This is a genomic window from Pseudomonas sp. HP_12 (assembly GCF_055283955.1).
Map to the genome: position 1 here is coordinate 112,332 of NZ_JBTOQG010000007.1, position 50,237 is coordinate 162,568.

The 50,237-nt window shown below is 60.5% G+C and carries 47 protein-coding genes (1 of these 47 only partly in view); 28 read left to right on the plus strand and 19 right to left on the minus strand.

All coding sequences use genetic code 11. The annotated features are described in order from the left end of the window. Positions 1–418, minus strand: the 5' portion of a protein-coding gene (locus tag ACYASU_RS07425) for a putative bifunctional diguanylate cyclase/phosphodiesterase (RefSeq protein ID WP_463582424.1). It extends 1,253 nt beyond the left edge of the window; the window shows 418 of its 1,671 coding nt (coding positions 1–418); it begins with the start codon at positions 416–418; its stop codon lies off the left edge, out of view. A gap of 201 nt (positions 419–619) precedes the next feature. Between ACYASU_RS07425 and rep the strand changes: the two genes are divergently transcribed. The 4 genes from rep to ACYASU_RS07445 all read left to right on the plus strand — a co-directional run bounded on the left by rep (position 620) and on the right by ACYASU_RS07445 (position 5,209). Next, entirely contained in the window at positions 620–2,629 is a 2,010-nt protein-coding gene (rep, locus tag ACYASU_RS07430) for a DNA helicase Rep (protein WP_122534146.1), read from the plus strand. Between the two features lie 39 nt (positions 2,630–2,668). Continuing rightward, complete coding sequence (locus ACYASU_RS07435) at positions 2,669–3,238, plus strand: xanthine phosphoribosyltransferase (RefSeq protein WP_463582425.1); 570 nt, start codon at positions 2,669–2,671, stop codon at positions 3,236–3,238. A 189-nt stretch (positions 3,239–3,427) separates the two neighbouring features. After that, positions 3,428–4,312, plus strand: coding sequence for an MBL fold metallo-hydrolase (locus ACYASU_RS07440; RefSeq protein ID WP_463582426.1), 885 nt, complete (start codon positions 3,428–3,430; stop codon positions 4,310–4,312). An 81-nt stretch (positions 4,313–4,393) separates the two neighbouring features. After that, complete coding sequence (locus tag ACYASU_RS07445; protein ID WP_463582427.1) at positions 4,394–5,209, plus strand: sulfite exporter TauE/SafE family protein; 816 nt, start codon at positions 4,394–4,396, stop codon at positions 5,207–5,209. An 82-nt stretch (positions 5,210–5,291) separates the two neighbouring features. Here the strand turns inward: ACYASU_RS07445 and ACYASU_RS07450 are convergent, their stop codons facing one another. The 6 genes from ACYASU_RS07450 to dadA form a co-directional block, all read right to left on the minus strand. Then, positions 5,292–7,214, minus strand: a complete 1,923-nt coding sequence (locus tag ACYASU_RS07450) for an acetyl-CoA hydrolase/transferase C-terminal domain-containing protein (RefSeq protein WP_463582428.1) — start codon at positions 7,212–7,214, stop codon at positions 5,292–5,294. Between the two features lie 106 nt (positions 7,215–7,320). Continuing rightward, positions 7,321–7,623: a DUF2845 domain-containing protein gene (locus tag ACYASU_RS07455; protein ID WP_463582429.1), complete on the minus strand. Its 303-nt coding sequence runs from the start codon at positions 7,621–7,623 to the stop codon at positions 7,321–7,323. A gap of 8 nt (positions 7,624–7,631) precedes the next feature. Further along, complete coding sequence (locus tag ACYASU_RS07460; RefSeq protein WP_037016647.1) at positions 7,632–8,180, minus strand: cupin domain-containing protein; 549 nt, start codon at positions 8,178–8,180, stop codon at positions 7,632–7,634. Between the two features lie 160 nt (positions 8,181–8,340). Continuing rightward, positions 8,341–9,414: an alanine racemase gene (gene alr / locus ACYASU_RS07465; protein ID WP_463582430.1), complete on the minus strand. Its 1,074-nt coding sequence runs from the start codon at positions 9,412–9,414 to the stop codon at positions 8,341–8,343. 44 nt (positions 9,415–9,458) lie between these two features. Next, entirely contained in the window at positions 9,459–9,812 is a 354-nt protein-coding gene (locus tag ACYASU_RS07470; RefSeq protein WP_192171444.1) for a RidA family protein, read from the minus strand. Beyond that, positions 9,784–11,085 carry a D-amino acid dehydrogenase gene (dadA, locus tag ACYASU_RS07475; RefSeq protein WP_463582431.1) on the minus strand — a complete coding sequence of 434 codons (1,302 nt, stop codon included), beginning with the start codon at positions 11,083–11,085 and terminating at the stop codon, positions 9,784–9,786. The genes ACYASU_RS07470 and dadA overlap by 29 nt, the downstream gene beginning before the upstream one ends. A gap of 154 nt (positions 11,086–11,239) precedes the next feature. Between dadA and dadR the strand changes: the two genes are divergently transcribed. Next, entirely contained in the window at positions 11,240–11,728 is a 489-nt protein-coding gene (gene dadR, locus ACYASU_RS07480; protein ID WP_065988245.1) for a transcriptional regulator DadR, read from the plus strand. 33 nt (positions 11,729–11,761) lie between these two features. Here dadR and ACYASU_RS07485 read toward each other — a convergent pair whose 3' ends face one another. Beyond that, the gene (locus ACYASU_RS07485; protein WP_463582432.1) at positions 11,762–12,115 is read right to left on the minus strand and encodes a YkgJ family cysteine cluster protein; all 354 of its coding nucleotides are present in this window, start codon (positions 12,113–12,115) and stop codon (positions 11,762–11,764) included. Between the two features lie 153 nt (positions 12,116–12,268). Here ACYASU_RS07485 and ACYASU_RS07490 point away from each other — a divergent pair, with 153 nt between their 5' ends. Continuing rightward, a complete protein-coding gene (locus tag ACYASU_RS07490) occupies positions 12,269–13,579 on the plus strand; it encodes an NAD(P)/FAD-dependent oxidoreductase (protein WP_463582433.1) in 1,311 nt (436 codons plus the stop codon). A 38-nt stretch (positions 13,580–13,617) separates the two neighbouring features. Here ACYASU_RS07490 and ACYASU_RS07495 read toward each other — a convergent pair whose 3' ends face one another. Continuing rightward, positions 13,618–13,851 carry a DUF1127 domain-containing protein gene (locus tag ACYASU_RS07495; RefSeq protein ID WP_122534158.1) on the minus strand — a complete coding sequence of 78 codons (234 nt, stop codon included), beginning with the start codon at positions 13,849–13,851 and terminating at the stop codon, positions 13,618–13,620. Between the two features lie 178 nt (positions 13,852–14,029). Here ACYASU_RS07495 and ACYASU_RS07500 point away from each other — a divergent pair, with 178 nt between their 5' ends. Together ACYASU_RS07500 and ACYASU_RS07505 are read left to right on the plus strand one after the other, a co-directional pair. Continuing rightward, entirely contained in the window at positions 14,030–15,457 is a 1,428-nt protein-coding gene (locus ACYASU_RS07500; RefSeq protein WP_423571964.1) for an aminotransferase-like domain-containing protein, read from the plus strand. 92 nt (positions 15,458–15,549) lie between these two features. After that, positions 15,550–17,139: a phospholipase D family protein gene (locus ACYASU_RS07505; RefSeq protein ID WP_442969418.1), complete on the plus strand. Its 1,590-nt coding sequence runs from the start codon at positions 15,550–15,552 to the stop codon at positions 17,137–17,139. Here ACYASU_RS07505 and ACYASU_RS07510 read toward each other — a convergent pair. Together ACYASU_RS07510 and ACYASU_RS07515 are read right to left on the minus strand one after the other, a co-directional pair. Then, positions 17,136–18,281 (minus strand): MFS transporter, encoded by a 1,146-nt coding sequence (locus ACYASU_RS07510; RefSeq protein WP_172610268.1) that lies wholly within the window; start codon positions 18,279–18,281, stop codon positions 17,136–17,138. The two genes, ACYASU_RS07505 and ACYASU_RS07510, sit on opposite strands and share 4 nt — an antisense overlap. Before the next feature lie 108 nt (positions 18,282–18,389). Then, on the minus strand, positions 18,390–19,883 hold the full coding sequence (locus ACYASU_RS07515; RefSeq protein WP_172610267.1) for an aldehyde dehydrogenase: 1,494 nt from the start codon (positions 19,881–19,883) through the stop codon (positions 18,390–18,392). Between the two features lie 260 nt (positions 19,884–20,143). Here ACYASU_RS07515 and ACYASU_RS07520 point away from each other — a divergent pair, with 260 nt between their 5' ends. Next, on the plus strand, positions 20,144–20,506 hold the full coding sequence (locus ACYASU_RS07520) for a cupin domain-containing protein (protein ID WP_463582434.1): 363 nt from the start codon (positions 20,144–20,146) through the stop codon (positions 20,504–20,506). A gap of 78 nt (positions 20,507–20,584) precedes the next feature. Here the strand turns inward: ACYASU_RS07520 and rpmG are convergent, their stop codons facing one another. Both rpmG and rpmB read right to left on the minus strand, forming a co-directional pair. After that, positions 20,585–20,740 carry a 50S ribosomal protein L33 gene (gene rpmG / locus ACYASU_RS07525; protein WP_010225867.1) on the minus strand — a complete coding sequence of 52 codons (156 nt, stop codon included), beginning with the start codon at positions 20,738–20,740 and terminating at the stop codon, positions 20,585–20,587. Between the two features lie 11 nt (positions 20,741–20,751). Beyond that, complete coding sequence (gene rpmB, locus ACYASU_RS07530; protein WP_037016669.1) at positions 20,752–20,988, minus strand: 50S ribosomal protein L28; 237 nt, start codon at positions 20,986–20,988, stop codon at positions 20,752–20,754. Between the two features lie 362 nt (positions 20,989–21,350). Between rpmB and ACYASU_RS07535 the strand changes: the two genes are divergently transcribed. Next, complete coding sequence (locus ACYASU_RS07535; RefSeq protein WP_463582435.1) at positions 21,351–22,940, plus strand: ABC transporter substrate-binding protein; 1,590 nt, start codon at positions 21,351–21,353, stop codon at positions 22,938–22,940. Positions 22,941–23,120: 180 nt separating this feature from the next. Here ACYASU_RS07535 and radC read toward each other — a convergent pair whose 3' ends face one another. Next, complete coding sequence (gene radC / locus ACYASU_RS07540) at positions 23,121–23,795, minus strand: RadC family protein (RefSeq protein WP_122534164.1); 675 nt, start codon at positions 23,793–23,795, stop codon at positions 23,121–23,123. A 132-nt stretch (positions 23,796–23,927) separates the two neighbouring features. Between radC and coaBC the strand changes: the two genes are divergently transcribed. The 5 genes from coaBC to ACYASU_RS07565 all read left to right on the plus strand — a co-directional run bounded on the left by coaBC (position 23,928) and on the right by ACYASU_RS07565 (position 32,843). After that, the gene (gene coaBC, locus ACYASU_RS07545) at positions 23,928–25,136 is read left to right on the plus strand and encodes a bifunctional phosphopantothenoylcysteine decarboxylase/phosphopantothenate--cysteine ligase CoaBC (RefSeq protein ID WP_463582436.1); all 1,209 of its coding nucleotides are present in this window, start codon (positions 23,928–23,930) and stop codon (positions 25,134–25,136) included. Between the two features lie 6 nt (positions 25,137–25,142). Then, positions 25,143–25,598: a dUTP diphosphatase gene (gene dut, locus ACYASU_RS07550; RefSeq protein ID WP_192171455.1), complete on the plus strand. Its 456-nt coding sequence runs from the start codon at positions 25,143–25,145 to the stop codon at positions 25,596–25,598. 1,304 nt (positions 25,599–26,902) lie between these two features. Continuing rightward, positions 26,903–28,300 (plus strand): phosphomannomutase/phosphoglucomutase, encoded by a 1,398-nt coding sequence (locus tag ACYASU_RS07555; protein ID WP_463582445.1) that lies wholly within the window; start codon positions 26,903–26,905, stop codon positions 28,298–28,300. Between the two features lie 22 nt (positions 28,301–28,322). Further along, complete coding sequence (argB, locus tag ACYASU_RS07560; RefSeq protein WP_192171456.1) at positions 28,323–29,228, plus strand: acetylglutamate kinase; 906 nt, start codon at positions 28,323–28,325, stop codon at positions 29,226–29,228. Positions 29,229–29,405: 177 nt separating this feature from the next. Continuing rightward, complete coding sequence (locus ACYASU_RS07565; protein WP_463582437.1) at positions 29,406–32,843, plus strand: ParB/RepB/Spo0J family partition protein; 3,438 nt, start codon at positions 29,406–29,408, stop codon at positions 32,841–32,843. A gap of 21 nt (positions 32,844–32,864) precedes the next feature. Here ACYASU_RS07565 and ACYASU_RS07570 read toward each other — a convergent pair whose 3' ends face one another. Continuing rightward, the gene (locus tag ACYASU_RS07570; protein WP_423571976.1) at positions 32,865–33,476 is read right to left on the minus strand and encodes a DUF4124 domain-containing protein; all 612 of its coding nucleotides are present in this window, start codon (positions 33,474–33,476) and stop codon (positions 32,865–32,867) included. Between the two features lie 12 nt (positions 33,477–33,488). Continuing rightward, complete coding sequence (pyrE, locus tag ACYASU_RS07575) at positions 33,489–34,130, minus strand: orotate phosphoribosyltransferase (RefSeq protein WP_093466265.1); 642 nt, start codon at positions 34,128–34,130, stop codon at positions 33,489–33,491. Between the two features lie 82 nt (positions 34,131–34,212). On the opposite strand from pyrE, the gene ACYASU_RS07580 reads away from it, so the two are divergent. Further along, positions 34,213–34,992 carry an exodeoxyribonuclease III gene (locus ACYASU_RS07580; RefSeq protein ID WP_065988229.1) on the plus strand — a complete coding sequence of 260 codons (780 nt, stop codon included), beginning with the start codon at positions 34,213–34,215 and terminating at the stop codon, positions 34,990–34,992. Positions 34,993–35,074: 82 nt separating this feature from the next. Here the strand turns inward: ACYASU_RS07580 and ACYASU_RS07585 are convergent, their stop codons facing one another. Both ACYASU_RS07585 and rph read right to left on the minus strand, forming a co-directional pair. Beyond that, positions 35,075–35,443 carry a DUF4870 domain-containing protein gene (locus ACYASU_RS07585; RefSeq protein ID WP_065988228.1) on the minus strand — a complete coding sequence of 123 codons (369 nt, stop codon included), beginning with the start codon at positions 35,441–35,443 and terminating at the stop codon, positions 35,075–35,077. A 57-nt stretch (positions 35,444–35,500) separates the two neighbouring features. Next, the gene (gene rph, locus ACYASU_RS07590; RefSeq protein WP_122534172.1) at positions 35,501–36,223 is read right to left on the minus strand and encodes a ribonuclease PH; all 723 of its coding nucleotides are present in this window, start codon (positions 36,221–36,223) and stop codon (positions 35,501–35,503) included. Between the two features lie 290 nt (positions 36,224–36,513). Between rph and ACYASU_RS07595 the strand changes: the two genes are divergently transcribed. The 6 genes from ACYASU_RS07595 to ACYASU_RS07620 all read left to right on the plus strand — a co-directional run bounded on the left by ACYASU_RS07595 (position 36,514) and on the right by ACYASU_RS07620 (position 41,773). Further along, a complete protein-coding gene (locus ACYASU_RS07595) occupies positions 36,514–37,377 on the plus strand; it encodes a YicC/YloC family endoribonuclease (RefSeq protein ID WP_192171462.1) in 864 nt (287 codons plus the stop codon). Between the two features lie 13 nt (positions 37,378–37,390). Continuing rightward, a complete protein-coding gene (gene gmk / locus ACYASU_RS07600) occupies positions 37,391–38,011 on the plus strand; it encodes a guanylate kinase (RefSeq protein WP_192171487.1) in 621 nt (206 codons plus the stop codon). A 129-nt stretch (positions 38,012–38,140) separates the two neighbouring features. Beyond that, positions 38,141–38,404, plus strand: coding sequence for a DNA-directed RNA polymerase subunit omega (gene rpoZ / locus ACYASU_RS07605; RefSeq protein WP_025257879.1), 264 nt, complete (start codon positions 38,141–38,143; stop codon positions 38,402–38,404). Positions 38,405–38,464: 60 nt separating this feature from the next. Further along, entirely contained in the window at positions 38,465–40,573 is a 2,109-nt protein-coding gene (gene spoT / locus ACYASU_RS07610; protein WP_463582438.1) for a bifunctional GTP diphosphokinase/guanosine-3',5'-bis pyrophosphate 3'-pyrophosphohydrolase, read from the plus strand. A gap of 24 nt (positions 40,574–40,597) precedes the next feature. Continuing rightward, positions 40,598–40,978, plus strand: a complete 381-nt coding sequence (locus ACYASU_RS07615) for a RidA family protein (RefSeq protein ID WP_463582439.1) — start codon at positions 40,598–40,600, stop codon at positions 40,976–40,978. 57 nt (positions 40,979–41,035) lie between these two features. Continuing rightward, entirely contained in the window at positions 41,036–41,773 is a 738-nt protein-coding gene (locus ACYASU_RS07620; protein ID WP_192171464.1) for a hypothetical protein, read from the plus strand. Between the two features lie 127 nt (positions 41,774–41,900). On the opposite strand, the gene ACYASU_RS07625 is transcribed toward ACYASU_RS07620, so the two are convergent. Continuing rightward, on the minus strand, positions 41,901–42,761 hold the full coding sequence (locus tag ACYASU_RS07625; RefSeq protein ID WP_463582440.1) for an NAD-dependent epimerase/dehydratase family protein: 861 nt from the start codon (positions 42,759–42,761) through the stop codon (positions 41,901–41,903). A gap of 212 nt (positions 42,762–42,973) precedes the next feature. On the opposite strand from ACYASU_RS07625, the gene exbB reads away from it, so the two are divergent. The 6 genes from exbB (at position 42,974) to ACYASU_RS07655 (ending at position 49,701) form a co-directional block, all read left to right on the plus strand. Further along, on the plus strand, positions 42,974–43,951 hold the full coding sequence (gene exbB / locus ACYASU_RS07630; RefSeq protein ID WP_463582441.1) for a tonB-system energizer ExbB: 978 nt from the start codon (positions 42,974–42,976) through the stop codon (positions 43,949–43,951). A 3-nt stretch (positions 43,952–43,954) separates the two neighbouring features. After that, the gene (gene exbD, locus ACYASU_RS07635) at positions 43,955–44,380 is read left to right on the plus strand and encodes a TonB system transport protein ExbD (RefSeq protein WP_133773871.1); all 426 of its coding nucleotides are present in this window, start codon (positions 43,955–43,957) and stop codon (positions 44,378–44,380) included. Further along, positions 44,377–45,120 (plus strand): energy transducer TonB, encoded by a 744-nt coding sequence (locus tag ACYASU_RS07640; protein WP_074885868.1) that lies wholly within the window; start codon positions 44,377–44,379, stop codon positions 45,118–45,120. Before exbD ends, ACYASU_RS07640 begins: the two co-directional genes overlap by 4 nt. 91 nt (positions 45,121–45,211) lie before the next feature. Beyond that, positions 45,212–46,141, plus strand: a complete 930-nt coding sequence (locus ACYASU_RS07645) for a hydrogen peroxide-inducible genes activator (RefSeq protein WP_065988216.1) — start codon at positions 45,212–45,214, stop codon at positions 46,139–46,141. Between the two features lie 8 nt (positions 46,142–46,149). Continuing rightward, positions 46,150–48,225 carry an ATP-dependent DNA helicase RecG gene (recG, locus tag ACYASU_RS07650; protein WP_192171468.1) on the plus strand — a complete coding sequence of 692 codons (2,076 nt, stop codon included), beginning with the start codon at positions 46,150–46,152 and terminating at the stop codon, positions 48,223–48,225. Positions 48,226–48,312: 87 nt separating this feature from the next. Then, positions 48,313–49,701 (plus strand): aminoacyl-tRNA deacylase and HDOD domain-containing protein, encoded by a 1,389-nt coding sequence (locus ACYASU_RS07655; protein WP_192171469.1) that lies wholly within the window; start codon positions 48,313–48,315, stop codon positions 49,699–49,701. Positions 49,702–50,237: the final 536 nt, after the last annotated feature.

Genomic DNA, 50,237 nt, shown 5'->3' on the forward strand with positions numbered 1-50,237 from the left:
TCTGAAAGCCCTGGCGGTTGGCGATGCCGGTAAGAGGGTCCTGCTCGGCGAGGCGATTGAGCGTGGTCTCTAGAACGCCCCGTTCGCGCACGTGGCGCAGACAGCGGCGCAGGGCCTGCGTTGTGAGGGCGTCGCGCACCAGCCAGTCGCTGACACCAACGGGCTCTTCGTCAGGTTCGGTGTCGAAAAGCAATACAGTGGGCCAGTGGCATTGGCCGGCGGCCGGCTGAAGGGCTTCGGTGGTAAAGAGTATTCCGGAGGTGGGGAAGTCGGTTTGATTGCTGACAGCGTCCCAGTTCGGCGCGCAGTCAAGGACAGCGGCGTCTCCGAGCGGCGCCAGGCACTCGCGCAACGATGCCGGCCATTCGGGCGTGTCCGCCAGAAGCAGCAAGCGCAAGGGTTCGACAGGCGTAGACAAGCTAACTCCCCACACAAACGTAAAGACCTTGGCGCACCCCCGAATGAGGGTCGTCAAACGCGAGAATCATCCGCAATACGCAAATGTAACAAAACGGCGAAATATAGATAGCGCGGCGCATCACAGTGTCGGACGGTGGCTGCACAATCCGCTGACCCTGTTAAAATGCCCGCCCTTTTCCAGGCGACCCCATTTTTCCCCATGTCCCGACTCAATCCCCGGCAACAGGAAGCCGTGAACTACGTCGGCGGCCCTCTTTTGGTGCTCGCCGGCGCTGGCTCCGGCAAGACCAGCGTGATCACACGCAAGATTGCCCACCTCATCCAGAACTGCGGCATCCGTGCCCAGTACATCGTCGCCATGACCTTTACCAACAAGGCGGCCCGGGAGATGAAAGAGCGCGTCGGTACCCTTTTGCGCGCTGGCGAGGGGCGCGGCCTGACCGTCTCGACGTTCCACAACCTGGGCCTGAACATCATCCGCAAGGAACACGCCCGGTTGGGCTACAAGCCCGGGTTCTCGATCTTTGACGAGACCGACGTCAAAGCGCTGATGACCGACATCATGCAAAAGGAATACTCGGGCGACGACGGCGTCGACGAGATCAAGAACATGATCGGCGCCTGGAAAAACGAATTGATCCTGCCGCCCGAAGCCCTCGCCAATTCGCGCAACCCCAAGGAGCAGACCGCCGCCATCGTCTACAGCCACTACCAGCGCACGCTGAAGGCGTACAACGCGGTGGATTTCGACGACCTGATTCTGCTGCCGGTGAAGCTGTTCGAGGAGCACGCCGACATTCTGGAAAAGTGGCAGCACAAGGTGCGCTACCTGCTCGTCGACGAATACCAGGACACCAACGCCAGCCAGTACCTGCTGGTGAAGATGCTCATCGGCACGCGCTGCCAGTTCACCGTTGTGGGTGACGATGACCAGTCGATCTACGCCTGGCGCGGTGCGCGGCCGGAAAACCTGATGCTGCTCAAGGACGATTACCCGTCGCTGAAAGTGGTGATGCTGGAGCAGAACTACCGCTCCACCAGCCGCATCTTGCGCTGCGCCAACGTGCTGATCGCCAACAACCCCCATGCGTTCGAAAAGCAACTCTGGAGCGAGATGGGTCACGGCGACGAGATCCGCGTGATTCGCTGCAAGAACGAAGACGCCGAAGCCGAACGTGTCGCCATCGAAATTCTCAGCCTCCACCTGCGCACCGACCGGCCGTACAGCGATTTCGCGATTCTCTATCGCGGTAACTATCAGGCCAAGCTGATCGAGCTGAAGCTGCAGCACCATCAGATTCCGTACCGGCTGTCCGGGGGCAACAGCTTTTTTGGACGTCAGGAAGTGAAAGACCTGATGGCCTACTTCCGCTTGCTGGTGAACCCGGACGACGACAACGCCTTCCTGCGGGTGATCAATGTGCCGCGCCGGGAAATCGGTTCGACCACCCTTGAAAAGCTGGGCAACTACTCGACCGAGCGCAAGGTGTCGATGTACGCCGCCACCGACGAGATCGGCCTGGGCGAGCATCTGGACGCCCGCTTCACCGATCGCCTCAGACGCTTCAAGCACTGGATGGACGGCGTGCGCCAGCAATGCGCGACGCAGGACCCTATCGCCGCTTTGCGCAGCATGGTCATGGACATCGATTACGAAAACTGGATTCGTCAGAACAGCTCCAGCGACAAGGCCGCCGACTACCGCATGGGCAACGTGTGGTTCCTGATCGAGGCGCTGAAGAACACGCTGGAGAAAGACGAAGAAGGCGGCATGACCATCGAGGAGGCCATCGGCAAGCTGGTCCTGCGCGACATGCTCGAACGTCAGCAGGAAGAGGAAGACGGCGCCGAAGGCGTGCAGATGATGACCCTGCACGCCTCCAAGGGGCTGGAGTTTCCGTACGTGTTCATCATGGGGATGGAAGAGGAAATCCTCCCGCACCGCTCCAGCATCGAGGCCGATACCATCGAAGAAGAACGCCGCCTGGCCTACGTGGGCATCACCCGCGCGCGGCAGACGCTGGCGTTCACCTTCGCCGCCAAACGCAAGCAGTACGGCGAAATCATCGATTGCCTGCCGAGCCGGTTCCTCGACGAACTGCCGCCGGACGATCTCGCCTGGGAAGGCAACGATGACACGCCCGTCGAAGTCAAAGCCGTACGCGGCAATACAGCCTTGGCGGACATACGCGCCATGCTGAAAAGATAACGTTCATTTCGCGCACATCGCGCTCTGAGGACCACCCACGTGGAAGCACTGCACAAGAAAATTCGCGAAGAAGGCATCGTGCTTTCCGATCAGGTATTGAAGGTCGACGCGTTTCTAAACCATCAGATCGACCCGGTGCTGATGCAGCAGATCGGTGACGAATTCGCCGCGCTGTTCGCCGGCTCCGGCATTACCAAGATCGTCACCATCGAGGCTTCCGGCATCGCCCCTGCAGTCATGACCGGTCTGAAGATGAGCATCCCGGTGATCTTCGCGCGCAAGCATCAGTCGCTGACCCTCACCGAGAACATGTTTTCCGCGTCGGTGTATTCGTTCACCAAGCAGACCGAAAGCACCATCGCCATTTCTACCCGTCACCTGAACAGCAGCGATCGGGTGTTGATCATTGACGACTTCCTGGCCAACGGTAAGGCGTCCCAGGCGCTGATCTCGATCATCAAACAAGCGGGCGCAACCGTCGCCGGCCTGGGTATCGTGATCGAGAAGTCATTCCAGGGCGGCCGCGCTGAACTGGACGGCCAGGGCTATCGTGTAGAGTCACTGGCGCGCGTACAGTCGTTGAAAGATGGCGTTGTGACGTTCGTTTGATCCGGATTCACCTTTAGGGTGCGTAGCTGACGCCGCGCTTTGGCCCAGCAAACGCGTAACCCCGTGGGAGTGAGCTTGCTCACGAAAGCATACTTTCAGGCGCAGAGGTTACTGTGAATGTACCGGCCCCTTCGCGAGCAAGCTCGACTCCCACAGATTTCTTGCGGTCAGTAGAACAGGAGACACGTTATGGAAATTGGCGAAAAACTGAGCGTAGAGGCGTTCTTTGATCCGCAGACCTCGACCATCAGTTACCTGGTCATTGACCGCTCTACGCGTCAAGCCGCGCTGATCGACAGCGTGCTGGATTACGACCCGAAATCCGGACGCACCAGCACGCAGTCCGCCGACAAGCTGATCGAGAGGGTTCGCGAGCTGGGCGTGTCGGTGCAGTGGATTCTGGAAACCCACGTCCACGCCGATCACGTTTCGGCAGCGGCCTACTTGAAAGAACAACTCGGCGGCACCGTCGCGATCGGCAGCCACATCACTCGCGTGCAGAAAGTTTTCGGCACGCTGTTCAACGCCAAAGGCGACTTTGCCCGCGACGGCAGCCAGTTCGACCGGTTGCTGGAAGATGACGCGCACTTTCAGATCGGCACGCTGCAGGCCAGAGCCATGCACACCCCTGGCCACACGCCGGCGTGCATGACGTACGTGATTGAAGCCGGCGATGAAGCCGTGGCGTTTGTCGGCGATACGCTGTTCATGCCCGACTACGGCACCGCCCGTTGCGACTTCCCCGGCGCCGATGCGCGCACGCTGTATCGCTCGGTCGGCCGAATTCTCGGCCTGCCGCCACAGACGCGTCTGTTCATGTGCCACGACTATCTGCCCAATGGCCGTGAGCTGATGTTCATGACCACCGTCGCCGAGCAACGCGCCAGCAACATCCATGTGCGCGAAGGCATCGACGAGGACGCTTTCGTCGAGATGCGCGAGAAGCGCGATGCCACCCTCGACATGCCGATGCTGATCCTGCCTTCGGTGCAGATCAACATGCGCGGCGGCAACCTGCCGGAAGCGGAGGACAACGGCGTCCGCTACCTGAAGGTCCCGATCAATGCGCTGTAAACCCTGCCGAGCGCGCCGATCAGGCGCGCTCATCCTGAACAGCTACCTCCTGACAGCCCCCACGGAACTTGCTCACTTACGATGAATGAACACGAACTGATCGGAGCCGGCCTCGGTACGATCATTGGCGCGGTATTGGGATTGACGGGCGCCGGTGGCGGCATTCTTGCGGTGCCGCTGCTGGTTTTCGGGCTGGGCCTGACGATGATCGAAGCCGCGCCGGTGGGCCTTTTGGCGGTCGGCCTGGCTTCGGCCGTCGGTGCAGCGCTTGGGCTGCGCCAGGGTATCGTCCGTTACCGTGCGGCCATTTTCATCGCAATCATTGGCATCGCGCTGTCGCCGGTAGGGCTGTGGCTGGCGCACCAGCTGCCCAATGCGCCGCTGGCGTTGGGGTTTGCGCTGATTCTGTTTTATGTGTGCGGGCGGATCTACCGCAAAGCCGCTCACGAGTTGCGCCACGGCAAACCGCCGGATCGTGGGGCATTCAGGCCCTGCGTAGTCAATCCGCTGGTGGGTCGGCTGCGCTGGACCCTGCCCTGCGCTCGGTCACTGGCGGCGACCGGCGCATTGGCCGGGCTGTTGTCAGGATTGCTCGGTGTGGGTGGCGGCTTCGTCATCGTGCCGGCATTGACCCGATACACCGACCTTGAGATGAAAAGCATCGTCGCCACGTCGCTGGCGGTAATCGCCCTGGTCTCGACCGGCAGCGTGATCACCGCCACCATCGGCGGCGCGATGCATTGGACTGTGGGGCTGCCGTTCGCCGCAGGGGCCGTCGCCGGACTGGTAGTCGGCAGACAGGTCAGCCGTTACCTCGCCGGCCCGCGGTTGCAGCAGCTGTTTGCCGTCAGCGGCTTCTTTGCTGCCGTGCTACTGGTGATCAAAACCCTCGGCTGAACGGATGCAGTTCGCGAACGCGGTGGGCCTGTCACCCATGTTGTCCGACCCGCCGCATTCGCTCGGCATCTCACCCAACCGCCTAAGCCGTCGCCTGCAACCCCGCCAGCACCAGCCGCTGATACAGCTCTTCTCGCAACCCCTGCGGATGATCGAGGCCCATGCGCTGCAAGTGCTCCGGATAGGCGCTCGCGTCAGGCGCTTCCAGCGTGGCCTTGCCCAGCTCGATGATTTCCGTGAGCTTGAACTTGCTTTTCAACCAGTTCAGCGCGCGCAGGAGATCGCGCTCCTCGGCCGTAAAATCGCTGCCCAGCGGGTACTCGATGAACAGCGACGGGAACTGGTCGCGGATTTCCTTCAGCCGCTCGGGCGTGTTCTGGCTGAACAGCGGATCAAGGCGGAAGTCCTTCGGCAGCTTGCCGGCTTTTTGCGCCTGATCGATCAGGCCCGGCTGGAAGCGTGAATCGCTGATGTTGAGCAGCGCCTCGATCACCGCCGCGTCGGTTTTGCCGCGCAGGTCGGCGATGCCATATTCAGTGACGACGATATCGCGCAGATGCCTCGGGATCGTCGTGTGCGCATAGTCCCAGACGATATTGGAATTGACCTCCCCACCCGACTCACGCCAGCTGCGCAGAATCAGCACGGAACGCGCGCCGTCCAGCGCATGGCCCTGAGCGACGAAGTTGTACTGCCCGCCGACACCGCTGACCACCCGGCCGTCGGCCAATTGATCGGAGACCGCTGCGCCCAGCAACGTCACGGTGAAGCAACTGTTGATGAATCGCGCATCCCGCCGTTGCAGGCGCTTGAGCGTCTCGTCGCCGTATAGCTCGTTGATGTAACTGATCGCAGTCATGTTGACCTGCGCGATCTGCGCCGGCGTGAATTCCCGCAGCCGCTCGTAGAAGCTGCGCGGCCCGAGAAAGAAGCCGCCGTGAATTAACACGCCGTCGCTATAAATCGATTCGTCCAGAACCCCGTCGTTGGCCATTTGCTGCAGCTCGACGTCGGCGTAAACCTTGCGGCGGATGATCCCCGCGTCCAGCAGCACCAGCAGCCCGTTGACCAGCATTTCGCTGCAGCCATAAAGCCCGGTGGCGAAGGGCATCACCCCGCCTTGCGCCTCGATCAACGGCTTCCAGGTGGAAATGCCGTCCAGCTCGGCCAGGCACGCGCGGTAGGTTTCGTTATCGGCCTGGCGCGCGAGCAAGGCGGCGGTCAGGGCGTCGCCCATCGAACCGATGCCGATCTGCAGCGTACCGCCGTCGCGCACCAGCGTGCTCGCGTACAAGCCAATGAAGTGATCCTGGACACCGACTGGCATGTTCGGCGTCGAGAACAGCGTGCTGCGCTCTTCATGCTCGATCAGCAGGTCGAAGGTGTCGGCGCTGACCTCGGCACCGCCCTGCATGTAGGGCAGATCCGCGTGGACGTGGCCGAGTATCAGAATGCGCTCGCCCAACCCACGGCGTTTTTCCACCATGGGCAACAGGTCGAGGGTGATGTCGGGGTTGCAGCTCAGGCTGAGGTAATCGGGCCGTTGGGAGTCGCGGGCGATCAGTTGCGCGATCAGATTCAGACCATTGGCGTTGATGTCCCGCGCAGCGTGGCTGTAATTGCTGCTGACGTAATCTTGCTGCGCTTCGACACTGCCCAGAAGGCTGCCGGGCTGCATGAAGAACTGCTGGACGTGAATGTTGGGCGGGAGATCGTCCCGGCGCAGATCGGTGAGGAAATCCAGCTCCGGGTAGTCGTCGAAGACGCGCTCCAGAAAGGGTTCGAGAAAACGTCCCTGCAAACCATCGCCGCCATCCGGTCGCCCGAGGCACAGCGCGGTGTAGATAGTCAGATGCCGATCGGGCAGCGATTTGATTCGGGCGTACAACGCGTTAGCGAAGCGATTGGGCTTGCCCAACCCCAGCGGCATACCCATATGGATGTGTGCCGGCAATTCAGCCAACACGTGATCGACAGCTTGCTCGATCGAGCAGGAATGCGGCATCCGGCCTCTCCTGATTTTGTTATTTGATAGCGGTTGGACCGGGCCTTCAGGGGATTTGCTGCACTGCGCGGCTTGCGCCCTTAAAAAACGACTGTCACGCGGCCACTCAGTCCCGCTTCGTCTCGATTTTTACCAGCTTGTCGTCGATAAACCGTAGGTGTTGTTTTGCGCCGTTGCGAGGGCCATACACCCATAAGCTGACTTTAGCAGTGCCAAGCTTCGGGACGCCGTTGCTCCTGAGCGCGGGCATTTGATCAACACTGCTGTCGGGCGCCCCGCACTTCTGGCGGACCACGTCGGCGGTGTCCCCCAGACTGATAAGCGCCGTGCCGCAGCGCATGGTCGCGTCAGCAGTATCGGCGAAAAGCAAGACGGCCAGGCCGAGGAAGATCAGTTTTCGGGTAAGCATGTCTCTGATCAAAAATTCGCCGGCGTGGCCGCGCTGATGAGTCGCGCAGGAACGTCGAACGGGTTGCGAAAGCGATGGGGTCGGGAGCTCTCGAAGTAGTAACTGTCGCCCTCTTCAAGCACGTAGGTGTCCAGACCGACCACCAGCTCAAGACGGCCCTCGACCAGAATCCCGGTCTCCTCGCCCTCGTGCACGAGCATCTCGACGCCAGTGTCGGCACCCGGCGGGTAGACTTCGGAAAGGAACGCAATGGCGCGGCTCGGATGGGATTTGCCGACCAGTTTCATGGTCACGGCACCGTCCGAGATATCGATCAGTTCGCTGGCTTTATAGACCACTTGGGTCGGATTTTCGGGTTCGAGCTCTTCGGAAAAGAACTCCACCATGGACATCGGTATGCCGCCCAGCACCTTGCGCAGGGAGCTGATCGAGGGGCTGACGCTGTTCTTCTCGATCATGGAGATGGTGCTGTTGGTCACGCCCGCTCGTTTGGCGAGTTCACGCTGGGACAGACCTTTGAGTTTACGAATGGATTGCAGTCGTTCACCGACGTCCAATGCGGGAGTCCTCCTGATGATCAAGTTGGGTCAAGTGGCCGCCATCATGGCAACAGCGTTCAGTATTTACAACACTTGAGCCCATGGCCGGATCAGCAAAGGGACTGGCGGCCGTCACAGGCCGCGAGGGGGTGATTTGCCGAGGACTGGCGAGCGGCCGTCAGGCCTCGGAATAGAGCCTTGGCACGCGTTTCAGATTGCACAGAATCTGGTACGGAATCATGCCCGCGCTGGACGCAAGGTCGCTGATGAGGATGTTCTTGCCCCACAGCTCGACGCGGCTGCCCAGCCCTGCGCCCGGCACGTCGGTGAGGTCGACACAGAGCATGTCCATCGACACACGCCCGAGCAACTGGCTGCGATGCCCGTCGACCATCACGGGGGTACCGGTAGGCGCCTGCCGCGGATAGCCGTCGGCATAGCCCATCGCGACCACACCGATGCGCATGTTGCGCTCGGCGACGAATGTACCGCCGTAGCCCACTGGCTCACCGACGGGCAGGTCACGCACGCAGATGACGCGGGATTCCAGGGTCATGACCGGCTGCAAACGATCGGCGACCGATTGCGGCTGCTCGAACGGCGTCGCGCCGTAGAGCATGATGCCAGGACGCACCCAGTCACTCGGCACGCTGGGCCAGCCCATGACGGCAGGGGAATTGCGCAGGCTGAGTTCGGCGGTCAGACCGGCACGGGCCGATTGAAAAATGGCCACTTGCTCATCGGTGCGCGCGCTGTCGAGTTCGTCGGCGCGGGCGAAGTGGGTCATCAAGACAATCTTCGCGGCCTTGCCGCTGTTCAGCAGCCGCTGATGGGCCGCCTGAAAATCCGCCGGGTGAATGCCAACGCGGTGCATACCCGAATCCATCTTCAGCCACACGTTCAGCGGCTTGCCGAGGGCGGTTTGCTCGATGGCATCGAGTTGCCAGAGGGAATGCACCACGCACCAGAAATCATGCTCGACGATCAGCGCCAGTTCGTCGGCCTCGAAAAAACCCTCCAGCAGCAGAATCGGTGCTTTGATCCCGGCCTGACGCAGCTCCAGCGCTTCTTCAATGCACGCCACGGCAAAACCATCGGCCTCGGACTCCAGCGCCTGCGCAACCTGCACCGCGCCGTGGCCGTAGGCGTCCGCCTTGATCACGGCAAGCGCCTTGGCGCCAGCGGTGTCGCGCGCCAGTTGGTAGTTGTGGCGCAAGGCCTGAAGGTCGATAAGGGCGCGGGCTGGACGCATGCTGGGGCTTCTTGTTGGTCAATAGATGGATATAGGTGGGTGAACTACGGCAGCGCCGCAACCACCGACAGTTCAACCAGAATCTCAGGCTCGCACAGCTTGGCTTCAACCGTTGCACGCGCAGGGGCAAGGCCCCTCGGCAGCCAAGTGTCCCAGACGCTGTTCATGCCGGCAAAGTGTGCATCGATGTCTTTCAGGTAGATCGTCACCGACAGAATGCGGGTCTTGTCGGTACCGGCCAGGTCCAGCAATCGCTCAATGTTGTGAAGCGTCTCGCGGGTCTGCTGCTCAATCCCCGCTGCCATGTCGTCGGCCACTTGCCCGGCAAGGTAAACAGTGCCGTTGTGGACGACCAACTGGCTCATGCGCTCATTGGTGAGCTGGCGCTGAATGGACATGTTTTGCGATCTCCTTGGAGCTGCCGTAACGGGAAATATCGAGGCCTTCAGCACTGATCTGCGGGGTTTTGCGCGCGATCAGGTCAGCCAGCAATCTGCCTGAACCGCAGGCCATCGTCCAACCCAACGTGCCGTGGCCGGTGTTGAGGAACAGATTGCGATACGGCGTTGCGCCCACGATAGGTGTTCCGTCCGGCGTCGTCGGGCGCAGACCGGTCCAGAAGCTGGCCTGCTGCAGGTCGCCGCCGCGAGGATAAAGGTCGTTGACGATCATCTCCAGGGTCTCGCGGCGACGAGGATTAAGCGACAGGTCGAAACCGGCGATCTCGGCCATGCCGCCCACACGAATGCGATTGTCGAAGCGGGTAATCGCGACCTTGTAGGTCTCGTCGAGAATGGTCGAAGTCGGCGCCATCGCCGGGTCGGTGATCGGCACCGTCAGCGAGTAGCCCTTGAGCGGATAAACCGGCGCCTTGATGCCAAGCGGCTTGAGCAGTTGCGGCGAGTAGCTGCCAAGCGCCAGCACGTAGCGGTCAGCGGTTTCGAGCGTGCCATTGATGCGCACGCCCCTGATGGTGTCGCCGGCGAAATCAATGGACTCGATGGACTGGCCGAAGCGGAACTCAACGCCCAGCTTCACGCACATTTCGGCCAGACGCGTGGTGAACAGCTGGCAGTCGCCGGTCTGATCGTTCGGAAGACGCAGTGCCCCACTGAGGATATTGCTGACGCTGGCCAGGGCTGGCTCGACCCGGGCAATGCCTTCACGGTCGAGTACTTCATAGGGCACGCCGGCCTGTTCGAGCACGGCGATGTCCTTGGCGGCGTTATCCAGCTGTTCCTGAGTGCGGAACAGCTGGGTGGTGCCGAGGCTGCGGCCTTCGTAGGCAATGCCGGTCTCGGCACGCAACTCATCGAGGCAGTCGCGGCTGTATTCGGAGAGGCGAACCATGCGCTCTTTGTTGACCGCATAACGGTTCTGGGTGCAGTTGTGCAGCATCTGCGCCATCCACAGGTATTGATCGATATCGGCCGTTGCCTTGATCGCCAGCGGCGCATGGCGCTGCAGCAACCATTTCAGCGCCTTGAGCGGCACACCCGGCGCCGCCCATGGCGAGGCGTAGCCCGGCGACACCTGCCCGGCGTTGGCGAAACTGGTTTCCATGGCCGCGGCCGGTTGACGGTCAACGACCGTCACCTCGAAGCCCGCACGCGCCAGGTAATACGCACTGGTGGTACCGATTACGCCACTTCCAAGGACCAGAACGCGCATGTTGATTCCCTCATCGCGGATATCCGCTGACGTTTTCAAGTTTTAAGCAAGGATGTGCGCAGTATAAAAAGGCGTGAGCAGTGCTTTTGACTATATAAACGCCTATATTCGGCATTTCTTCTCGGCAACCGACGCTTTGGCAGAGGGCTCTTCGATGCGTACCCAGCACCAGTCCAAACGCGAGCTGGACAAGATCGACCGCAATATCCTGCGCATCCTGCAAAACGACGGACGGATCTCCTTCACCGAACTGGGCGAACGCGTCGGCCTGTCTACCACGCCGTGTACGGAGCGGGTCCGGCGTCTGGAGCGTGAGGGCATCATCATGGGCTACAACGCCCGCCTCAATCCGCAGAACCTCAAAGCCAGCTTGTTGGTGTTTGTCGAGATCAGCCTGGACTACAAGTCCGGTGACACCTTTGAAGAATTCCGCCGCGCGGTGCTCAAACTGCCCCATGTGCTGGAATGCCATCTGGTGTCAGGGGATTTCGACTATCTGGTGAAAGCGCGGATTTCCGAGATGGCGTCGTACCGCAAGCTGCTGGGCGATATCCTGCTCAAGCTGCCCCACGTGCGGGAGTCCAAGAGCTACATCGTGATGGAAGAGGTGAAGGAGAGTTTGTGCCTGCCGATTCCGGAGTGAACACTAGCAGTGGATTGATGGCATCTGGCGTCGTTACACCAGGACCTGCCGCGTAGAGGCGATGAACTCATGCACCTGTTTCTCGACGCGCGGGTGAATCAGGACCTCAGGGCGACGACCGTTGGGGCATGGCAGGGTTTTCGTGGTGCCGAACAGGCGACAAATCAGAGGCCGCTCGTCATACACGGTGCAGCCATTGGGCCCCAGGTGTACGCAGTTCAGCTCGTTGAGCGCCGCTTCCTGCTCGGCTGGTGTCTTGCGCGGCAAGCGCGACATTTCTTCGGACGACGTGGTCACCGGCCCACAGCAATCGTGGCACCCCGGCACGCACTCGAACGACGGAATCTGCCGCCGCAGATCGCGGATTTTCTCGCTGTTGCAACCCATCGCGGCAGTTTCCCCTGTGAAAGGTGCTGATTGTGCCCCAGCGCCTCTGCGACTGACACCCGGGTGATCATCCGCTGGCATTTTCTTGCCCGGATTCATTCACCCCGCTACCCTCCGTAAAATTTTCCAAACAGTGTTCTCGGGATATTCAACATGAATGCTCGGTCTCCCCAGCCCGGATTGTCTGATCACGCGGCTTCTTATTACGCCGCCACCCGCCATCCCCGGCCTGACTACCCTGCATTGCACGGCGAGATCAAAACCGACGTCTGCATCATCGGTGGCGGGTTTTCCGGGCTGAACACGGCGATCGAGCTGGCTGAACGCGGCTTGAAGGTGGTGCTGCTGGAAGCGCACAAGATCGGCTGGGGCGCGAGCGGGCGCAACGGCGGGCAGTTGATCCGCGGCGTCGGCCATGACGTGGACCAGTTCAGCAATGTCATCGGCGAGGACGGCGTTCGTCAGCTCAAGCTGATGGGCCTCGAAGCGGTGGAAATCGTCCGTGAGCGCGTCAGCAAATACCAGATCGACTGCGACCTGACCTGGGGCTACTGCGATCTGGCGAACAAGCCCAAGGAGTTCGAGGGCTTTGCCAAAGACGCAGAAGAGCTGCGAAGCCTGGGTTACCGCCACCCGCTGGAATTGATTGAAGCGGGCAACCTCAGCAGCGTCATCGGCTCACCCAACTATGCCGGCGCGATGCTGGACATGGGCTCGGGCCATCTGCATCCGCTGAACCTGGCGCTGGCAGAAGCCGCCATCGCTCAGTCACTGGGCGTGCAGGTGTGCGAACACTCGGCAGCGACGCGGCTGGAATATGGGACAGAGGTCAACATTCATACAGCTCAAGGGCGGGTGCGCGCCAGCACGCTGGTGCTGGGCTGCAATGCGTATCTCAACGAGCTCGATGGGGAGTTGAGCGGCAAGGTCTTGCCCGCCGGCAGTTACGTCATCGCCACCGAGCCGCTGAGCGAAGAGCTCGCCAGCCAGCTGATTCCGCGCAATACCGCGATGTGCGATCAGCGGGTGGCGGTGGATTATTTTCGCCTGTCGGCGGATCGGCGCCTGTTGTTCGGCGGCGCCTGTCACTATTCAGGCCGCGACCCGAGCGACATTGCAGCGTACATGCAGCCGAAGATGCTCAAGGTGTTCCCTAAGCTCAAAGACGTGAAGATCGATTTTCAGTGGGGGGGGATGATCGGCATCGGCGCCAACCGCTTGCCGCAGATCGGGCGACTGCACACGCATCCAAACGTGTTCTACGCTCAGGCGTACGCGGGGCACGGGTTGAACGCGACGCATCTGGCGGGCAAGTTACTGGCTGAGGCCATCAGCGGCCAACACAGCGGCGGGTTCGAGCTCTTTGCCAAAGTCCCTCACATCACCTTCCCCGGCGGTAAACATTTGCGCTCGCCGCTATTGGCGCTGGGGATGTTGTGGCACCGCTTCAAAGAACTGGTGTAACGAAACTCGCCGCTGTGAGGCTGACTGCGTCACAGCCCTCATTCGCGCCAGAACGGCTTGAGCCCTTCATGGCGCGCCTGCTCGCTGCTCAAGCCAATATCCTTCAACTGCTCGTCAGTCAGTTTCAACAACGCGCGCCGACTGGCCAGTCGATGCTGAAACAGCCCCCACATCCCTAATCCTTCCGGCGCACTAATGCGCGAGCTCCCGTCCTGCTCCCGGACCAGCTCACCGGCGTACAGCGTTAACCGAACATCACTTATTCCGCTCATTTCCAGACACCTCAGGGTGGGTTTCGAGTGGATTCATGATGTGTCTGTATGGAAAACCATTACAGATCCAAAGAATTATTATTCTTTGCATACAGATCGGTTTCCTCTCGCGCTGAATGCTGTATTTTCCCAACATCTGTATCGGTCTACCGATCGCATCACCTTGTGGGAGTACGCCATGACCCTCTACGTCAACCTCGCCGAATTGCTCGGCACGCGCATCGAAAACGGCTTTTATCGCCCCGGCGACCGGCTGCCTTCGGTGCGTGCGTTGAGTCTTGAGCACGGCGTCAGCCTGAGCACGGTGCAGCAGGCGTATCGATTGCTGGAAGACAACGGGCTCGCGCTGCCACGCCCCAAGTCCGGGTATTTCGTGCCGGCTGGCCGCAAGACGCCCGCCCTGCCTGCGATAGGCCGCCCCGCCCAGCGCCCGGTGGAAATCTCTCAGTGGGATCAAGTGCTGGAACTGGCACGAGCCGCACCCAGCCCTGACGTGGTTCAGCTGGGTCGCGGCATGCCCGACGTCACCAGCCCGACCTTGCGGCCACTGACCCAGGCGCTGGGCAGGATCAGCCGTCGCTCGGACATGCCCGGGCTGTATTACGACAATATCCACGGCCGGCGTTGCCTGAGGGAACAAGTCGCGCGGCTGCTGCTGGATTCCGGCACCAACATCGATCCGGACGATCTGGTGATCACCACTGGCGCCCAAGAGGCGCTGGCCATCTGTATCCGTTCGGTGTGCCAGCCGGGCGACATCGTCGCAGTCGACTCGCCCAGCTTTCACGGCGCCATGCAGGCGCTCAAGGGGCTGGGCATGAAAGCCCTGGAAATCCCCACCGACCCGCTCACCGGCATCAGCCTCGACGCATTGGAGCTGGCGCTGGAACAGTGGCCGATCAAAGCCATACAGCTGACGCCGAGCTGCAACAACCCGCTGGGCTACATCATGCCGGAGGACCGTAAACGCGCACTGCTGACCCTGGCGCAACGCTTCGATGTGGCGATCATCGAAGACGATGTGTATGGCGATCTGGCCTACACCTACCCTCGCCCGCGCACGATCAAATCCTTCGACGAAGACGGCCGCGTCCTGCTCTGCAGCTCGTTTTCCAAGACCTTGGCGCCGGGCCTGCGCGTCGGTTGGGTCGCACCCGGTCGATACCTTGATCGCGCCCTGCACATGAAATACATCAGCACCGGTTCGACCGCGACCCAGCCGCAGCTGGCGATTTCCGATTTTCTCAAAGCCGGGCACTACGAGCCGCACATGCGCCGGATGCGCGGCCAGTACCAGCGCAGTCGCGACCTGATGACCGGCTGGGTGACGCGTTACTTCCCGGAAGGCACCCGTGTGAGTCGTCCCCAGGGTGGGTTCATGCTGTGGATCGAGCTGCCGGAAGACTTCGACTCGTTGCGCCTGAACCGCGCCTTGCAGGGGCAAGGCGTACAGATCGCCGTGGGCAGCATCTTTTCGGCGTCCGGCAAATACAGAAACTGCCTGCGCATGAACTTCGCCGCCAAGCCGACCGCGCAAATCGAGGACGCGGTGCGCAAGGTCGGCGCTGCCACGGCGCTGCTCATGCAGCGGACCGACCCTGCATGACCTTTGCAGCTAAACCTTTTGAAGCTTTTAACCTTTTGGGGCTTTTAACCTTTAGGAGAAAGCGCGGTCATATCGCCATGACTGATTTTCGGATGACCGCGTTGACGAACTTACGGGCGGTGCCCCTCCTCCTGGCTCTCGCCCTCGGCCTCAGCGGTTGTGCGCACACGCCCGCCCCCGACGGTCCGAGTCAGGCACTCCCGGCGGCGCAGTCTTCTTTCGGACGCTCGATCATGGCCCAGGCGGCGCCTCACGAGGGCCGCTCGGGTTTCCGCCTGCTGCCCAACAGCACTGAAGCCTTCATGGCCCGCGCCGAGCTGATTCGAAACGCCAAAACCAGCCTGGACCTGCAGTACTACATCGTTCACGACGGCCTGAGCACTCGGGCGCTGGTTGACGAACTGCTCAAAGCTGCCGATCGCGGCGTTCGCGTGCGCATCCTGCTGGACGACACCACCAGCGACGGGCTGGATGAAGTCATCGCCACACTCGCTGCGCACCCGAATATTCAGATTCGCCTGTTCAATCCGCTCAATCTGGGCCGCAGCATGGGCGCCACCCGTAATCTGGGCCGGCTGTTCAATCTGTCACAACAGCATCGACGCATGCACAACAAGCTGTGGCTGGCCGACGGCGCCGTGGCCATCGTCGGCGGGCGCAATCTGGGTGACGAGTATTTCGACGCCGAACCCAATCTGAATTTCACCGACATCGACATGCTCAGCGTGGGCCCGGTGGCGGAACAGCTGGGTCACAGCTTCGATCAGTACTGGAACAGCGCGCTCAGCAAGCCGATCAACGACTTCCTCTACTGGCCACCCGATCGTAAGGATCTGACCAAAGCGCGCGCTCTGCTGGCCGAATCGCTGGATCAGGCCCACGTTGAGAAGAAGGCCCTGTATGAACGGCTGATGGACTATCGGACTCACCCGCGTATGAAGACCTGGCTCAATGAGCTGATCTGGGCGCACAACCAGGCGTTGTGGGACGCGCCGACCAAGGTGCTGTCACGGGGCGAGCCCGACCCGCATCTGCTGCTGGCGACTCAATTGAGTCCTGATCTGGGCAGCGTGCACAAGGAACTGATGCTGATCTCAGCCTACTTCGTGCCTGGGCAGGAAGGCTTGGTGTACCTGACCGGCCTCTCGGACAAAGGCGTGTCGGTGAACCTGCTGACGAATTCGCTGGAGGCCACCGACGTGCCGGCGGTGCATGGCGGCTATGCGCCGTACCGCCGAGCGCTGCTGGAGCACGGCGTGAAGCTGTTCGAACTGCGCCGCCAGCCAGGCGATCCGAGCAACGCCAAGGGCAGCGGACCTGCATTTCTGCACACAAACCTGATCAAGGGCGGCTCGGAATCGAGCCTGCACAGCAAGGCGATGATCTTTGATCGACAGAAGATGTTCGTGGGTTCGTTCAATTTCGACCCACGGTCAGTGCTGTGGAACACCGAAGTCGGCGTGCTGGTCGACAGCCCCGAGCTGACCGAATACCTGCGCGAGCTGGCGCTTCAGGGTATGGCGCCGGCCATCAGCTATCAGGTCAAGCTGGAAAACAACCGGCTGGTGTGGGTGACCGAGGACAACGGCAAAATCCACACGCTGTCCAAAGAGCCTGGCGACTGGTGGCGCCGGATGAACGCCTGGTTCAGCACGGCGGTCGGCCTGGAAAAGATGCTTTAAGCCGCCACTGCTTGCGCGCCAAAGGCCTTGGGACGCTGGGACAGGATCACCAACCCCAGCGCCCCCGCCGCCATCAGCAACGGCAGCGCCTGACCGCTGACCCACTGGCTGCCAGCGCCTGCCGCCAAGGGGCCGAGCAGGCAACCGATCCCCCACAGCTGAGCGACATGGGCATTGGCGCGCACCAAAGCGTCATCGCGGTAGCGCTCGCCAATCAAAATCAGCGACAGCGTGAACAACCCGCCCGCACTGGCGCCGAACAGTACCCACAGCGGCCAGATGGCGATTGTGTCGACCAGCAGCGGGATCGCCAGGCTCGACACCATCAGCACCAGCGCACACCCGGAAAACAGCCGCCGACGGGAAACCCTGTCGGCCAGCGCACCAATCGGCAGTTGCAGAAGCGCATCACCCACCACCACGGTGCTGACCATCGCCAAAGCCACTTCAGGCGTGAAGCCCTGTTGCAGGCAATACACCGGCAGCAAGGTCAGAATCATCGCTTCAAACCCGGCGAATAAAGCGATGGCCCACGCAATGGCCGGCAAACTCCGACAGAAGCCGCCGAGATCGCGCAGCGTCACATGGCTGGATTCCGCGCTCGGCGCGCCTGTTCTGCCCAGCAATAGAAACGGCGATACCGCCAGCAACAGGGTCCCGACCCAGAACCCGTAATCTGCTTCCGTGCCAATGAAACCCAGCAGCACCGGCCCGCCCAACTGACTCAGCGCGTAGGAACTGCCGTACAGCGCCACCAGCTTGCCGCGCAGCCGTTCGATCACCAACTGGTTGATCCAGCTCTCGCCGAGCACGAAGACGATGGTCAGGATCGTCCCGAGCATCAGCCTCAATACCAGCCAGATCCAGTAATTGGGCAATAACGCCAGCAAACCCACTGAAAATGACCCGGCCCACAGGCACAGCCGCATCAGGTTGGCGGTACCGAGTCTTGAAGCGAGCCGGCTGGCAAGACTTGCGCCCAGCAGCACGCCAATGGCCGGCATCGCAGCCATGACGCCAATGGCAAACGCACCGTAACCCCAGGCCTCCAGCCGCAGGGACACCAGCGGCATGCTCACGCCCAGCGCCAGACCGACGCTCAATACCGACGCCAGCACAGCGAAATAAGTACCCCAACGCATCACCACGCTCCTGTGGCTCAAAAGGACGAAACAAAACAGCCGGGCTTTGATGAAAGCCCGGCTGCGTTGGTTTTTACAGCGCCTGAGTGTTGAAGCGCGCGCGGCCTCTTACAGCTTGATCCAGGTCGCTTTCAGCTCGGTGTATTTATCGAACGCGTGCAGCGACTTGTCTCGCCCGTTGCCGGACTGCTTGAAGCCACCAAACGGCGCAGTCATGTCGCCGCCATCGTACTGATTGACCCACACGCTGCCAGCGCGCAACGCCTTCGCGGTCAGATGCGCCTTGGACAAGTCAGCCGTCCACACCGCCGCGGCCAGGCCGTAAGGCGTGTCGTTGGCAATCTGAATGGCTTCTTCAGCGGTATCGAAGGTCAGCACAGAGAGCACTGGCCCGAAGATCTCTTCCTGAGCGATCTTCATCGCGTTGGTCACGCCGTCGAAGATCGTCGGCTCAACGTAGGTCCCGCCCGTCTCTTGAAGAATGCGCTTGCCGCCGACGACCAGCTTGGCGCCGTCGGTGTGGCCGGCTTCGATGTACGACAGGACGGTGTTCATCTGCTGGGTATCGACCAGCGCGCCAACGGTGGTTGACGGATCAAGCGGGTTACCCGGCTTCCAGGCTTTCAGCGCTTCGATCACCATCGGCAGGAATTTGTCCTTGATCGAGCGCTCGACCAACAGACGGGAGCCGGCTGTGCAGACCTCGCCCTGATTGAAGGCGATGGCGCTGGCCGCAGATTCCGCCGCAGCTTGCAGATCCGGCGCATCGGCGAAGACGATGTTCGGGCTCTTGCCGCCGGCTTCCAGCCAGACGCGCTTCATGTTCGATTCGCCCGAGTAGATCAGCAACTGCTTGGCGATCTTCGTCGAACCGGTAAACACCGCCGTGTCGACATCCATGTGTAGCGCCAGCGCTTTACCGACGGTGTGGCCGTAACCCGGCAGGACGTTCAGCACGCCAGCCGGAATACCGGCTTCGATGGCGAGCTGGGCGACACGGATCGCGGTCAGCGGGGATTTTTCCGACGGTTTGAGGATGACCGAGTTGCCGCTCGACAGCGCAGGACCCAGCTTCCAGGACGCCATCAACAGCGGGAAATTCCACGGCACGATGGCCGCCACCACGCCAATTGGTTCACGAGTCACCAAGCCCAATTGATCGTGCGGGGTCGGCGCCACTTCGTCGTACAGCTTATCGATGGCCTCGCCGCTCCAGCTCAACGCCTGGGCGGAGCCGGGAATATCGATGCCATAGGAGTCGCTGATCGGCTTGCCCATGTCGAGGGTTTCGAGCAGCGCGAGCTCTTCGACGTTCTCATTGATCAGCTCGGCCAGACGAAGCATGGCTGCCTTGCGCTTGGCCGGCGCCAATCGCGACCAGACGCCGGAATTGAACGTAGCCCGGGCATTTTCAACGGCGCGCTGCGCGTCGGCGGCGTCACAGCTGGCGACGTGGGCGAGGAAGCGGCCATCGACCGGACTGATGCAGTCGAACGTCGAGCCGGATGCGGCGTCTGTGTATTCACCGTTGATGAAAGCACGGCCTTCGATTTTCAGATCCTGGGCGCGTTGTTCCCAGTCAGCATGAGTCAGGGTGGTCATGAAACGTCCTCCTCTTATGAAATAGGCACGTCTTCGCACTCGAATCGGGCTTCAGGGCAGGGCCTGACGCGTCATCGGATCGGCCGAAGGCATTCGCCACCCTAAACCAGCATTGGACGGATTTCCAATATATTGGACAGAAGCGGGCTTAATCTGGCCGGATCGTGCATTTTATTCAACAGCTGTTCGGGCTCGCTCGTGCTTTTCATCCAGCCCTCGGCAAGCAACAATCACGCAGCGCCTACTTTCAGGAATCAGATATGAGCATCGAAAGCATCGTCGACTTCAGCGAAGCCACTACCGCAGCGGAGCGTTTCACCCCTGCTGCTGAAAAGATCCTCAAGGGCGAGCCGAACCAGACGGTTTACAACCATTACAACAGCCCGTGCGGGCAGCTGAATGCAGGCGTCTGGGAAGGGGAAGTCGGTCAGTGGAAAGTGAATTACACCGAGCATGAGTACTGTGAAATCGTGCAGGGCGTCTCGGTACTTCGTGACGAAGACGGCAAGTCGAAAACCCTGCGCGCGGGTGACCGCTTCGTGATTCCTGCAGGGTTCACAGGCACGTGGGAGGTGCTGGAGGCCTGCCGCAAGATCTATGTGGTGTTCGAACAGAAGGCCTGACTGTTAGTTGACCCACCTTATTTCACCCACAAAAAAGCCCGCATCGCTGCGGGCTTTTTTGTAAGAGGCAGAAATCAATTACTTGATTTTGGCTTCTTTGTAGATCACGTGCTTACGAACAACCGGATCGAATTTTTTAATTTCGATTTTGTCCGGAGTCGTGCGCTTGTTCTTGTCGGTGGTGTAGAAGTGGCCGGTGTTAGCGGTCGACACCAAACGGATCAATTCACGCATGATTTTCTCCCTTAGACCTTCGCGCCAGCACGGCGGATTTCGGCCAGAACAACCGTGATACCACGCTTGTCGATGATACGCATGCCTTTAGCAGATACGCGCAGACGTACGAAGCGTTTCTCTTCTTCAACCCAGAAGCGGTGATGCTGCAGGTTTGGCAGGAAACGACGACGGGTTTTGTTGTTTGCGTGGGAAATGTTATTCCCGGTTACCGGACCCTTACCGGTAACTTGACATACTCTCGACATGCCTCAGCCCTCTAAAACCACATGCCCAACCCGGCATGGGTTGGCCGCTTAATCTCTCAGTCATTTGGCGCCAGGCGCCGCGTTTCTTCAGGGGTCTTACCGGCCACACCTAAGGTGAAGGCAGCGGGCCCCTAGAAAAGAGCGCTGCTTTATACCAGAAAGCCCCCGGTGCAACAACACAAACCACGAATTGCCTGTCACAAAGCCAGGGCTTTCACCCGGCAACGCCAGCGGCGTTAGGCGCGGCGGGAAATATACCACTCGTCGCGCCGCAGCGATTGTTCTGCGCCAATCGATGGTCTAGGGTTACTGACTCTCCAGACTGCGCCGGCAGATGGGCTCTCTCTGAAAGGAAAATCGCCATGCGCCTAGCCGTTCTACCCCTGTTGCTCGCGTCCCTGTCCACACCACTGCTGGCCCAGGCGGCAACGACGCTGAGCGTCTGCACGGAAGCCAGCCCCGAAGGCTTTGACGTGGTGCAGTACAACTCGCTGACCACCACCAATGCTTCGGCCGACGTGCTGATGAACCGCCTGGTGGACTATGACGCCAAGGACGCCAAGCTGGTTCCGAGCCTGGCGCAGAGCTGGAGTGTGTCGCCGGACGGGCTGACCTACGACTTCAAACTTCGCGCTGGCGTGAAATTCCATCACACCGACTATTTCACCCCCACGCGCGAGCTCAACGCTGACGACGTGGTGTTCAGCTTCCAGCGCATGCTCGATCCGGCCAATCCGTGGAATAAGATCGCTGTGCAGGGCTTCCCCCACGCGCAATCCATGCAATGGCCGTCGCTGATCAAGAAAGTCGAAGCGACCGATGCCACCACAGTGCGCATCACCCTGGACCACCCGGATGCGACCTTTCTGGCGACGCTCAGCATGGGCTTCGCTTCTATTTATTCCGCGGAGTACACCGCGCAGCTGTTGAAGGCCGGCACGCCGGAGAAGCTAAACAGCCAGCCAATCGGCACCGGGCCTTTTATCTTCAAGCGCTTCCAGAAAGACTCGGTGGTGCGTTACGAGGCGAACCCGGATTACTTCGCCGGCAAGCCAGCCGTTGATGCGCTGATCTACGCGATTACGCCGGACGCCAACGTTCGCCTGCAACGTATTCGCCGCAACGAGTGCCAGGTTGCCCTGTCGCCGAAGCCGATGGATGTCGCTGAAGCCGGCAAGGATTCGAACCTGAAGGTCGAAAAGACTGACGCCTTCATGACCGCTTTCCTGGCGATCAACAGCCAGCATCCGCCGCTGGACAAACCGGAAGTGCGTCAGGCGATCAACCTGGCATTCGACAAAGATACTTACCTGAAAGCGGTATTCGAAGGCTCGGCGCGCCCGGCCAATGGTCCGTATCCGCCTAATACCTGGGGCTACGCCAGTGACCTGCCTGGCTACAAGCATGATGTGGCGAAGGCAAAGGAACTGCTGACCAAGGCCGGTCTGAAAGACGGCTTCAAGACGACGATCTGGACTCGGCCGTCGGGCAGCTTGCTCAATCCCAACCCTAACGCCGGCGCGCAGTTGCTGCAGAACGATCTGGCCGCGGTGGGGATCAAGGCGGAAATCAAAGTTATCGAATGGGGCGAGCTGATCCGCCGCGCCAAGACCGGCGAGCACGATCTACTGTTCATGGGCTGGTCGGGGGATAACGGCGACCCGGATAACTTCCTGACGCCGCAGTTCTCCTGCGCCGCAGTCAAATCCGGCACCAACTTCGCGCGCTACTGCGATGAGGGGCTGGACAAGCTGATCAGCCAGGGCAAAGCGGTGACCGATCAGGCGCAGCGCAGCAAGCTGTATCACCAGGCTCAAGAGCAGATCCAGAAGCAGGCATTGTGGCTGCCGCTTGCGCATCCAACTGCCTATGCGCTGCTGCGCAAGAATGTCGAGGGTTATAGCGTGAGCCCGTTTGGTCGTCAGGATTTCTCAAAGGTGACCGTGAAGTAATTCGCGGGAGATCGGGAACTGGGCTCATACGCTCCCCCGCTGGATGCACGCGATGCTTAGTAGGACCGGCTTCAGCCGGGAAGAGGCCCGTATATGCGCCGTCAGTTATGCGGTGTGAATGCCGACGTCTTCCCGGCTAAAGCCGGTCCCACATTCTGGCCGCGGCCAGCCACACGGCCGCTACATCAACCCATACTCAACCATCGACAGCGGATCGCCGTCGCCGATGATCAAGTGGTCCAGCACCACCACGTCCACCAGCGCCAGCGCCTGTTTCAGATGCCGCGTCAGGTCGATATCGGCTTCGCTGGCGTCTTTGACGCCGGAGGGGTGGTTGTGACAAAGGATCAAGCCTGCCGAGTTGTGGGCCAGTGCCCGCTTGACCACCTGCCGCGCGTGGACATGCGCCGTGTTGATCGAGCCGTGGAACAGCACTTCGAACGTCTGAACCCGGTTCTTGCTGTCCAGAAACAGACAGCCGAAGACTTCATGCTGCTCGTGCCGTAACAGCGCCTTAAGGTAGCGACGCACCTGCGTCGGGTTTTCCAGCACGGAATCGCGCTTCAAATCCTCGCCCATGTTGCGCCGGGCCATTTCCATGACGGCCTGCAACTGCGCGAACTTGGCGGGTCCCAGACCCAGCTCGCTGCTGAATGCCGTCAGGTTGGCTTCGAGCAACGCACGCAGGCTGCCGAACTGATGCAAAAGGTGCCGGGCCAGGTCCACGGCGCTTCTCCCCGACACCCCTGTGCGCAAGAAAATCGCCAGCAATTCGGCGTCCGACAGACTCGACGCCCCCCGCTCCAGCAGCTTCTCCCGCGGACGCTCTGCCGCCGGCCAATCGCGAATACTCATAGCAGCTCCCTGTATGTGGCGCCGCTGTTCCCGTGCGGTCGCTGTGCTATCTTAGCCGCTCTTTTTTGCGCGACAGTCAGGCCTGGGGAGGCGTAATGATTGCCGCGTGTTAACCGACCTAAAGGCAGGCCTATGAAGCGGCTGTATCGAAAACGCATCGTTCTCGGCGTCGGCGGTGGCATCGCGGCCTACAAGAGCGCCGAACTGGTCCGCCGTTTGCGCGACCACGGTGCGGAAGTCCGCGTCGTCATGACCAAAGGCGGCGCTGAATTCATCACCCCGCTGACCATGCAGGCCTTGTCCGGCCACCCCGTTCACCTGGATTTGCTCGACCCCGCAGCGGAAGCCGCCATGGGTCATATCGAGCTGGCCAAGTGGGCCGACATGATTCTTATCGCACCGGGCACCGCCGACCTCATGGCCCGTCTGGCCCAAGGCATTGCCAACGATTTGCTGACCACCGTGGTGCTGGCGACCGACGCTATCGTCGCCGTCGCGCCCGCGATGAATCAGGCCATGTGGCGCGACCCCTCCGTGCAAGCGAACCTGCAACTGCTCGAGCAGCGCGGCCTGCGTATGTTTGGCCCGGCCAGCGGCAGTCAGGCCTGTGGTGATGTGGGCTACGGGCGCATGCTCGAACCCAATGATCTGGCGCAATCTGCCGCCGATTGTTTCCAGCGACTGACGCTGACCGGCAAGCATGTGCTGATCACTGCCGGCCCTACCCAGGAAAACATCGATCCGGTTCGCTACATCACTAATCACAGCTCCGGAAAAATGGGTTTCGCCCTGGCCGAAGCCGCTGCCGAAGCGGGCGCGCGCGTCACCCTGATCACCGGCCCGGTGAACCTGCAGACGCCTGACCGGGTGTCGCGCATCGACGTTGTCAGTGCCCGGGACATGCTCGCCGCCTGCGAAGATGCCATGCCTTGCGATCTCTTCATCGCCTCGGCAGCGGTTGCGGACTACCGGCCGGAAGTCGTCGCCACACAGAAATTGAAGAAAGATCCCAACACCGGTGATGGTCTTCTGCTGCAGATGGTCCGCAACCCGGACATTCTCGCCAGCATTGCACAGCGCCCGGATCGCCCGTTCAGCGTCGGCTTCGCGGCCGAAACCGAACACCTGCTCGATTACGCCGCCCGCAAGCTCAAAGACAAGAACCTTGATTTGATCGTCGCCAATGACGTCGCCAATCCCAGCATTGGCTTCAACAGCGAAGAAAACGCCTGCAGCGTGATCGACCGAGCGTTGCAAGCGACGCTCTTCGCCCAGACCAGCAAAGCCAAGATCGCGCGGCAGCTGGTGACTTTTATCGCCGATCGCATGAACCAGGTTTAATCACAAATGCACGCTCTACAAGCCAAGATCCTCGACCCTCGCATTGGCAGCGAATTCCCGCTTCCCGCTTACGCCACTTCTGGCTCCGCCGGCCTCGACCTGCGCGCCATGCTGAAAGAAGACACTTTGCTCGAACCGGGTCAGACCCTCCTGATTCCTACCGGGCTGTCGATATACATCGCAGACCCCGGCCTGGCTGCACTGATTCTGCCGCGCTCGGGCCTGGGGCATAAACACGGCATCGTGCTGGGCAACCTGGTGGGCCTGATCGACTCCGATTATCAAGGCGAACTGATGGTCTCCTGCTGGAACCGTGGCCAGACCGCTTTCAAGATCTCCATCGGCGAGCGTCTGGCTCAGCTTGTACTGGTGCCGGTGGTGCAGGCGCACTTTGAAATCGTCCAAGACTTTGACGAGAGTCAGCGCGGCGCAGGCGGCTTCGGCCACTCCGGCAGCCATTGATCCGGTCACAAACACTCACTTTGGCTAACGCATCGCTTTTGGCCTGACGGGCTTTGAGCGGTGCGAAAACAACAAGAACGCGTCAGGACGACCCAGCAGGGAGAGTTAGTTTGAAAGGCATCAAACGCACAGCCAAAGCGACCCCCGTTCCGGAAACAAGTGCCCCGGCCGGCAAAGACGCCAATCTGAGCCTGGCAAGTCCCGGCCTCATTCCTTCGCTCATCGGCCTGCTCGCGGCAATGGTGCTGGTGTGGCTTGCCATCCAAAGCCAGCCGCAGCAACAGGAGCAGCTGGTTCAGGCCTGGGGCAGCGCGCAAGCCGGGGCCGTCAACAAGGCCCTGCGCCAGATCAACGCCGACACCCAGGCCGCCGCGATGGACGCCGCGCTGAGCCAGGCCCTGTTGAGCAACAATTCGTCGGTCATCGAGAGCGCGCAGGCTCAATTGCGTTATCGAGACGGCGTGGTAGGCGCACGGCTCAACCCTGTGGGATTCAACAGCGTAGACACCCAAAGCGCGCTGCCGATCAGCTTCGCCACGTTGGATATGCTGGCCAAGGCCGGCAAGGGTGAAACGCCTGCGCCCGAAGCGCGCAAGGTTGGCGACGCATGGCTGATCTACAGCGCCGCGCCCTTGCGCACGGCGCCAGACGCGCCGATCACCGGCACCCTGTTGCTGGCGTTCAACCCACAGCGGCTGATCAATGCACTGCCCGAGACCCCTGCCGATGCGGGGCAGGTGGTGCTCGTTCAGCAGTTCGGAAACGCCACCGCGCAGAATTTTCTCACGCGCGGCGAAGACGACGGCAGCCGTCCACAAGAATTCTCCACCGGCTACCCCAACTGGAAACTGACCTTTGCGGCCGGCCCCGCGCTGCAAGGCTCGACGCCCTGGCTGATGCTGCTGCTCGCCTTGCTGGTTGCCGCCGGGGCGATGCTGTTGGGGTTGTATCTGAACGAGAGTGCGCTCAAGCGCCGGGTTGCTGCCGACGCGCGGCAGCTTGAGCAACTGCTGCAAGAACTCTCCGGAGGCAAGGCCGTCAAGGCCTTCAGCTTGAGCCTGCCCGCGTTGAACGGGCTCGCTCAGAGCATGGCGCGTTTCTCGCTGCGCAATAATCCAGCGTCAGCAGGGTCGACAGAACAGGGTCAGCCAGCCGGGACACCGCCGCACGGCGCCGCACCGCTCCTTCCGGTCGTGTCGGAGGATGACCACCTGACCGACCCTCTGTTCCAGGACACCGATATCCTCGACCTCGACCTGATCGATGACCACCCTGACTTCCCGCAGTCGGAGCCATCCCGCGTCATGAGCAGCACCGCCTCCATCGCCCCGACATTTCCCGAGACGATTTTCCGCGCCTACGACATTCGCGGCATCGTCGGCGATACGCTGAACGCCGAGACCGCCTACTGGATCGGCCGCGCCGTCGGTGCGGAAAGTCTCGCGCAGGGCGAGCCGCATGTTTCGGTAGGCCGCGACGGTCGACTCTCGGGGCCTGAGCTGGTCGCGGACTTGATCAAGGGGCTGCATGACAGTGGCTGCCACGTCAGCGACATCGGTCTGGTGCCCACGCCGGCGCTGTACTACGCCACCCACGTACTGGCGGGGAAAACCGGCGTCATGTTGACGGGCAGCCACAACCCGAAGGATTACAACGGCTTCAAGATCGTCATTGCCGGCGATACGCTGGCAGACGAGCAGATTCAGGCACTGCACGAACGCATCAAGGCCAACGACCTGCCGTCCGCCAAAGGCAGCGTCATCAAGGTCAATATCCTCGACCGTTACGCCAGCGAGATCATTGGCGATGTGGTGCTCGCGCGGCGCATGAAAGTAGTGGTGGATTGCGGCAATGGTGCAGGTGGCGTTATCGCCCCACAATTGATCGAAGCGCTGAATTGCGAAGTCATCCCGCTGTATTGCGAGGTCGACGGCAACTTCCCCAACCATCACCCTGATCCGGGCAAGCCGGAGAACCTTCAGGACCTGATCGCCAAGGTCCGGGAAACCGGCGCCGATCTGGGACTGGCCTTCGACGGTGATGCCGATCGTGTCGGTGTTGTCACCAATACCGGCACCATCATCTACCCTGACCGCCTGCTGATGCTGTTTGCCCGGGATGTGGTCAAGCGCAATCCCGGCGCTGACGTGATCTTCGACGTCAAATGCACGCGGCGCCTGATACCGTTGATCCACGAATACGGCGGCCGCCCGGTTATGTGGAAGACGGGTCATTCGCTGATCAAGAAGAAGATGAAGGAAAGCGGCGCACTGTTGGCAGGCGAGATGAGCGGACACATCTTCTTCAAGGAGCGCTGGTTCGGTTTCGACGACGGCATCTACAGCGCAGCGCGTCTGCTGGAAATCCTCAGTCAGGAAAAATTCAGCGCCGAGGAGCTTTTCCAGACCTTTCCAAACGATCTGTCCACGCCCGAGATCAACATCAAAGTCACCGAGACCCGCAAGTTCAGCATCATGGAAGCGCTGGAGCGCGACGCCCAATGGGGCAACGCCAACCTCACCAGCATCGATGGTGTGCGGGTCGATTATCCGAAAGGCTGGGGCCTGGTTCGCGCTTCCAATACCACGCCCATGCTGGTATTACGCTTCGAGGCCGAAACCGAGCTCGAGCTGCAGCGGATCAAGGACGTCTTCCATACCCAGTTGAAACACGTAGCACCGGATCTAGAACTTCCTTTTTGACCCAATTTTGAGTGGAGCCCAAATGACCCTCGAACATGATGCCGCAGCCAATGCCGCCAAGGTCCTTTCCGAAGCGTTGCCCTACATCCGACGCTTTGTTGGCAAGACGCTTGTCATCAAATACGGCGGCAACGCCATGGAGAGCGACGAGCTGAAAACCGGCTTCGCCCGCGACATCGTGCTGATGAAGGCGGTGGGTATCAACCCGGTCGTGGTTCACGGCGGTGGCCCTCAGATTGGCGACCTGCTCAAGCGCCTGTCCATCGAAAGCCATTTCATCGACGGCATGCGCGTGACCGACGCCGAAACCATGGACGTGGTGGAAATGGTGCTGGGCGGCCAGGTCAACAAGGACATCGTCAACCTGATCAACCGCCACGGTGGCAGCGCCATCGGCCTGACCGGTAAAGACGCGCAGCTGATTCGTGCGAAGAAAATGAACGTCACGCGTCAGACCCCGGACATGCTCAAGCCGGAAATCATCGACATCGGCCATGTGGGTGAAGTTGTCGGCATCAACACCGACCTGCTGAACATGCTGGTGAAGGGCGATTTCATTCCGGTGATTGCGCCCATTGGCGTAGGCGCGGATGGCGAGTCCTATAACATCAACGCCGATCTGGTCGCAGGCAAAGTCGCTGAAGCCCTGAAGGCCGAAAAGCTGATGCTGCTGACCAACATCGCCGGCCTGATGGACAAGGAAGGCAAGGTGCTGACCGGCCTGACCACCGAGCAGGTCAATGGCCTGATCGCCGACGGCACTATCTACGGCGGGATGCTCCCAAAGATCCGTTGCGCACTGGAAGCGGTTCAGGGCGGCGTGAACACCTCGCATATCATCGACGGCCGTGTGCCGAATGCCGTGCTGCTGGAGATTTTTACCGATACCGGCGTTGGCACTTTGATCAGCAATCGCAAGCGTCACTGATTGCCGCTGTAAAAAGCCCCGCCCGGCCCACTGCCGGTCGGGGCTTTTTTACGGCCAGGTTTTAGTGGCGCCCACACAGGCTTCAGACTTATCCGACCGGCTAAAGCGCCATCTGATGACAGTCACACCCTCAGGAACTGAACACCGTAGGTCTCGCTCATTATTTCGAGACCTCTTATGTCCACGCTGCATCGCAATACCCCGCCACCCGTTCAACCAGAATCCTCATTGGAACTCCTTTTGCCCGGCGAGCAGCCGAATGTAGAGCTGGCGCCCTCGGCAGATCTGTTGGAGCCCTACGTCAGCGCGCAGTCGCTGACCGGGCACGACGCGCTTGAGGACGTCGCGCCATTCAGTGGCGTTTACAACGTCGACGGCCTGCTGTTCATCGAACTCGACGGCCGCACGTACGAAGTGGAATTCGATACCGACAACTTCCGCTTCAACCTTGTGGCACCTCGGGCGCCTGATCACGGGATGGACGAAAGCGCCGAGGCGCCAGCGAACCGGGAGCAGGTTCTACGCGGCTGGCACCCGACCTACCTCGCCGGCAGCCAGAGATGGTTGCTTTTACCCGCTACTTCACGCGTGAGTAGCACCATAGAGCCTGCCCGACTCATGACGCTGCCTCATCAGGTCGACGCTTTGTTGACGACCGGGGATCTGGTCAGAATCAACGACACGGTCGGGCGTTTCCTGTTTCAAAACACGCCACAGCCGAACGACACCCAAGGTACGCAGACGCTGCTGTCGCTCCTCGCAGCCCCCCATTTGGCCGTCTTGAAGCCAGGCGCCAACGCTGCCAGGCCAACGCAAAAATCCCTGAGCATCGTCCTCGACTCGATGCTCAGCTCTGCGCCGGCTGAGACGCTCGCCGGTCAACTGCTCAAGGCGCTGGAATGGTACGGCGGCGAGGATGGTGAGGTCACCGCCCCGGTCATTCGCCAGCAACTGGTATGGGCGGCACTCATGCTGGAGCTCAATCCCCCCGAGTACCAAAGGCCAGGACACGTTGCGGGTTGTGATCTGGAGGGGCCGCAGAATTGGGGCCTGACCTACCGGCAGCGTCAGACACGGCTGCTCAACGCACTCGCAGCAAAGACCGCCACGCCTGAGCTGGCGCTGTACATCCTTTCGCCTGCCATTCCTGACTTCGTGGTGGAGGGCATCGATGAAGACCTGCGATACGGCACGGCGGCGTGGGTGAATTTCGTTCATGGCGTATCACTCGGCAATACGCTTGCTCCAGCGTTGGCATCGACGCTCACGTTCGAAGAAGTGATTCAGTTGCCCATGAACTTGAGCAAGGAGGCGAGCTATGAAGAGCTGACCCTGATTGCCACCACCCGCGCACTTCCCAGCCTGACGTGGGCGACCGCCAATGGGCTATCGCGCAGTGAGGGCACTAACGACTTTTCGCTGTCGGAGATGGACGCGGCAGCGGCCGCCCTGGACGGTTACATTGCCAATGCGTTGGAGGCGGCCGAGGGAATGACCCGTGAGGTACCTGATCGCGTTCGACTAGCGATGGGCAAGCTTCGCGACATTTTTGGCGCCGAGGCCGACGACATCAAAAAAATGCTCATGTATCCCGCCGCCTTCAGCAGGCGACTTGAACATTTATTGCGCAGTGACCCCTCAAGCGACGCTTCTCGTTTTTACTTGCTGGACGTTTTTTCAGCGGGAGAACTGGTGAACGGGACCGACACGTTCGAACCTGTCACGCCCCGAGCGCCAGTCAGAGGGGGGTTTGACAGGATCTCGACCCCGCTTATCGGCATCGATATTCCGAGGATGTTTGAAGCGCAATACCGGTTCTATGAAGCGCGAGCAAAAGCCGCCTACGCATTTATCATCGAGGAGTTGCTGACGCAGTTGCCCGCCGAGGATCGAAGAGCGCTTCACTGCGGGAGGGTGAAGATTCATACGGTGCGCACTTCCACGGGGAAGCTCGCAGGCTTCGAAGTGCCACAAGACAGAGAACGTAAGCGGGGTCGATACGGTTTTATCCTCGAATGTGCGGACCGGGAAAACACTTTTTACTACGAGCTTTTCCCTCTCGTGGGCGTTGCCGTACGTCATACCCATTTGGCAATTCCTACCCGGCGTGCGCATCCCTTTCCTTCAGCACTGCCCTCAGCGCTGGAAATCGTGTCCGGAAGCGCCGTGGGTATCGACTGGGACGCCTACGCCAACCTTACCAAGCCACAACCCGGCAAAACCTCTGTGGTCATCAGCGAAATGGTCGCCGAGCTCGCCCCGCTCGCCTCCCTGTCCGACGATGCAGGCACTGCCCTGACATCGGCACGCCTGAAGGACATTTCGTTCGAGGTAGCGACAACCCACCTGTTTTTTTACTCCCATGACGCCTACCTCTATCACCGCCATCAGACAGCATCGGAAGAGGTGGCCAGCAACTACCCTCCACTTTTGCGCCGTCTTGAACTGTTCGTTCCAGGTCTCGCCTGCGTCAATGCGATTGCGACGGATGAGTCTCCCGCCGTCGCCTGTACGCTGGACGCGCTCACCTTCGGCATCCCGGCATTGAGGCTTTTACGAGGTGCAATCAGACTGGCATTCAATGCGGGCAAGCTGAGTGTTATGCGGGCCCTGCCGACATTCGCGCAGCTGATGCCCGCCGTATTTCTGAGCTCTGCTCATGTGTATCGAGCGACACGCGCTTCCAGCACTTTCATGCCTGGGGCCATCGGCAAGCTGCTCGCTTCAAAGGCGTTCAATATGAACGCCTTTCATGCCCTGGCTCGTCGAATGCACGGCATCGCCAGGTCAACAGCAGGCATAAGCCAGGGCCTGCGCCACGTCTCTGGCATCCCCACCATCACAACGCCCACGCAATGGCACGGCACGAGCACCATGGATGTCCTCGCCAAAGTCGGGGACATTGAGAATGTGCCGGTGCGCAGAATCTCCAACGCTGTGTCTCGCACGCAGGGCGCCTATTACCTGATTACCTCGGGGTGCGCATATGGCCCACGGCTGATCGCGCGACGAGCCATGGGGAATTCACTGCAACGCATCAACGGCAGGACGGGCTATCCCCTGTCTGGCCGAGGCGCGATGAAAAGCCCCATCGCGGGACCCGATAGCGGCACGCTGGGCCCTGCGATCGATGCCACTGCTGATCTGGCAGACGTGATGAAGGTCAATGGCATCAGTGCAACGCCAGAGCAGCTCACTGCCATCAGAGAAGCGGTGGAGGACGGAACGCCGCTGTTTATCTACGAAACCGCCAACGGCAGCAAAAGCATCGCGCTCCATGATGTGTACGACGGGGTATATCTGGACGCCCTCACCAACTTGCGGGTGAGCGTTTTCAGGTTTTATAACCATGCCACCCTGAAAACATGGCGTGTAGAACCTGCACTTCAGGCTAATGTCATGCAGGTCGCCCCACAGCGCCTGAATCCCGGTCGAGGAGAGTTGATTCAGAAGCGGCTGGACGACATCAAGTCAGGCATTACCGAGGGGCAATACCTGCCGCCTATCCACGTCAGGGAGCTGGAAAACGGCGCTTATCCGGTGGTCAACGGCAATCATCGGCTTGCCGCTGCGCTCGACATGCAGCTTGAGACTGTCCCAGTGCTGATCGTCTGATCCGAAGCGAGGGCGCGCAGGCTAGCGGCCCAAAAGCTTCTGCAACCGCGCACGATCTTGCGCGAACTCGGTTTCGGCCTGGGTTCGCGCAGTCTGATAGCGCAGGATGTCGACTTTCAGGTTCTGCTGCTGATCGCGCAGGTCGTCCATCTGATCGAGCAGCGTCTTGGGCACAGGATGCCCTGCCCGCTCCTGATCAGCCGCCTGCGTCTGAAGTGCGCCCTGCTGCGTGACGAGGTTCTGAATGTTGCCTTGAGCCACGACGATCAAGCCGTCGAGTTCAGCGAGCCGACGATTCTTCGCCCGGTCGACGTCTTCGACGCTGGTGTACAGCCGAAGCAGATGCGCATCGGCGTCGGACTGCAGCTTGGCGGCCTGGGCATCGCGGAGTTCATCGGCCGAAGGTGCAGGCGGTATCGTCTGCACCACGCGACCGCGCTGATTCAGCACTTCATAACCCTTGCCGACGTACTCCGGGGGCACGCCCTGGCGATCGAGCACGGTCACGCCGCGACTGTCGACGTAGCGATACAGCACGATGCCCGGGGCGTCGTCCGCTTGAACACTCGCGATGCAACCCAAACCCAGCGACAGACAAAAACCCAACGTGCCCAGCTTGAGCATAAACCGCATCCTTTTGGAGGCTCAGATTCCGTATTGAGCCCGGTAAGCCTCGACGGCAGGCAAGTGCTGCTTGAGCTGCGGATCATCGGCCAGGAATTCCAGCACCTGATTCAACGAAACGATGCTCACCACCGGAATGCCGAAATCACGCTCGACTTCCTGTATGGCAGACAGCTCGCCATTGCCGCGCTCCTGGCGGTTCAACGCGATCAGCACGCCGGCAGCGTTCGCGCCCTGGGCCTGAATGATCTGCATGACTTCGCGAATCGCGGTGCCTGCAGTTATTACGTCATCGATGATCAGCACATTGCCGGTCAACGGCGCGCCCACCAGGCTGCCGCCTTCGCCATGGGCCTTGGCCTCTTTGCGGTTGAAGCACCAGGGTAGGTCGAGGTTGTGATGGTCGGCCAGCGCCACGGCAGTCGCCGCTGCAAGGGGAATACCCTTGTAGGCCGGGCCGAACAGAACATCGAAGGAGATACCGCTTTCAACAACGGCAGCGGCGTAGAACTTACCCAATTGGGCGAGGGCCGAACCACTGTTGAAAAGACCGGCATTGAAGAAGTAAGGACTGGTGCGCCCAGACTTCAATGTGAACTCACCGAAGCGCAAAACTCCGCGATCGATGGCAAAACGAATGAAATCGCGTTGATACGCCTGCATGAAAAAAGCCCCGAATACCACGGATTTAGCTAATTAGGTAGAGCTCGGGTATCATACACGCACGTGATTTTTGGGGCCATTTATGCGGATCATCAGTGTGAACGTTAATGGTATTCAGGCTGCAGTCGAGCGTGGTTTGCTCAGTTGGCTGCAAGCCCAGAATGCCGACGTCATCTGCCTTCAGGACACCCGCGCCTCCGCCTTTGAACTGGACGACCCAGCCTTCCAACTGGACGGCTACTTCCTATATGCCTGCGAAGCCGAAGTGCCTGCCCAGGGTGGCGTGGCGCTTTACTCGCGGCTGCAGCCGAAGGCAGTTATCAACGGTCTTGGTTTCGAGACGGCTGACCGTTACGGGCGTTACCTGCAGGCAGATTTCGACAAAGTCAGTATCGCTACCTTGCTGCTTCCTTCCGGGATGAACGGCGATGAAGACTTGAATCAGAAATTCAAGCTCATGGACGATTTCGGCAAGTACCTCGACAAGCAGCGGCGCAAACGTCGCGAGTACATTTACTGTGGCTCGCTGTATGTGGCGCAACAGAAGCTGGACATCAAGAACTGGCGTGACAGCCAGCAATCTCCGGGCTTCCTGGCACCAGAGCGTGCATGGATGGACGAGATCGTTGGCAACATGGGTTACGTCGATGCCCTGCGCGAAGTCAGCCGTGAAGGCGATCAGTACAGCTGGTGGCCGGATAACGAACAGGCCGAGATGCTCAACCTGGGCTGGCGCTTCGATTATCAACTGCTGACCCCGGGCCTGCGTCGTTTCGTACGCAGTGCGCGCCTTCCACGCCAGCCGCGCTTCTCGCAACACGCGCCGCTGATCGTGGATTACGACTGGACGCTCACCATCTGACGTTCAGTAGCTCAAAAAAAGCCGACGTGAAGTCGGCTTTTGTTTGTCCGCAGATCAGGCATTTGCCGATCTCCGTGAAGTCTTACTTGATCAGCCGCCAGGTAAACGGATAGCGGTAGGCGACGCCGTCATTGACCTTGACGCCCGCGATGATCGTCAGCACCAGCGCGCCGACGCCCACCAGCATCAACAGCGGAAAGCCGATAATCACCACCATCAGCAAAAAACAGATCATCGCGGCGATGGCGACGGTGATCTGAAAATTGAGGGCTTCCTTGCCCTGGGCATCGATGTACGGGTCGACTTCTTTCTTGAGCTGCCAGACGATCAGGGGCCCGAGCAAATTGCCGAACGGGAAGATCAGGCCGAAGAACGCCGCGAAGTGGCACAGCATTGCCCACTGACGGACTTCTTTACTCGGCGTTGGCAACGGCGACTGACTCTCGATCATCATGCTTTCCCTGTTTTGATGTAGTGCTCTGACGTGGTGTTCTGACGTAGAAACCGATCAGTCGGCCAGTGCCGCCTGCTGCAGTTCGAAGATTTCGTTCATGCCTTTTTGAGCCAGTGCCAGCATCGCGTTCAAGTCTTCAGGCTGGAACGGTGCGCCCTCGGCAGTGCCCTGCACTTCGATGAAACCGCCCGCATTGGTCATGACCACGTTGAGGTCGGTCTCGGCCGCAGAGTCTTCAAGATAATCCAGGTCCAGGACCGGCTCGCCCTGATACATGCCCACCGATACGGCTGCGATCATCTGCTTCAGCGGATCGCCACCCTTCAGGCCGCCACGCTTTTTGATCGATTTGAGTGCATCGATCAGCGCAACCATGGAGCCGGTGATCGACGCAGTGCGTGTCCCGCCGTCGGCCTGGATCACGTCGCAGTCGACATACAAGGTGATTTCACCCAGCTTGGACATGTCCAGTGCCGCACGCAGCGAGCGGCCGATCAGGCGCTGGATTTCGAGGGTACGGCCGCCCTGCTTGCCACGGCTGGCTTCGCGCTGGTTACGCTCGCCCGTTGCGCGAGGCAGCATGCCATATTCAGCCGTCAACCAGCCCTGGCCCTGCCCCTTGAGAAAACGCGGAACGCCGTTTTCAACGCTGACGGTGCAGATCACCTTGGTATCACCGAACTCGACCAGCACAGAACCCTCGGCGTGCTTGGTGTAGTTGCGGGTGATGCGGATCGGGCGAAGCTGATCGGCAGCGCGACCACTTGGACGTTTCATCTGGGATACCTGAACTGGGAGACGGAAAACTGGTCTGCATTATAGAGGTGCAGGCACGGCTTGGGACATCTAATGACACATTGCTCACAATGGACGCTGCTGATGTGCACTGCCGGACAACTTGGTCACGACGCCGCGCATCGCTTGCGACAATGCCACATTTGGGCGCACACCCTGCACTGAGCTACAATCCTGCGCCTTTATAGCCAGTCGTTTCCCCACGACACTTTGCCGGGGATTCATCCCGGACCGGCTATCCGCAAACGCCTGAATTTATAGAGGTACTTCCCATGGTGCACAGCATGACGGCTTTTGCCCGCGCTGAACGAGCCGGCCCACAAGGCACGCTGAGCTGGGAAATGCGCTCGGTCAATCACCGTTACCTCGAACCCCATTTGCGCCTCCCGGAATCCTTCCGTGACCTCGAAGGCGCTGTACGTGAAGCGCTGCGCCAGGGCCTTTCTCGGGGCAAAATCGAATGCACCCTGCGTTTTACTGAAGAAACCGCAGGCAAACCGCTGCAGGTTGATCGCGAGCGCGCAGGGCAACTGGTCGCGGCAGCGGAGATCGTTGCCAGCCTGATCAAACAACCTGCTGCGCTGAACCCGCTTGAAGTGCTGGCCTGGCCGGGTGTGCTGGTGGCCGACGCTGCCGATCCGCAAGCGCTCAACAACGATGCCCTGGCCTTGTTCAACGAAGCCCTCGAAGAACTCAAGGCCGGGCGCGCCCGCGAAGGCGCCGATCTGGCCAGGCTTCTCGACGAACGGCTTACCGCGATCAAGACTGAAGTCGCGACCTTGCGTACGCTCGTGCCGCAGATGCTCGCCGCCCAGCGCCAGAAGGTGCTCGATCGCTTTGCCGACATGAAGGCCGAGCTCGATCCGCAGCGTCTGGAACAGGAAATGGTCCTGCTGGCGCAAAAAAGCGACGTCGCCGAAGAACTCGACCGCCTGAGCACGCACGTCACCGAGGTTCGCCGCGTGCTCAAAGCCGGCGGACAAGCCGGGCGCCGGCTGGATTTTCTGATGCAAGAGCTCAACCGCGAAGCCAACACCCTGGGCTCCAAAGCCTTTGATCCTCGAAGCACGCAAGCTGCCGTCAACCTCAAAGTGTTGATCGAGCAGATGCGCGAACAAGTGCAGAACATTGAGTAAGGCCACCTCCAACATGACCCACAGCACCGGCACCCTGTACATCATTTCCGCCCCGTCGGGCGCGGGCAAGACCAGTCTGGTCAACGCCCTGATCAACGCTCAGCCGCAGATTCGCGTGTCGGTGTCCCACACCACCCGGGCCATGCGTCCGGGAGAAGTGGACGGCGTGAATTACCACTTCGTCGACCGCGCCGAGTTCGTGCGCATGATCGAGCACGGCGACTTTCTCGAACAGGCTGAAGTCTTCGGCAATATGTACGGGACCTCACAAAGCCGTTTGCAGCAGACGCTGGACGAAGGTCATGACCTGATTCTGGAGATCGACTGGCAAGGTGCGGAGCAGGTTCGCAAACTGATGCCCCACGCCCGCTCGATCTTCATTCTGCCGCCGACCCAGCAGGCGCTGCGCCAGCGTTTGACCAACCGGGGCCAGGACAGCGACGAGATCATTGAAGGCCGCATGCGCGAAGCCGTCAGCGAAATGAGTCACTACGCCGAATACGATTACATTGTGATCAACGACGATTTCGCCACGGCGCTCGAAGACCTGAAAGCGATCTTCCGCGCCAATTTGCTGAGCCAGGAGCACCAACAGCAGCGTCATAGTCAGCTGTTGTCGCAACTGTTGGCCTGATCGGTTTTTGCCCGGCAAAACCGGGCTATTGAAATCAGCGCTTCCCTAAACGCTGGTGATTTTTTAGACTGTCGAGTCCGCTCGCCCATTCGGGCACCGCGCATATCGCATTTGCTACGAGGAATACCCATGGCCCGCGTGACCGTTGAAGACTGCCTGGAACATGTAGATAACCGTTTTGAGCTGGTCATGCTCGCCACCAAGCGCTCGCGTCAACTGGCGACCGGTGGCAAAGAGCCAAAGCTGGCATGGGAAAACGACAAGCCTACCGTAGTGGCCCTGCGTGAAATCGCTGCAGGCCTGATGGATTACGCTGTTATCGCAGAAGCCGAAATCGTTGAAGATGAACCATTGTTCGCCGCATTCGAGGACGAGTCCAGCGAGGCCGTCTAAGCCTATGCCTGGTCGACGTAGCAAGGCGCAGGGTCACAGCCTTCGGCAAGGAGATTTATCTTGCCGAGCATAGACGCCCTCGCCGATCGCCTCTCGACCTACCTCGGCGCAGACCAGGTCAATCTGGTCCGCCGGGCGTACTTCTACGCCGAACAAGCCCACGACGGCCAACGCCGTCGCAGCGGCGAAGCCTACGTCACGCATCCGCTGGCGGTGGCCAATATTCTTGCCGACATGCACATGGACCATCAGAGCCTGATGGCCGCCATGCTGCATGACGTGATCGAAGACACCGGCATCGCCAAAGAAGCGCTCTGCGCACAGTTTGGCGAAACGGTGGCCGAATTGGTCGACGGGGTCAGCAAACTGACCCAGATGAACTTCGAGACCAAAGCCGAAGCTCAGGCCGAGAACTTCCAGAAGATGGCGATGGCCATGGCGCGGGACATCCGTGTGATTCTGGTCAAGCTCGCCGACCGCCTGCATAACATGCGCACGCTGGAAGTCCTTTCCGGAGAGAAGCGCCGTCGCATCGCCAAAGAAACCCTCGAAATCTACGCCCCTATCGCCAATCGTCTCGGCATGCACAGCGTGCGCATCGAATTCGAAGACCTGGGTTTCAAGGCGATGTACCCGATGCGCTCTTCGCGCATCGGCCAGGCGGTCAAGCGCGCGCGTGGCAACCGCAAGGAACTGGTCAACAAGATCGAAGAGTCGCTGAGCCACTGCCTCGCTGTTGACGGCATCGAAGGCGAAGTCAGCGGTCGTCAGAAGCATTTGTATGGCATCTACAAAAAGATGCGCGGCAAGCGCCGGGCCTTCAACGAGATCATGGACGTCTACGCGTTCAGGATCATCGTCGACAAGGTCGACACCTGCTATCGCGTGCTCGGCGCTGTGCATAATTTGTACAAGCCGCTGCCCGGCCGCTTCAAGGATTACATCGCGATCCCGAAAGCCAACGGCTATCAATCGCTGCACACCACCCTGTTCGGGATGCACGGCGTGCCCATCGAAATCCAGATTCGTACCCGCGAAATGGAAGAGATGGCCAACAACGGCATCGCCGCGCACTGGCTGTACAAATCTTCTGGCGATGAACAGCCGAAAAGCACCCACGCGCGGGCCCGTCAGTGGGTCAAGGGCGTACTGGAAATGCAGCAGCGTGCGGGTAACTCGCTGGAATTCATCGAAAGCGTGAAGATTGACCTGTTCCCGGACGAGGTCTACGTGTTCACGCCCAAGGGCCGAATCATGGAGCTGCCGAAAGGCTCCACGGCGGTGGACTTCGCGTATGCCGTGCACACCGACGTCGGCAACAGCTGCATCGCCTGCCGGATCAATCGCCGGCTGGCGCCGCTGTCCGAACCGCTGCAAAGCGGCTCGACCGTCGAGATTGTGAGTGCGCCGGGAGCACGTCCGAATCCGGCCTGGCTCAACTTTGTCGTGACCGGCAAGGCCCGCACGCACATCCGTCATGCGCTCAAACTGCAGCGCCGATCGGAGTCGATCAATCTCGGCGAACGCCTGCTGAACAAAGTACTCAACGGCTTCGACAGCACGCTGGAAAAGATTCCGGCCGAACGCGTGCGCCTTATCCTTGCCGAGTATCGGGTCGAGGTCATCGAAGACCTGCTCGAAGACATTGGCCTGGGTAACCGCATGGCTTACGTGGTCGCTCGCCGATTGCTGGCCAGTGAAGGCGATCAACTGCCAAACGCAGAAGGTCCACTGGCTATTCGTGGCACCGAAGGCCTCGTCCTCAGTTACGCCAAGTGCTGCACGCCGATTCCAGGCGACCCGATCGTCGGACATCTGTCCGCAGGCAAAGGCATGGTCGTGCACCTGGACAACTGTCGGAACATCGCGGAAATCCGCCACAACCCCGAGAAGTGCATTCAGCTGTCCTGGGCCAAAGACGTCACCGGCGAATTCAACGTTGAGTTGCGCGTCGAACTGGAACACCAGCGTGGCCTGATCGCCTTGCTCGCCAGCAGCGTCAACGCCGCGGACGGCAACATCGAAAAAATCAGTATGGATGAACGCGATGGTCGCATCAGCGTGGTCCAACTGGTTGTCAGCGTGCACGACCGCGTGCATCTGGCTCGTGTGATCAAGAAACTGCGCGCCCTGGCCGGCGTGATCCGCATCACCCGTATGCGCGCGTAGTCAAACCGCAAACAGGAGTTTTTCATGAGCAAGACCGTCATCTCCAGCGACAAAGCCCCCGCCGCCATCGGCACCTACTCCCAGGCAATCAAGGCGGGCAACACCGTCTACATGTCGGGCCAGATTCCGCTGGACCCGAAGACCATGGAACTGGTCGAAGGCTTTGAAGCACAGACCGTTCAGGTCTTCGAAAACCTGAAGGCGGTGGCCGAAGCGGCAGGCGGTTCGTTCAAGGACATCGTCAAGCTGAATATCTTCCTCGCTGACCTGAGCCACTTCGCCAAGGTCAACGAGATCATGGGCAAATATTTCGAACAGCCGTACCCGGCGCGCGCCGCCATTGGCGTGGCAGCGCTGCCGCGTGGCGCTCAAGTCGAAATGGACGCCATTCTGGTCATCGAGTAAATCCCGGTGCGGAGCTCAAGCACGCTCCGCCTCCTCAGAAAAGGAAGGACTCCGCCCATGCGCGTTGCGTTTGCCCTCTCGCTGCTGGTCGCACTGCTCAGCGGCTGCGCCAGCCACTCCGACAAAAGCCCGGACGGCACCTGGATCAACCAGGCGGCCATCGACGCGGCAGCCCAAGGCGGCAACCTGCGTCAGGCGCTGCTGGCCTACGGCCCGAATCTGGAATGGAACATCAACACCAAGGCCGGACAAGCCACTGCTTCAAACGGCTTCGAGCTGAGTGAAGGCAAGATCGCCAGCAATGCCGACGGCAAGCTGCGCGTCGACTTCTACGGCAATGCGTCTGATGAGCTGACCATCAAGGGCGATGAGCTGGTGCAGCGCGCCAGCGACACCGGGCCTGAGCAGCATTTCCGCTCGCCGAAAGAAGCCCCACCGGCCGGCGCGCAACCCGGCACCAGCTTTGAGCGCGCGCTCTACACCGCCTACCTTGGCGGCAAGTGGACCATCGTGAATGGCGACGGTCAGGGCAGCACGGTTGAATTCCTGCCGGACGGCAGCGTCAGTGGCCTGCCAGGTAATGATCGCTACGCACTGTGCCTGGCCGGCGACTGCGCGGCCATGAGCGGTGAATACGACAGCATGTGGCTGGAGAAGAACGAGCGCGGTAACCCGTGGATCTTCGTTCGCAACGGCAAACAGCTGGAGTTGTTCCAGGCCGTAAATAACGCCCAGGCAACCGAAATGCCGGACCTTCGCCCGGGCGAGAAGCGCTGGGTGCTTGAGAAGAACTGATACAGCGAACGTCGTTGTTGTGGGAGTGAGCTTGCTCACGAAAGGGCCTTTCAGCCGCTGGATACTTAGCGGCTGTGCCACCCTCTTCGCGAGCAAGCTCGCTCCCACAGGATTTCAGTGATCCGACCTACTTCGGCTGGTCTGCCAGCATCGCCTCATACCCTTCTTTATAAGTCGCATAAAGCGGCGTCCAGCCCAGCGCTTTGGCGCGGGCGTTGCTGCAGCGCTTGCTGCCGGCGCGGCGCACGCTGTGTTCATCCGACCACTCTGTGACGCCCAGACGCTGACGCATCCAGTCGACCACTTCGGCCAGCGGCGCGGGCGCATCGTCGACGCCGATATAACAGTCTTCCAGCGCTACATCGTCTGCAGCAGCGCGCAGCAAAAACGCCAGCAGCCCGGCCGCGTCATCAGCATGAATACGGTTGCCATACAGGGGCGGATCAGTTGCAACACTGTAGCCCTGACGTACACGGTTCATTAGATCACTGCGTCCCGGGCCGTAAATCCCGGTCAGCCTGACGATGGTAGCTGGTACACCGCTGTCCAACGCCACTTGTTCAGCTTCGCGCATGACCTGGCCTGAGTACCCGGTCGCTTCGACTGGCGACGTTTCATCAACCCACTCGCCGTGCTGCTGGCCATAGACGCTGCTGCTGGACACGAACAATATCCGCTTCGGCCTCTGTCCGCTGCGCTCGCTCCAGCCCAGCACGTGCCGAAGGCCTTCCACATAAGCCGCGCGGTAACCCGCCTCATCCCGGTCAGTAGGTGTGGCGCAGTAGACCAGGTAATCCAGTCGCCCTTCCGGCCAGTGAGCGGGAATGCGGGGGTCGAAAAGATCGCCGCTGACGCCTAGCACGCCGTTGGGCAGTTTCTCTACCGAGCGGCGCAGGCCGTACACGGTCCAGTCATCGGGCATAAGTTGGGAGGCCAGTCGGCTCCCGATATCGCCACATCCAGCAATCAAAACGGATGGCGCTGACATGTCCAATCTCCACATCACTTGTTGAATTTGAGCCTGTAAAGCGGGCTGTAAAACCGACCATTGGGACGCATTCTCATGAAAAAAGAGACGCTCTTACTTTTGTTAACAAGAATTACTTGCAATAATGACGGCCCTTTGTTCTCCTCCGCTCGCCTCGCGCCAGCGTGACGCTCTCAGAACGAACACCTATTTTCATATCAGGTCGGGCCAGCATGACATCTATTCAAACCCCCGCTTCGTCCATTGCCAACCGAGGTCTGCCACGCGCAGGACGCGCCATTGCCGCGCTGCTGTTCAGCCTGATGTTGACGCCCATAGCGCTCGCCGACTCCAACGCTCCCGTACAAAAGCCCGCCGTACAGGCCGAGGCGCCAACCGCCACTCCGGTTGACCCTGCGACAACGCCAGGCGTTCAAGAACTGACCCCGGCATCTGCTCCGGCTGAGTCGCTTGATGCCGCTGCGGAAGATAACAGCCTGGGCATGTCCCACGACCTCTCGCCCTGGGGTATGTACAAGAACGCGGACATCATCGTCAAAGCCGTGATGATCGGTCTGGCCATTGCATCGGTCATTACCTGGACCATCTGGATCGCCAAGGGCTTCGAACTGCTGGGCGCCAAGCGTCGTCTGCGGAGCGAAATCGCTGCGCTGAAACGTGCACGCAACCTGGACGAAGCCAGCGCAGGGGCGAAGAAAGACGGCACCCTTTCCCATTTGCTGGTGCACGACGCACTGGAAGAGATGCGCCTGTCGGCTAACACCCGCGAACGGGAAGGCATCAAGGAGCGCGTCGCTTTCCGCCTTGAACGGCTGGTCGCTGCTTGCGGCCGCAACATGAGCATGGGCACTGGCGTGTTGGCTACCATCGGCTCGACTGCGCCGTTTGTGGGCCTGTTTGGCACCGTATGGGGGATCATGAACAGCTTTATCGGCATCGCCAAAACCCAGACCACCAACCTGGCTGTTGTGGCGCCGGGCATCGCGGAGGCCTTGCTGGCCACCGCACTGGGTCTGGTTGCCGCGATTCCTGCCGTCGTCATCTATAACGTCTTCGCCCGCTCCATTGCCGGTTACAAGGCGCAAGTCTCCGACGCTTCGGCGCAGGTTCTATTGCTGGTCAGTCGCGATCTGGATCACCAGCCTGCGGTCGAGCGCAGCCAATCGCCGCACATGGTAAAGATGGGGTAAACCATGGGCCTGCATTTGAAGGAAGGCGACGACGAGCTCGCCGAGAACCACGAAATCAACGTGACGCCGTTCATCGACGTCATGCTGGTCCTGCTGATCATCTTCATGGTTGCCGCCCCGCTGGCAACCGTAGACATCAAAGTTGACCTGCCTGCCTCTACCGCCAAGCCGGTGCCTCGACCCGAGAAGCCGATTTTCCTGAGCGTGAAAGCCGACCAGAGCCTGTACCTGGGCGATGAAAAAGTGGCCCGCGAGCAGATCGGTCAGGTGCTGGATGCCAAGACCAAAGGCAAGAAAGACACCACGATCTTCTTCCAGGCCGACAAGGGCGTCGACTACGGCGACCTGATGGACGTCATGAACGCCCTGCGCGGCGCTGGCTACCTGAAGGTGGGCCTGGTGGGTCTCGAGACGGTCGGCAAGAAATGATCAATACGCGCCAAAAGCTGACGCGCTATAGCGGTAGTCTGTTGTTGGTGCTGGCGGTCCATGCCGTGGCGATTGTCGTCGCATTGCGCTGGCCCTCCTCGCAGGCCATCGAGCTGCCGCCGGCCGCGATGATGGTCGAGCTGGCGCCTGTTCCCGAGCCCGCCCCGCCGCCACCGCCAAAAGTCGTGCAACCGCCGCAGCCGCCTGCGCCTGAAGAACAACTGCCGATTCCACCAGTCGCCGAAGCGCCCAAGGCCGAAATCGCCGTACCCAAACCGGTCAAGCCCAAGCCCAAACCACAGCCGCCAAAACCTGTGAAAAAGGTCGAGCCGCCGAAGGAAGAAAAGCCAGCCGACGACAAGCCGCTGGACGCCCCGCCGTCCAACGCCAAGCCGGAGAAGTCAGCGTCGCCGCAACCTGCTCCGCCCACGCCGCCAAGCAATGCATTACCCACTTGGCAGGGTGAATTGCTGAGTCACCTGAGCAAGTTCAAGCGGTACCCGGAAGATGCTCGACGTCGGGGCATGCAGGGCACCAGTCGTCTGCGCTTCGTGGTCGATGGCGAAGGCCGCGTGTTGTCCTATGAACTGGCCGGAGGCTCGGGCAGCGCATCACTGGATCGAGCGACGCTGGAAATGATCCGCCGCGCGCAGCCATTGCCCAAGCCGCCGCCGGAATTGCTGAAGAACGGGTCGCTGGAAGTGGTCGCTCCCTTCGTTTATTCCCTGGATAAACGCTGAAACCAGAATTTTGTCAGCCGCGACGGGTTGATAACGTGCGTCTATCGATTGCACCCGCTATGCTGGGGCCGCAACTTCATGGACGCACGTTATGACCCTCACAGAATTGCGCTACATCGTTACCCTCGCTCAAGAGCAGCATTTCGGCCATGCCGCTGAACGCTGTCACGTCAGCCAGCCGACCTTGTCGGTGGGCGTCAAGAAGCTGGAAGATGAACTCGGTGTGCTGATTTTCGAGCGCAGCAAGAGTGCCGTACGTCTGACCCCGGTTGGCGAGGGCATCGTGGCTCAGGCGCAGAAGGTCCTCGAACAGGCCCAGGGCATTCGTGAACTGGCCCAGACCGGCAAGAACCAGCTGACCGCGCCGCTTAAAGTCGGCGCGATCTACACCGTCGGCCCGTATCTTTTTCCTCACCTGATTCCCCAACTGCACCGGGTCGCCCCGCAGATGCCGTTGTACATCGAGGAGAACTTCACCCATGTGCTGCGCGACAAGCTGCGCAATGGCGAGCTCGACGCGATCATCATCGCCCTGCCATTCAACGAGGCTGATGTCCTGACGCTGTCACTGTACGACGAGCCGTTCTACGTACTGATGCCTGCCGATCATCCATGGACTCAGAAAAAGACCATTGATGCCTCGGCACTGAACGACAAGAGCCTGCTGTTGCTGGGCGAAGGTCATTGCTTCCGCGATCAGGTGCTCGAAGCCTGTCCGACGCTGGTCAAGGGCGGCGATGCTGCCAAGCACACCACGGTGGAGTCCAGCTCGCTGGAAACCATTCGGCACATGGTCGCTTCAGGACTGGGTATTTCCATCCTGCCGATGTCCGCTGTCGACAGCCACCACTACGCACCCGGCGTGATCGAAGTCCGTCCGCTGTCGCCGCCGGTGCCATTCCGCACTGTGGCAATCGCCTGGCGTGCCAGCTTCCCGCGTCCGAAAGCCATCGAAATCCTCGCTGACTCGATTCGCCTGTGTTCCGTCGCTCGTCCTAAAGCTCAGGCTGAAGCGAGTTAAGGGACGGTATGACGGAGCTGTCTCATGTCTCGGTCACGGCGCTAAAAGGCGTCGGTGAGGCAATGGCTGAAAAGCTGGCGAAAGTCGGTCTTGAGAACATTCAAGACGTGCTGTTTCACCTGCCGTTGCGTTATCAGGACAGGACTCGCGTCGTGCCCATCGGCGAGTTGCGCCCGGGCCAGGACGCGGTGGTCGAGGGCGTGGTCAGCGGCGCCGACGTGGTCATGGGCAAGCGCCGCAGTTTGCTGGTCAGGATCGGCGACGGCACCGGCGTGTTGAGCCTGCGCTTTTACCACTTCAGCAACGCGCAGAAGGACGGCCTCAAGCGCGGTACCCATGTGCGCTGTTACGGCGAAGCCCGGCCCGGCGCTTCGGGGCTTGAGATCTATCACCCTGAATACCGCGCGATCACCGGCGATGAGCCGGTGGCTGTCGAGCAGACGCTGACACCGATCTATCCCACGACCGAAGGCCTCACCCAGCAGCGCCTGCGGCAATTGTGTCAGCAGAGCCTGTCGATGCTCGGCCCGAAAAGCCTGCCTGACTGGCTGCCGGACGAGCTGGCACGCGACTATCAACTCGCGCCCTTGGCTGAGGCCATTCATTACCTGCACAACCCGCCTGCCGATGCTGACGTCGAAGAGCTCGCGCTGGGCCATCACTGGGCGCAGCACCGACTGGCATTTGAAGAGTTGCTGACGCACCAGCTTTCCCAGCAACGCCTGCGTGAAAGCCTGCGCTCGCAACGCGCGCCTGCATTGCCCCCGGCGAAACGCCTGCCGAAGCAATTCCTCGCCAACCTCGGATTCCCGCCCACAGGTGCGCAGCAGCGCGTCGGCAATGAGATCGCCTACGACCTCAGTCAGAACGAGCCGATGCTGCGGCTGATTCAGGGCGACGTAGGCGCTGGCAAAACGGTCGTCGCAGCACTCGCGGCGTTGCAGGCGCTGGAGGCTGGCTATCAGGTTGCACTGATGGCGCCCACTGAGATTCTTGCCGAACAGCATTTCATCAATTTCACCCGCTGGCTGGAGCCTCTCGGCATCGAGACAGCCTGGCTCGCGGGCAAACTCAAGGGCAAGGCGCGGGCGGCATCCCTGGCGCAGATTGCCGGCGGCACACCGATGGTGGTCGGCACCCACGCGCTGTTCCAGGACGAAGTGCAGTTCAGGAATCTCGCGCTGGTCATCATCGATGAACAGCACCGTTTCGGTGTTCAGCAACGTCTGGCCCTGCGCAAGAAAGGCGTCGGCGGCTCGATGTGCCCACACCAATTGATCATGACCGCCACCCCCATTCCACGCACGCTGGCAATGAGCGCCTACGCCGACCTCGACACGTCGATCCTCGACGAACTGCCACCCGGGCGTACGCCGGTGAACACCGTGTTGGTGGTCGACAGCCGACGGATCGAAGTCGTCGAGCGTGTACGCAATGCGTGCGCCGAAGGCCGGCAGGCGTACTGGGTGTGCACACTAATCGAGGAGTCCGAGGAGCTGACATGCCAGGCCGCTGAAACCACGTTCGAGGAACTGACCAGCGCGCTGGGCGAGCTCAAGGTCGGCTTGATTCACGGGCGCATGAAGCCCGCCGAAAAAGCCGCCGTCATGGCCGAGTTCAAGCAGGGCAATCTGAATCTGCTGATTGCAACGACGGTGATCGAGGTCGGCGTGGACGTTCCCAATGCCAGCCTGATGATCATCGAAAACCCGGAACGCCTGGGCCTGGCGCAGCTGCATCAGTTGCGCGGTCGGGTCGGCCGGGGCAGCGCGGCCAGCCATTGCGTGCTGCTGTACCACCCGCCACTTTCGCAGATCGGTCGTCAGCGGCTGGGCATCATGCGTGAAACCAACGACGGCTTCGTCATCGCTGAAAAAGATCTGGAGCTGCGTGGGCCAGGCGAGATGCTCGGCACGCGTCAGACAGGGCTGCTGCAGTTCAAGGTTGCTGACCTGATGCGCGATGCAGATTTGCTGCCTGCGGTCAGGGACGCGGCCCAGGCACTGCTTGAACGCTGGCCGCACCATGTCAGTCCCCTGCTGGAACGCTGGTTGCGCCATGGCCAGCAATACGGGCAAGTGTGAAGCAGTCAACGCAATAACAGGGTGTCTCACCTCTATAACAACTAAGCTGGTTATACTTCAGCGATTGTAGGAATCTGGATACAGGCCATGACAGAAGTTGCCCACATCGACACAAGCCCACACTGCCCTTCTGTCATTCGGCAGTTGCTGGGCAAACTCAACTTCCGTGAAGTAACTGACGATGAGTCTCTGCCGCCTGCCCAGAAGGTTCAGGCCATTCTGGTCGATGACTCCGTTGGCGCGCTGTTTATCCTGTTTCCGCAAAACCAATTGCTGGACCTCAACCGCATCACCGAGTTGACCGGCCGCAAATTGAAAGCGGTTCCGAAAGAGTCGCTTGAGCTCATGCTGCAAAAACACAAGCTCGGCACGTTGCCCGGTCTGCCTGCACTGACCAGCTCGCCTTGTCTGTATGAGGAGCGAATTCTGTCTGGGCCTGCCGTGCTGATCGACTCCGGCGAGCCGGGCCTTTTGCTGGAAATCAGCAGCGAGGATTTCAAGACGCTGTTGACCAAGGCCAGCGCTGCCCGCTTTGGCGAACCGGTGACGTCGGTCACCCCTAACCTCACGCGTCCCGATGACGACCGCGAGGAGATCACCAAAGCCGTTCAGAACTTCACCGCCCGACGCATTCAGCAGCGCCTGGAATCCACGGTGGAAATCCCGCCGCTGGCCGACACGGCGCAGAAGATCATCAAGCTGCGTGTCGACCCGGACGCGACCATCGACGACATCACCGGCGTAGTCGAAACCGATCCGGCATTGGCGGCCCAGGTGGTGAGCTGGGCGGCCTCTCCGTATTACGGTTCGGCCGGCAAAATCCGTTCGGTGGAAGACGCCATCGTTCGCGTGCTGGGTTTTGATCTGGTGATCAATCTGGCGCTCGGTCTGGCGCTGGGCAAAACCCTGGCGTTGCCCAAGGATCATCCGCAGCAGGCGACGCCTTACTGGCAGCAGTCGATCTACACGGCTGCGATCATCGAAGGCCTGACCCGCGCGATGCCCCGTGCCGAGCGTCCGGAAAGTGGCCTGACCTACCTCGCCGGTTTGCTGCACAACTTCGGCTATCTGCTGCTGGCGCATGTGTTTCCGCCGCACTTTTCGCTGATCTGCCGCCAGATCGAAGTCAATCCGCACCTGCATCACAGCTACGTCGAACAGCATCTGCTGGGCATCAGCCGCGAGCAGATCGGCTCCTGGCTGATGCGCAACTGGGACATGCCGGAGGAGCTGGTCATCGCCCTGCGCTTTCAGCACGACCCGCACTACGCAGGTGAGCATCACAAGTATGCAAACCTGGTATGCCTGGCGGTGAGGCTGCTGCGCAAGGAAGGCATCGGCTCCGGCCCTCTGGAAAGCATTCCGGACGAGCTGCTCGAGCGCCTGAAGCTCTCTCGCGAGAAAGCTCAGGACGTCGTGAAGAAAGTGCTGGAGGCCGAAGTGCTGTTGCGCGAACTGGCCTCGCAGTTCAGCTGATCTCGAAATGCCCGCTTGCAGCCTGAGAGTTAGCTGCGCTTTTTGTTGGGAAGAGGTTGCTCACGAAGATCTGTGGGCATTCAGCTATTGTCTGTGGTGACTCAGCATCAGTCTTCGCGAGCAAGCTCGCTCCCACAGGATCTCGGCTGGCTCAACATCTCAGGTACGCCGCTGCACTCGTGGGAGTGAGCTTGCTCACGAAGAGGCTGGAGCATTCAGCTATTTTCTGTGGTGACTCAGCATCAGTCTTCGCGAGCAATCTCGCTCCCATGGGCTCGGGGTCGATTCAACATCTCAGGCACGCCGCTGTACTCGTGGGAGTGAGCTTGCTCACGATATAGGTGTTCCGTTCTTTTCTAGCCGATACTGATTTCGCTGGATGTCTGTTTTCGGCAAGAAGGAACATGCACCCGCAGACTACGAATAAGCTCACGAAGCCCTTGAGGCTTACCTCTTCATATTCGAGTCTGTGGGTGCGCTTGCGACCTTGACGAACTCTCAGGGAAAGCCGTCGCACCGGCTCTCTATATCGCCTT

Excerpts from the sequence above, each read along its gene's own strand:
- dadR (WP_065988245.1), top strand. The coding sequence starts at position 11,240 with ATGCGTACCCAGCACCAGTCCAAACGCGAGCTGGACAAGATCGACCGC.
- ACYASU_RS07450 (WP_463582428.1), bottom strand. The coding sequence starts at position 7,214 with ATGCCGCATTCCTGCTCGATCGAGCAAGCTGTCGATCACGTGTTGGCT.
- ACYASU_RS07455 (WP_463582429.1), bottom strand. The coding sequence starts at position 7,623 with ATGCTTACCCGAAAACTGATCTTCCTCGGCCTGGCCGTCTTGCTTTTC.
- rph (WP_122534172.1), bottom strand. The coding sequence starts at position 36,223 with ATGAAACGTCCAAGTGGTCGCGCTGCCGATCAGCTTCGCCCGATCCGC.
- ACYASU_RS07555 (WP_463582445.1), top strand. The coding sequence starts at position 26,903 with ATGAGCAGCACCGCCTCCATCGCCCCGACATTTCCCGAGACGATTTTC.
- ACYASU_RS07615 (WP_463582439.1), top strand. The coding sequence starts at position 40,598 with ATGAGCAAGACCGTCATCTCCAGCGACAAAGCCCCCGCCGCCATCGGC.
- recG (WP_192171468.1), top strand. The coding sequence starts at position 46,150 with ATGACGGAGCTGTCTCATGTCTCGGTCACGGCGCTAAAAGGCGTCGGT.
- ACYASU_RS07520 (WP_463582434.1), top strand. The coding sequence starts at position 20,144 with ATGAGCATCGAAAGCATCGTCGACTTCAGCGAAGCCACTACCGCAGCG.
- ACYASU_RS07565 (WP_463582437.1), top strand. The coding sequence starts at position 29,406 with ATGTCCACGCTGCATCGCAATACCCCGCCACCCGTTCAACCAGAATCC.
- dut (WP_192171455.1), top strand. The coding sequence starts at position 25,143 with ATGCACGCTCTACAAGCCAAGATCCTCGACCCTCGCATTGGCAGCGAA.
- ACYASU_RS07510 (WP_172610268.1), bottom strand. The coding sequence starts at position 18,281 with ATGCGTTGGGGTACTTATTTCGCTGTGCTGGCGTCGGTATTGAGCGTC.
- rpmB (WP_037016669.1), bottom strand. The coding sequence starts at position 20,988 with ATGTCGAGAGTATGTCAAGTTACCGGTAAGGGTCCGGTAACCGGGAAT.
- ACYASU_RS07440 (WP_463582426.1), top strand. The coding sequence starts at position 3,428 with ATGGAAATTGGCGAAAAACTGAGCGTAGAGGCGTTCTTTGATCCGCAG.
- ACYASU_RS07505 (WP_442969418.1), top strand. The coding sequence starts at position 15,550 with ATGACCGCGTTGACGAACTTACGGGCGGTGCCCCTCCTCCTGGCTCTC.
- radC (WP_122534164.1), bottom strand. The coding sequence starts at position 23,795 with ATGAGTATTCGCGATTGGCCGGCGGCAGAGCGTCCGCGGGAGAAGCTG.
- ACYASU_RS07515 (WP_172610267.1), bottom strand. The coding sequence starts at position 19,883 with ATGACCACCCTGACTCATGCTGACTGGGAACAACGCGCCCAGGATCTG.
- ACYASU_RS07535 (WP_463582435.1), top strand. The coding sequence starts at position 21,351 with ATGCGCCTAGCCGTTCTACCCCTGTTGCTCGCGTCCCTGTCCACACCA.
- ACYASU_RS07445 (WP_463582427.1), top strand. The coding sequence starts at position 4,394 with ATGAATGAACACGAACTGATCGGAGCCGGCCTCGGTACGATCATTGGC.
- argB (WP_192171456.1), top strand. The coding sequence starts at position 28,323 with ATGACCCTCGAACATGATGCCGCAGCCAATGCCGCCAAGGTCCTTTCC.
- ACYASU_RS07490 (WP_463582433.1), top strand. The coding sequence starts at position 12,269 with ATGAATGCTCGGTCTCCCCAGCCCGGATTGTCTGATCACGCGGCTTCT.
- ACYASU_RS07595 (WP_192171462.1), top strand. The coding sequence starts at position 36,514 with ATGGTGCACAGCATGACGGCTTTTGCCCGCGCTGAACGAGCCGGCCCA.
- rpmG (WP_010225867.1), bottom strand. The coding sequence starts at position 20,740 with ATGCGTGAATTGATCCGTTTGGTGTCGACCGCTAACACCGGCCACTTC.
- ACYASU_RS07620 (WP_192171464.1), top strand. The coding sequence starts at position 41,036 with ATGCGCGTTGCGTTTGCCCTCTCGCTGCTGGTCGCACTGCTCAGCGGC.
- ACYASU_RS07640 (WP_074885868.1), top strand. The coding sequence starts at position 44,377 with ATGATCAATACGCGCCAAAAGCTGACGCGCTATAGCGGTAGTCTGTTG.
- rep (WP_122534146.1), top strand. The coding sequence starts at position 620 with ATGTCCCGACTCAATCCCCGGCAACAGGAAGCCGTGAACTACGTCGGC.
- ACYASU_RS07570 (WP_423571976.1), bottom strand. The coding sequence starts at position 33,476 with ATGCGGTTTATGCTCAAGCTGGGCACGTTGGGTTTTTGTCTGTCGCTG.
- ACYASU_RS07500 (WP_423571964.1), top strand. The coding sequence starts at position 14,030 with ATGACCCTCTACGTCAACCTCGCCGAATTGCTCGGCACGCGCATCGAA.
- ACYASU_RS07485 (WP_463582432.1), bottom strand. The coding sequence starts at position 12,115 with ATGGGTTGCAACAGCGAGAAAATCCGCGATCTGCGGCGGCAGATTCCG.
- ACYASU_RS07655 (WP_192171469.1), top strand. The coding sequence starts at position 48,313 with ATGACAGAAGTTGCCCACATCGACACAAGCCCACACTGCCCTTCTGTC.
- alr (WP_463582430.1), bottom strand. The coding sequence starts at position 9,414 with ATGCGTCCAGCCCGCGCCCTTATCGACCTTCAGGCCTTGCGCCACAAC.
- pyrE (WP_093466265.1), bottom strand. The coding sequence starts at position 34,130 with ATGCAGGCGTATCAACGCGATTTCATTCGTTTTGCCATCGATCGCGGA.
- ACYASU_RS07470 (WP_192171444.1), bottom strand. The coding sequence starts at position 9,812 with ATGTCCATTCAGCGCCAGCTCACCAATGAGCGCATGAGCCAGTTGGTC.
- ACYASU_RS07625 (WP_463582440.1), bottom strand. The coding sequence starts at position 42,761 with ATGTCAGCGCCATCCGTTTTGATTGCTGGATGTGGCGATATCGGGAGC.
- ACYASU_RS07645 (WP_065988216.1), top strand. The coding sequence starts at position 45,212 with ATGACCCTCACAGAATTGCGCTACATCGTTACCCTCGCTCAAGAGCAG.
- exbB (WP_463582441.1), top strand. The coding sequence starts at position 42,974 with ATGACATCTATTCAAACCCCCGCTTCGTCCATTGCCAACCGAGGTCTG.
- coaBC (WP_463582436.1), top strand. The coding sequence starts at position 23,928 with ATGAAGCGGCTGTATCGAAAACGCATCGTTCTCGGCGTCGGCGGTGGC.
- exbD (WP_133773871.1), top strand. The coding sequence starts at position 43,955 with ATGGGCCTGCATTTGAAGGAAGGCGACGACGAGCTCGCCGAGAACCAC.
- ACYASU_RS07585 (WP_065988228.1), bottom strand. The coding sequence starts at position 35,443 with ATGATCGAGAGTCAGTCGCCGTTGCCAACGCCGAGTAAAGAAGTCCGT.
- gmk (WP_192171487.1), top strand. The coding sequence starts at position 37,391 with ATGACCCACAGCACCGGCACCCTGTACATCATTTCCGCCCCGTCGGGC.
- rpoZ (WP_025257879.1), top strand. The coding sequence starts at position 38,141 with ATGGCCCGCGTGACCGTTGAAGACTGCCTGGAACATGTAGATAACCGT.
- ACYASU_RS07495 (WP_122534158.1), bottom strand. The coding sequence starts at position 13,851 with ATGAGCGGAATAAGTGATGTTCGGTTAACGCTGTACGCCGGTGAGCTG.
- dadA (WP_463582431.1), bottom strand. The coding sequence starts at position 11,085 with ATGCGCGTTCTGGTCCTTGGAAGTGGCGTAATCGGTACCACCAGTGCG.
- ACYASU_RS07580 (WP_065988229.1), top strand. The coding sequence starts at position 34,213 with ATGCGGATCATCAGTGTGAACGTTAATGGTATTCAGGCTGCAGTCGAG.